This is a genomic window from Amycolatopsis sp. NPDC005003, assembly GCF_053600695.1.
The window spans coordinates 1-56051 of record NZ_JBSGAI010000005.1 but is presented as its reverse complement, the minus strand read 5'-3'; the positions used below and the strand labels follow the sequence as shown (position 1 = coordinate 56051).

The following is a 56051-nucleotide window of genomic DNA, read 5'->3' as shown; positions in this document are numbered from 1 at the left end:
CGGCACGGCTCACGCCGACCTGGCGCTGGCGTTCGACCGGCCGGCCGCGAACGTCACGACGATCCTGCTCGACCGCGCGCCCGACGGCACGTCCCACGTCATCACCCGAGGCTGGACCGACCCGCAGAACCGCACGTCACCGGCCCGCACCGAGCCGATCACGCCGGGACAGACCTACCGGATCGGCGTCGACCTGATGCCGAAGGACTACGTCCTCGCGGCCGGGCACCGGCTGGAGGTCCTGGTCGCCTCCAGCGACCACGACTACACGCTGCGGCCGAAGCCGGGCGCGGGGCTCGCGCTCGACCTCACGAAGACGTCGGTCACGTTGCCGGTCACGGGCGGCAAGCCGGCGCTGCGGGCCGCGTTCGGCTGATGCTGCCGGAGCACCTCCGGGCCGACGTCCGCACGTTGTGGGACTACCACCACCTGCGGCACGAGCCCCGGCGCTCGGACGTCGGGATCGGGCTCGGCAGCCGCGATCCCGGCGTGGCCGCGCACGCGGCGGAGCTGTTCCACGCCGGGTGCTTCCCGCTGCTCGTCTTCACCGGGGCCAACGCCCCGACGACGGTGGACCGCTTCCCCCGCGGCGAAGCGGTCCACTACCGCGAGATCGCCCTGGACCTCGGCGTGCCGGACGAGGTGATCCTGGTCGAGCCGGCGGCCCGCAACACGGGGGAGAACATCGTGTTCACCCGGCGGCTGCTCGCCGGGCGGGGGATCGCGGTCCGGACCGTGACGCTCGTTTCGCGGCCCTACCAGCAGCGCCGGGCGTACGCGACAGCCAAGCGGCTGTGGCCCGAGGCCGACGTCGTCTGCGCGGCGAAGGGCGTCCCGCTGGAGGACTACGTCGACGGCTGCGAGGAGGCCGAGCGCGTGATCGGCATGCTCGTCGGCGAGACCCAGCGGATCACCGAGTACGCCGAGCGGGGCTTCGCCATCCCGCAGCGCGTCCCCGCCGAGGTCGAGCGGGCGTACGGACGGCTGGTCGCGGCCGGGTTCACGCAGCGGCTCGTCGCTTTCCGTGGCGAGGGTGACTGAATGTAACGATTTCCGCAGGTCAGGCGACTTACCGGCACCCACGAGAGGAGCCGCCATGACCTCGACCGCCCACCCTGCCGTGGAGAGCCTGCGCACCCGGCTGTCCGGAGCCGCACTGACCGACGGCGACCCCGGCTACGACGTCGCCCGGTCGGTCTGGAACGGCGAGATCGACCGCCGGCCCGCGGTGGTGGTGCGGCCCGCCGGGCCCGAGGATGTTGCGGCGGCGCTCGCGTACGCGCGTGAAGCCGGCCTCGACGTCTCGGTGCGCGGCGGCGGGCACAACTACGGCGGCGCCGCGGTCGTCGACGGCGGTCTCTGCCTCGACCTGAGCTCGCTCGACGCGATCAGCGTCGACCCGGACGCCCGGACCGCGCGCTGCGGCGGCGGAACGACGTGGGCCCAGCTCGACGCGGCCACCCAGGAGTACGCGCTCGCCGTGCCGGGCGGCACGATCAGCCACACCGGTGTCGGCGGGCTGACCCTCGGCGGCGGCTTCGGCTGGCTGACCGGCAAGCACGGCCTGTCCTGCGACAACCTGCTCTCCGCCGAGCTCGTCACCGCCGACGGCGAGATCCTGCGCGTCTCCGCGGAGGAGCACCCCGACCTGTTCTGGGCGCTGCGCGGGGGCGGCGGCAACTTCGGCGTCGTCACCGAGTTCGAGTTCCGGCTGCACCCGGTCGGCCCGATCGTCCACTTCGGCCTGTTCTTCCACGGTCTCGACGACGGCGCGGCCGTGCTGCGGCACGCCCGGGAGCTGCTCCGGACGTTGCCGGGCGAACTGGGCGTGCTCGTGGCCGGGCTCAACGCGCCACCCGCGCCGTTCGTCCCGGAGGCGTTCCACTTCCGGCCGGGTTACGCCGTGCTGATCGCCGGCTTCGACGGGGAGGAGCAGCACGCCGAGGCGGTCGAGGCGGCGCGATCCGGGCCGGCGCCGCTGTTCGAGTTCGTCTCGCCGATCCCGTACGTCGAGCTGCAGCGGATGATCGACGACGCCGCGCCGTGGGGCATCCTGGCCTACGAGAAGGCTGCCTACGCCGACGGCTTCACCGACGAGGTCATCGAGGTGATCGCGGACTTCCTGCCGCGCAAGACGTCGCCGTTGTCGATCATGCCGATCTTCGCGATGCGCGGCGCCTTCACGGAGGTTGCCGACGAGGCGACGGCGTTCGGCGGCCCGCGGCGCGAGAGCATCCTGATCAACATCGACTCGCTCGCGGCCGAACCGGAGCCGTACGCGGTGGACCGCGCGTGGGTGCGCGAGTTCTGGGAAGCGCTGGTGCCGGTCTCGTCCAACTCGGCGGGCTACGTCAACTTCATGGCCGAGTACGAAGCGGACCGCGTCCGGACGTCTTACGGCCCGGAGAAGTACGCGCGGCTGGCCCGGATCAAGGCGGCGTACGACCCGCGGAACGTGTTCCACCACAACGCGAACATCCCACCCGCGCCGTGACGGGTCAGCCGGCGATGCCCGCCCGGTAGGCGAAGGCGACGGCCTGCGCGCGGTCGCGCAGGCCGGCCTTGGCGAACAGGTGGTTCACGTGGGTCTTCACGGTCGCCTCGCTGACCACCAGGGTGCGGGCGATCTCGGTGTTCGACAGGCCCGCCGCGATCAGCCGCAGCACCTCGACCTCGCGGGCGGTCAGGCCGTCGACCGCCTTGCCGCGCGGCGGGGTGCTGCGGGCGGCGGCTTCGACGAGCCGCCGCTGCAGCTCGCCGTCCACTGTGGACTGCCCGGCGGCGGCCGAGCGCAGTGCCCGCGCGATGGACTCGGCGTCGGCGTCCTTGGTGAGGAACCCGCGGGCGCCGGCGCGCAGCGCGGCCAGCAGCGACTCGTCGTCGGCGTACGTGGTGAGCACGACGACCTCGGTGCCCGGGTGCTCGGCGCGGATGCGTTCGGTGGTCTCCACGCCGTCGCAGCGCGGCATCCGCAGGTCCACCAGCACGACGTCGGGGCGGTGCGCGGCAACGAGCTCGAGCGCGGTCAGGCCGTCGGCGGCGGCGCCGACCACCTCGACGCCGGGCAGCAGCCCGAGCAGGGTGACCAGGCCCTCCCGGACCACGGCCTGGTCGTCGGCCAGCACGACGCGCAACGTCACGCCGGCACCGTCAGGTGAATCCGCCATCCGTCCTCCCCCGGCCCGCTCTCCAGGCGCCCGTCGAGCAGCGCGACCCGTTCGCCCATCCCGCGCAAACCGTAGCCTGCCGCCGCCGCGTCGGGTGGGCGCCTGCCATGCAGGTCGGCCACGGTCAGTGCCACCGACCCGTCGCGGTAGTCCAGGGTGACGTCCACTTCGGCGTTCGGCGCGTGCTTGCGGGTGTTGGCCAGGGCCTCCTGCACCGCGCGGACCAGCGCGGTGCCGACCGCCGGGTCGAGCTCACGCGGTTCGCCGCCGACCTCGAGGTCCGCGCGGGCGCCGCTGTCGAGCCGGTACGCGGCGAGCAGGTCCGCGATCGCGCGTTCGACGCCGACGGCGTCTTCGCGCAGCGCGGCCACGGCCTTCCGGGCCTCGGCGAGGCCGTCCGCCGCCAGCGTCTGCGCCCGTTCGATCTGGGCGACGGCGTCCGGGCTCGCCCCGTCGCGCACCAGCATCAGCCGGGCCCCCTGCAGGTTCAGCGCCAGCCCGGCCAGGGAATGCGCGAGGACGTCGTGCAGCTCGCGGGCGATGCGCGCGCGTTCGGCGAGGGCGGCCGCGCGGGCGTGTTCTTCGTTGGCGGTCTGCGCGCGGGCCAGCGCCAGTTCGGTCTGCTCGATGCGGGCGAGGCGGGCCCGCCGGTTCAGGCCCATCAGCACGACCACGGCGAGCACCGCGTACGTCGACAGCGCGCCTTCCCACACGTGGTAGCGGGTCGCCCCGGCCGTGATCGCCGCGACGTCGAGCCCGACGGCCAGCACGATCGGCACCGTGGATTGCCGCAGCACCACGAAGAACGTGGTGCTGAACATCGCGACCGACAGCCAGCTGCTCGGCAGGAGCACCCAGAGCGCGCCGGTGGTCGCGAGCACGGTGAGGGGCACGGCCGTCGTCAGCGGGCGGACGCGTGCCTCGTGGATCCACAGCAACGGGACCGACAGCACGAGGGTGAACCCGATCAGGAACGAGGCTCGCAGGTCCGCGCGGGGCATGGCGGCGGCCATCGGCACGGCGACGAGCGCCCAGCGCAACCAGCCCTGAGCCCGGGGGAACCTGGCTGGTCGGGTCGTCATCCGGCAGTCCTCCGCGGGTGCTTGTACGGAAAATGTACCGGCGGGGACTTCCCTTCGTGGGGTCAACTTGTCCCGTTTGTACAGGAGGTTCCCCCATGTCCCGGTTGCGACGGCTCGCCCTCATCGCCGCCGCCGCGGCGCTGCCCGCGCTCGGCCTTTCCCTCGCCGGCCAGACGACGGCGTCGGCCGCGCCCAACTTCCAGGTGCCGTTCAAGTGCGGCGTCACCGTGACCGCCGCGACGTTCAGCGGACACAGCCCCGAGAACTCGGTGGACTTCCAGAAGGACGGCATCACCGGCATGCCGGTGCTCGCCGCGGCGTCCGGCACCGTCACCCGGGTGGAGGACAAGGGTGCCACCAGCTACGGCAAGTGGATCGAGGTCGACCACGGTGGCGGCTGGAAGACCCGGTACGCGCACCTGTCGGCCCAGGAAGTGTCCGTCGGCGCGTCCGTGACCGGTGGCAAGGAGATCGGCAAGGCCGGGGCGACCGGCGGCGTCACCGGTCCGCACCTGCACTTCGAGGAGATCCTCAACGGCGCGGTGCAGAAGGCGAAGCTGAACGGTGTCGCGGTGCCGTACTACGCCAAGACGAACTTCACGAGCAAGAACGGCTGCGGCGGCAACCCGTACTCGGCCGACGAGGTGTGCGGCGACGGCTTCGACGTCGTGGACCAGCAGGCGCTGGCCAACTCCTCGGGCACGGCCTACCTGCTGTACAACGCTTCCACCAAGGCGAACTGCGTGACCACGCTGAAGGCCACCTCGCTCGGCACGGCCAGCGACGTCTCGGCGTTCCTGGAGGTCCAGGGTTCGGCGCGGGTGACCGATTCCGGCAGCTTCACCTACTACGCCGGGCCGGTCAAGAAGACCGCCGACTCGACCTGCGTGAAGTGGGGCGGCTCGGTGGGCGCCAACAGCTACGAGAGCGGGTTCGAGCACTGCGACTGACCCTGTGACATCCGCGGAGATCTCCTCAAGGTGATCAGCGTTCGGCCGGTGGGGCCGGGCAGCATAGCCCGCCCCACCGACAGGAACGCCCCGCCCGGCCACCGCCGGGCGGATTCCGTCCACATCGGCCCCCGCCATCCACAGATTTCGGCCCGGCGCCCCATCCGGCCCCGTCCTGCCCCACTGTGGAGGCATGACCACAACCACCACGCCCGACCTCCGCGACCCGGCGCAGCTGCTGGCCGCGCTCCCGTACCTGATCGGCTTCCGGCCCGCGAAGTCCGTGGTCCTGCTCGGCCACCGGTACCCGGGCGACTGCCCAGGCCTGGTACTGCGCGGCGACCTCCCGCGCCGCGAACACCGCACCCGCCAAGCGCGGGCGATGTCCCACCGGTTCGCCGCGAGCGGCCACGTCGGCGTCACCCTGGTGATCGTCGGCGGGCGGCGAAGACCGGAAAAGCCGCCGCCCCACGCGGGTTTCGTCGCCGACCTGGCGCGGGAGCTGGAGGAGTGCGGCCTCCCGGTGCTGCACGCCCTGTGGACGCCCACGATCGAGGCGGGTGCCCCCTGGGCGTGCTACCGGATGGAAGACTGCGCAGGCACCTTGCCGGACCCCCGTGCCACGGTCGCGGCGGCGGCCGCGACGGAGATCGGAACGGTGGCGTTCGACAGCCGCGAAGAGCTGGAAGCACTGCTGGCCCCGAGATCCCCGGAAGCCCTCGCCCGCCGCGCGGACCACTTGTCCGGCTTGACATCGTCGCTGTGGCCGGAGGCAACCCGCATCAACGACGCGGCCTCGGTGGTCCGCGCGGCGTTCGAGCGCCACCGCCGAGGCGAGGGGCCACCGACGGACGAGGAAGCGGTCCTGCTGGCAAGCGCGTTGAAGCTGCCGGAAATCCGCGACCTGTGCCTGGCCATGGCGGTCCCACCGGCGACGGCGCAGGCCCGCGAAGCCGAGCACCTCTGGCTGGCGCTGGTCCGGGAGATCCCACCCCCGCACCGAGCGGAACCGGCGGCCCTCCTGGGCTTCACGGCCTACCTCCGCGGCGACGGAGCCTTCGCGGGAATGGCACTGGACAACGCCCTGGAGGCCGCACCGGGCCACGTGCTGGCGTCACTGCTGAGGAAGGTCCTGGACACCGGAACACCCCCGGAGGTGATCCGCGGCCTGGCAACAGCGGCAGCAGGCCCCCTCGTCGGCTTCGGCTTGGAGCCGGCGGATTTCGCCGCAGACGAGGCGGCCTGAGAAATTGCGGCTTCGTGTGCCCGACGTCCACTATGGACACCGGCGGTCGCCCCTGTGAGCGCCGGGGCGAGGAAACCCGTGCCGGCGGCGGCCCGCCAGGGTCGCAGCACGCGAGCCGGGGACGTCGAGGCATCAGCTCTTCACGCGCCCGATTGCCGGCGACCACGAGCACTGAAGGGGTCCGCCCGCTCACCCGCGGCCACGAGTAGCGAAGGGAGTGGCCCGCTGGCGGCCCCGAGTACCGAAGCGGGTCCGCCCGCTTACCCGCGGCCAGGAGTAGCGAAGAGAGCAGCCCGCTGGCGGCCACGAGTACCAAAGCGAGCCCGGCCGCCTAACCGCGGCTACGAGTCGCGAAGGGGGTCGCCCACCCGCGGTCACGAGTACCGAAGCGGGTCCGCCCGCCTAACCGCGGCCAGGAGTAGCGAAGGGAGCAGCCCGCCGGCGACCACGAGTACTGAAGGGTGCCCGCCCGTCGCGGAGCCACCGCCGCCCACCAGGTACCGGCCGCGGCTTTCGGCTGGGCGGTGGCCCGGGCGGGCCGAGGTGCGGAGCGCCAACCCGCGGTCGGCGGCCGCCCTCCATCCGCTGACCAGCGGGCCGGGCGTAGCGCCCGAGCCCGCCGTCAGCGAGCACAGCGGCGGTCAGCCCCGCCGCGACTGGGTGAATTCCCAGGCGTCCCGGACGATCCCGGCGAGCTCGGTCCGCTCCGGCTTCCACCCCAGCTCCTCGCGCGCCCGGTCACTCGCCGCCACGAGGACCGAAGGGTCGCCCGCCCGGCGCGGAGCCACCGCGGCCGGCACCGGGTGGCCGGTCACCTCACGACAGGCCTCGATCACCTCGAGAACGGAGAATCCCGTGCCATTGCCCAGGTTGTAGATCCGGTGCTCGCCCGCAGTGGCGTGCTGCAGCGCCAGCAGGTGCGCGTCCGCGAGGTCCACGACGTGGATGTAGTCGCGCACCGCCGTGTGGTCCGGCGTCGGGTAGTCGTCGCCGTAGATCTGGATGCGCTCGCGGTCGCCCGTGGCGACCTGCAGAACGAGAGGGATGAGATGGGTTTCCGTGGTGTGGCGCTCACCGAAGGCGCCGTACGCACCCGCGACGTTGAAGTAGCGCAGGCTCACCGCCGCCAGGCCGTGCGCGCCGGCGAAGCTGGTGATCGCGGCGTCGATGGCGAGCTTCGTGGCGCCGTAGGTGTTGGTCGGGCGCGTCGGCGCCGTCTCCGGGATCGGCGACTGCTCCGGCTCGCCGTAGGTCGCCGCCGTCGAAGAGAACACCAGCCGGGGCGTGCCGTGCTCCTGCATGGCCTCGAGCAGCCGCAGGGAGGTGACGACGTTGCCTTCCCAGTACTTCGCCGGCTCCGTCATCGACTCGCCGACCAGCGACTTGGCCGCGAAGTGCAGCACGCCGTCGAAGCCCTCGCGCAGCAGGCTGCCCGCCACTTCGGCGGCGTCGCCTTCGATGAACCGCGCGTCCGGGTGCACGGCGTCGGCGTGCCCGGTGGACAGGTCGTCGACGACGGTGACCTGATGCCCGGCTTCGACCAGCCGCGCGGCGCACACACTTCCGACGTACCCGGCTCCGCCCGTCACGACCAGCTTCAGGGCGTTGCTCTGCTCCGACACATCCAGGCCTTCCTGCCGAGGGTGACTGTGCTGCACAGTCTTCCCCCTAGGCGACGCGCGGGTCCGCGCGGGGGTTGCCCCGGGCGGACCCGCGCGGCGTCAGAGCTCGTCGCGGCCGGCGCCGCGGGAGGGCACCGCGGTGAACATCCGCGGCCGCCGGTAGCCGGCCTTCTCGTACGCCGCCTCGACGGCGTCCTTGACCCGCTCCAGGTCGGCGTCGCGGACCAGCGCGATCGCCGAGCCGCCGAAGCCGCCGCCGGTCATCCGCGAGCCGAGCGCGCCGGCCGCCCGCGCCGAGTCGACCGCGAGGTCCAGCTCGGCCGTGGAGATCCGGTAGTCGTCGCGCATGCTGACGTGCGAGGCGTCCAGGTACGGCCCGATCTCGGCCAGCCGCCCGGCCCGCAGCAGCTCGACCGTCTCGAGCACCCGCTGGTTCTCGGTGACGACGTGCCGCACCAGCGGCACGAGGTCCGCCGGCAGCCGGTCGAGGGCGTCGGCGAGACCTTCGGGGGTGATGTCGCGCAGCGCCTTCACCCCGAGCAGTTCCGCGGCGCGTTCGGTGCCGCGGCGGCGCTCGCCGTAGCCGCCTTCGGCGTGCGAGTGCTTCGTGCGGGTGTCCATGATCAGCACCTGCAGCCCGGCTTCGGCGAGGCCGAACGGCACCTGCTCCTGCTCGCCCGACCGCACGTCGAGGAACAGCACGTGGGACTCGGTGCAGCAGAGGGACGCCGTCTGGTCGAGCAGGCCGGTGGGGGCGCCGACGAAGTCGTTCTCCGACCGCTGCACCCACCGCGCGACCTGGGGCCGCGTCGGGACGTCGGTACGGCTGCCGTCCAGCTCCAGGCCGGCCAGCCCGAGCAGCGCCAGCGACACCGCGCACTCGAGCGCGTGGGAGGAGGAGAGGCCCGCCCCGGACGGCACGTCCCCGGCGATCACCAGGTCGGCCCCGTTCGCGAAGCCCTGGTCGCGCAGCACCCAGGCGACTCCGGCCGGGTACGCGGCCCACCCGTCGACACTGCCCGGCGCCAGCTCGGCGATCTTGAGCTCGCCGGAGCGCTGGAGCTGGCCGTCGTCACCCAGGGTGGCCACGGACAGCACGCCGTCCTCGCGGGGTGAAGCGGCCGCGGCCAGCCGGTGGGGCAGGGCGAACGGCAGCACGAAGCCGTCGTTGTAGTCGGTGTGCTCGCCGATCAGGTTGACGCGGCCGGGCGCCGACCAGACGCCGGCCGGCGTCGTGCCGTGGACCGTGCGGAACGCCGCCACGGCGTCCGAAGCGGGGCTCATCGAGCCTGCGCCAGGACGGCGTGCAGCGCGGAGCTGGCGACCTGGGCGGTGGTGTCCCCGCCGGTGACCTCGATGGTGCCGCCGTTGGCCTTGCCGACGGTGACGGTGCCGCCGGGCACGATGCCGACGGACTTGAGCTCGGTCATCAGCGACTCGTCCAGCTGGACGTGCTCGGCGATGCGCCGGATCTCGACGCGGCCGCCGCCGGTGCGGGCGAACTCGTCGAGCCGGACCAGGTCGGCCTCCGCGGGCGGCGCGGGGTCGCCGTCGCCCAGCTTGTCCAGGCCGGGGATCGGGTTGCCGTACGGGGAGGTGGTCGGGTGGTCGAGCAGCTTGACCAGCTTGCGCTCGACGGCCTCGCTCATCACGTGCTCCCACCGGCACGCCTCGTTGTGCACGTGCTCCCACTCGAGCCCGATCACGTCGACGAGGAGGCGTTCGGCGAGGCGGTGCTTGCGCATCACCGCGATGGCCAGCTCCCGGCCGTGGTCGGTCAGCTGGAGGTGCCGGTCGTCGGCGACCACGACCAGCCCGTCACGCTCCATCCGGGCGACGGTCTGGCTCACGGTCGGGCCGCTCTGCTGCAGGCGCTCGGCGATGCGGGCGCGCAGCGGAACGACACCTTCTTCTTCGAGCTCGTAAATCGTACGCAAGTACATCTCGGTGGTGTCGATGAGATCGTTCACGCTGTCCCCTTCGTCCGCGTTGCTCATCGTAGTCGTTGACCCGGGCAGCGGCGGCGGGCCTCGGGGGTAACAACTCGCCGGTGGGGGGATATGTCCGCACCCCGGCGCGGCCGGGTGGCCGGCCGCTGGAAGATGGGAGGCATGCGCCCGCTGATCAGCACCACCGACCTCGCCGCCGCACTGGCCGGCCCGGCCGGGGACCGTCCCGTGGTCCTCGACGTCCGCTGGCGGCTCGCCGGCCCGCCCGGCGCCGAGTCCTACCGCGAGGGGCACCTGCCCGGCGCGGTGTTCACCGACCTCGACAGCGTGTTCGCCGGCGAGCCGGGCGAGGGCGGCCGGCACCCCCTGCCCGACCCGGCCGACCTGCAGCGCGACCTGCGCGCGGCGGGGGTGCGGGCGGGCGTCCCGGTGGTGGCCTACGACGACGCGGACGGCTCGGTGGCGGCCCGGGCGTGGTGGCTCCTGCGCTGGGCGGGCCACGACGAGGTGGCGGTCCTCGACGGCGGTTACGCGGCGTGGACGGCCGAGGGGCGCCCGGTGAGCACGGACGAGGTGCGGCCGGAGCCGGGCGACATCACGGTCCACCCGGGAGGCATGCCGGTCCTGGACGCGGACGAAGCGGCGGCCCTGGCCCGCGACGGCTTGCTCCTCGACGCCCGCGCAACCCCGCGCTACGCGGGCGAGACGGAACCGGTGGACCCCCGGGCAGGCCACATCCCGGGAGCGGTGAACGCCCCGTTCGCGGCCCACATCGGAGAGGACGGCCGCTGGCGGCCTCCGGCCGAGCTGGCGGAGCGGTTCGCGGACCTGGGCCTGCGCCCGGGCGAGCCGGTGGCCGCGTACTGCGGCTCGGGGGTGACGGCCAGCTCGGTGGTCCTGGCCCTGGAGCTGGCGGGCCACCCGGGCGCGGGCCTGTACGCGGGCTCGTGGTCGCACTGGTCCCGAGACCCCCAACGCCCGGCAGCGACGGGCAACCACCCCGGCTGACCCCAGCCGCGCCCGGCCGGAGGGGCGCCCGGCTTGGAGGGGCGGCGGGCCGAGCCGCGCCGACCCGACCGGAGCCGCGCCGACCCGACCGGAGCCGCGCCGACCCGAGCCGAGCCGAGCCGCGCCGACCGAGCCGACCCGACCCGAGCCGACCTGGGCCGGGCCGCGCCAAGTCGGGTCGAAGCGAGCCGGGCCGCACCGACCCGCGCCATGCCGGGCCGCACCGGGCCGACCGACCCGAGCCGGGCCGACCCAGCCGAGCCCAGCCAGCCTGCGCCGGCCGCGCCGTGCCCGGCCACACCGACCCCGCACCCACCCCGGCCCGCTCAAGCCGTGCCGGATCGTTCCACTCCACGTATCTCCGCGATCGGCACTAGAGTCGACCGCATGTCGCCGGCCGTTGTTTGGGATCGTGCCCTTCTCGGTTATGACCTGGGCGGGGATCATCCCTTCAATCCCGTCCGCCTGGAGCTCACCGTTCGGCTGGCCACCGAGCTCGGCGTCCTGCAGGACGTCCCCCTGCTCGTCCCCACCGGGGCCGGGGACGAAGAACTCCTCCGGATCCACGCCCCCGAATACCTCGCCGCCGTGCGGGAGGCGCCGCTGGTCGGGTGGGATGTCGGGCATGGGCTCGGGACCTCCGACAACCCCGTCTTCTCCGACATGCACGATGCCTCCGCGCTCGTCGTCGGGTCCACGCTGCTCGCCGCCCGGCAGGTCGCCGAGGGCGCGGCGAACCGGGCCGTCAACATCGCCGGCGGCCTGCACCACGCCATGCGCGACCAGGCTGCCGGCTTCTGCGTCTACAACGACTGCGCCGTCGCCATCTCCTGGCTGCTCGACCACGGCTTCGAGCGCATCGCCTACATCGACACCGACGTCCACCACGGCGACGGCGTCCAGGCCGCCTTCTACGACGACCCCCGCGTCCTCACCATCTCGATGCACCAGCACCCCTTCACGCTCTGGCCCGGCACCGGCTACTCCGCCGAGACCGGCCGCGGGAAGGCCGACGGCACCTCCGTCAACGTCCCGCTGCCGCCGCGGACCAAAGACCCCGGGTGGCTGCGCGCGTTCCACGCCGTCGTCCCCTCCCTGCTCGCCGACTTCGAACCGCAGCTGCTGTTCACCCAGTGCGGGGTCGATTCCCACGAAGAAGACCCGCTGGCCGATCTCTCCCTCTCCGTCGACGGCCACCGCACCATCTACGCCACCCTCCGGGACCTTGCCGAGACCTACGCCGGCGGCAAGTGGATCGCCGTCGGCGGCGGGGGCTACCAGCTGATCCGGGTCGTCCCGCGATCGTGGACGCACCTGATGGCCACCGTCCTCGACCGGGACGTCGACCCCGCGACGCCGCTGCCGCCCGGCTGGGTCGAAACCGTCACCAAGGCCGCGCCGCACGCCGAGCTCCCGCGCACCATGTCCGACGACCGCGAAACCGGGTTCAAGCCGTGGGGCGACGGCGAGGACGATCCGGTCGACATCGCCGTCCGGGACACCCGCCGCGCCGTCTTCCCGCTGCACGGCCTCGACCCGGACGACCCCAGGGACTGACCATGGCCGGCCGGGATCCCTTCGACTACCCCCGCGACTGGGAGGCCGACGTCGTGCTGTCCGACGGCGGCACCGTCCACCTGCGCCCGATCGTGCCCACCGACGCCGACGGCCTCGTCGCCTTCCACGCGAAGCTCTCCGAGCGCACCCGCTACTTCCGCTACTTCGGCGCCTACCCCCGCATCCCCGAGAAGGACCTGAAGCGCTTCTCCACGGTCGACCACCACGACCGGGTCGCGTTCGCCGCGTTCCTGGGCGACGACATCGTGGCCGTCGGCCGGTACGAACGGCTCGACCACGGGCCGTCGGCGGAGGTCGCCTTCGTGGTCAGCGACGCCCACCAGGGCCGCGGGCTCGGCTCGATCCTCCTCGAACACCTCGCCGCGGCCGCGTCCGAATGCGGGCTGCGCCGGTTCGTCGCCGAGGTGCTCGCCGAGAACTCGGCCATGGTGCGGGTCTTCCGCGACGCCGGCTACCAGGTCAGCCGCGAATTCGAGGAAGGCGTGCTGCACCTGGAGTTCGACATCGACGCGACCGAGGAGTCCCTCGCCGTCGCGCGCTCCCGCGAGCAGGCCGCCGAGGCCCGCAGCGTGCACAACCTGCTGCACCCGGCCTCGGTCGCGGTGATCGGCGCGTCCACCGAGCCGGGCAAGGTCGGCCACGTCGCTTTCGCGAACCTCCTGGTCGCCGCGTTCACCGGCACCGTCTACCCGGTCAACGCGGAGCACCGCTCGGTGCGCGGCGTCCGCGCGTACCCGTCGGTGCTGGACATCCCGGACCCGGTCGACCTGGCCGTCGTCGCGGTGCCCGCCGAGTCCGTCGAGTCCGTTTTGGACGCTTGCCTGGCCAAGGGCGTCAAGACGCTGCTGATCCTGTCCAGCGGGTTCGCCGAGGCCGGACCGCACGGCCTGCACGCCGAACTGCGGCTGGTCGGCGAGGCGCGGGCGCACGGCATGCGCGTGGTCGGCCCGAACGCGCTCGGCGTCCTCAACACCGCGCCCGGGATCCGGCTGAACGCCACCCTCGCCCCGCGGCTGCCCGGCCGCGGGCGCACCGGCTTCTTCTGCCAGTCCGGTGCGCTGGGCACCGCGATCCTGGCCGACGCCGAAGCGCGCGGCCTCGGCCTGTCGACGTTCGTCTCGGCGGGCAACCGCGCCGACGTCTCCGGCAACGACCTGCTCCAGTACTGGGAAACCGACCCGGACACCGATCTGGTGCTGCTGTACCTCGAGTCCTTCGGCAACCCGCGCAAGTTCGCGCGGCTGGCGCGGCGGCTCGCGCGGACGAAACCGATCGTCGCGGTGAAGTCCGGGCGGCACGCGGTCCGGCCGCAGCTGGCGGCGACGTCGACGGAGATCGACGAGGCCAGCGTCCAGACGCTGTTCGAGCAGGCCGGCGTCGTGCGCGTGGAGTCGCTGGCGCAGCTGTTCGACACCGCGCTCGTGTTCGCCCACCAGCCGCTGCCCGCCGGGCCGCGGGTCGGCATCGTCGGCAACTCCAGCGCGATCGGGCTGCTGGCCGCGGACACCGCACGGATGCAGGGCCTGCGGCTGGCGTCGGACCCGGTGGACGTCGGCCCGCAGGCCGGGCCGGAGGAGTTCGCCAAGGCCGTCCGCGAGGCGCTCACCTCGCCGGAGACCGACGCGCTCGTCGTCGTGTTCGCCCCGCCGATCGCCATCCCCGGCACCGCGTACGCGCGCGCCCTGCGGGAGACCGTCGTCGAACTGGGGCTGCGGAAGCCGATCGTCTCGACGTTCCTCGCCGCCGAAGGTGTCCCGGACGAACTCGCGGTCCTGACAAAAGACGGCGTGCCGACGCGGGGCTCGATCCCGTCGTACCCGAGCCCCGAACGCGCGGTGAACTCCCTCGCCCGGGTCGTGCGGTACGCCGCGTGGCGGCAACGCCCCCAGGGCACGCTGATCCGGCCGTCGGGGATCCACACCGAACAGGCGCAGGGCATCGTGCGCGAGCTCCTCGAAGCCGGCAGCGGCAAGACGACGTTGCTCTCCGACGCCGAAGTCGTGCGGCTGCTGGACTGCTACGGCATCGACGTCGTGCCGTTCCGCATCGTGTCCACTGTGGACGAAGCGGTGGCGGCGGCGGGGGAGCTGGGCTACCCGGTGACGCTCAAGGCGGTCGACGAGCGGCTGCGCGGCCGCCCCGACCTGGCCGGCGTCCGGCTCGACCTGGCCTCGGAAGACTCGGTGCGAAACGCGTACGAGACGTTGCGCGAGGTCTCCGGCGACGACGAGGTGTACGTCCAGCGGATGGCGCCCAAGGGCCTTTCGTGCGTGATCGGGCTGCAGGACGACCCCTCGTTCGGCACGCTCGTGTCGTTCGGGCTCTCGGGGCTGGTCAGCACCCTGCTCGGCGACCGCGCCTACCGGGCCGTCCCGCTCACCGACGTCGACGCCGCGACCTTGCTGCGCGAGCCCCGGACGGCGCCGCTGCTCACCGGCTACCGCGGCGACGAGCCGGCCGACCTCGCCGCGCTGCAGGACATGGTGCTGCGCGTGGCCGCGCTGGCCGAGGACAACCCGGAGGTGCGGTCGCTGGTGCTGGACCCGATCCTGGCCTCGCCGGACGGCGCTTTCGTCGCCAACGCCCGCTTGGTGCTCGGGGCACCGCCGTCCCGGCCCGACACCGGCCCGCGCCGGCTGCGCGCGATCAACCCCCAGGACTGAACGTGGCCGTGCTGACCGAACTGCTCACCAAGCACGCCGCGGACCTGCCCGGCGCGGTGGCCCTGGTCGCCCGCGGCGAGCAGGTCGAAGCCGCCGCCGTCGGTTCGGCCGACGCCGAGGGCAGGGTGCCGATGGCGCGGGATTCCCTGTTCCGCATCGCGTCGCTCTCCAAGCCGATCACCGCCGCGGCGGTCCTCCTGCTCGTCGACGACGGCCAGCTGGCCCTCGACGACCCGATCGCGCGGTGGCTGCCGGAGCTGGCCACGCCGATGGTCGTCCGGACGCCGGACGGCCCGGTCGACGACGTCGTGCCGGCCGTCCGGCCGGTCACGGTGGCCGATCTGCTCACCTTCCGCTGCGGGTACGGCCTCACCGAGGGCGTGACCCCGCCCGCGGTCGACCTGCTGCTGCAGGTGCTGGGCCACCCGGCGGCGTCGCCGCGGGCGCTGTCGCCGGACGAGTGGCTGGCGGCACTGGCGCAGGTGTCGCTGCTGCACCAGCCCGGGGCGGGGTGGCTCTACGACACGGGTTCGGACCTCCAGGGCGTGCTGATCGCGCGGGTCTCCGGCCGCCCGCTGCCGGAGTTCCTCGCGGAGCGGCTGTTCGAGCCGCTCGGCATGGCCGACACCGGGTTCACCGTGCCGACCGCGGCGCTCGGCCGGTTCACCAGCGCCTACCGCCGCGGCGAGGACGGGCTGCGGCTGGTCGACTCGCCCGAGGGCCGGTGGAGTGCGCCGCCGCCGTTCCCGTCCGGAGCCGGTGGGCTGGTCTCGACGGCCGGCGACCTCCTGGCGTTCGCGAGGTTCCTGCGCGACGAGGGCACGGCGGGCGGCCACCGCCTGCTGACGCCGGAGTCGGTCCACCGGATGACGACCGACCACCTGACACGTGCCCAGCGGGAAGCGGCCCGGCCGTTCCTGCACGGCCAGGGCTGGGGCTTCGGCGGGTCGGTGGACGTCGACGCGAAGGAACCCTGGGAGGTCCCCGGCCGCTACGGCTGGATCGGCGGCGCGGGCACGTCCCTGCACCTGGTCCCGGCGACGGGCACGGTCTCGGTGCTGCTCACCCAGGTCGAGCTGACCAGCCCCGAGCCGACGCCGCTGATGAAGGAGTTCTGGACCTACGCGGCGAGCTAGCGGGGGCCCGCGAGGAGGTCGCCCAGGGCCAGCAGCTGGTGGGTGGCCGCGCCGAGCTGGAACTCCAGGCGTTTCGCCGCCGCGAAGTAGCGGTGCACCACGTGGTCGACGTCGATGCCGACGCCGCCGTGGACGTGCACCGCCGTGTGGGCCACCCGGTGGCCCGCCTCCGCCGCCCAGAACTTCGCCGTCGCCACCGCTTCCGCGGCCGGGACGGCCGAGGTCAGCTGCCACGCCGCCTGCAGCGTCGTCAGGCGGACCGCTTCGACGTCCAGGTACGCGTCCGCGAGGCGCTGACGAACCGCCTGGAACCCGCCGATCACGTGGTCGAACTGCTTGCGCTCGGCCGCGTACGCCGCGGTCAGCTCCAGCGCCCGCTCGACCACGCCGAGCTGTTGCGCGCACACCCCGACCGTCCCGCGCAGGCGCAGCCACTCGCCGATGTCGCCCAGCGACACTCCCGGCACGTCGGACAGTTCCAGAAGACAGGCGTCGGCGTGGTCGGTCGTCCGCTGCGGCTGCACCGTCACGCCCGGCGCGGCCGCGTCGACCAGGAAGACCTCGTCCGATGCGGCAACCAGGAATCCGTGCGCGAAGGCCCCGAAGGGCACGGCGGTCTGCGCGCCCGACACCCGGCCGTCCGAGGCCGTGAAGCCGGACAGTGCCACGGCCAGGACGCGCTCGCCGCGCAGCACGGGCAGCACCCAGCGGTCCACCAGTTCGGGCGTGCCGAACTCCGCCAGCGCCGAAGCCGCCATCGTGATCGACGGCAGGTAGGGGACCGCCGCCACCGCGCGGCCGATCTCGGTCAGCACCGCGCACTGCTCCGGCAGCCCGAACCCGCCGCCGCCGAGCGACGACGGCAGCGCCGCGTCCAGCACGCCGGCCTGGCCGAGCGCCGTCCACGCCACCGCGTCGAAGCCGCCGGTGCCGTGCGGCTCGTGGCTGGCCTTGTCGGCCAGCAGCCGCCGGGTCAGCGCGGCGAGGTCGGCCGACGCTTCGGAAAGGGTGAAGTCCATGGTCGCTCCTAGCGCGTGACGGGCAGGCCGAGGGCGGTGGCGGCGATCATGTCCCGCTGGATCTCGTTGGTGCCGCCGCCGAAGGTGAGGATCAGCGCCGACCGGTGCAGCCGCTCGATCCGCCCGGCCAGCAGCGCCCCCGGCGAGCCTTCGCGGACGACGGCGCCCGCGCCGAGCACCTCCATCAGCAGCCGGTAGGCCTCGATCGCGAACTCCGTGCCGAACACCTTCGTCGCCGACGCCTCCGCCGGGCCGAGTTCGCTGTTCGCGGCCGCCCAGGCGATCCGCCAGTTCCGCAGCTTCAGGTACTCCGCGCCCGCGTGCACCCGCGCCAGGTGCAGCCGCACCCATTCGTGGTCGATGGCGCCGGTCTCCTTCGCCCATGCCAGGACGTCGGCCAGCGCCTTGCGGATCGGTGCCGACGACGTCAGCGCGACGCGCTCGTGGTTGAGCTGGTTGGTGATCAGCGGCCAGCCCGCGTTTTCTTCGGCGACCCGCGCCGACACCGGCACGCGCACGCCGTCGTAGTAGGTCGCGCTGGTCCCGGCGCCCGCGACCGTGTGCACCTTGGTCCACGAGAAGCCCTCGGCGGACGTCGGCACGATGAGGATCGACAGCCCGCGGTGCTTCTTCGCGTCCGGGTCGGTCCGGACCGCGAGCCAGACGTAGTCGGCGTACTCGATCAGGCTCGTCCACATCTTCTGGCCGGTGACGACGTACTCGTCGCCGTCGCGCTCGGCGCGCGTCCGCAGCGACGCCAGGTCGGTGCCGGCCTCCGGCTCGGAGTAGCCGATCGAGAAGTGCAGCTCGCCGGCGGCGATCTTCGGCAGGTAGAACGCCTTCTGTTCTTCGGTGCCGTAGCGCATGATCGTCGGGCCCACGGTGTTCACCGTCAGGAACGGGACCGGCACCCCGGCGACGGCCGCTTCGTCGGTGAAGACGAGCTGGTCGAGCATCGACCGGCCCTGCCCGCCGTACTCGGGCGGCCAGCCCAGCGCGAGCCAGCCGTCCTTGCCCAGCTGCCGCACGATCTCCTTGTACGCCACGCCATCGCCGTACTCGCCGCCGCCGGAGCGGAGGCCCGCCCGCCGTTCGGGCGTCATCAGCTCGGCGAAGTACTCCCGAAGCTCGGCGGCCAGCGCCTGCTGCTGGAGCGTGTAGTCGATCCGCACCCGTCACCTCCACCCGGTCCGGCTCGTTGTGGTGCCGTACCGGCTCCCGGCATTACAGTAGAACCTGTTCTAGTTGTACCAGGGCTCGAGCGGCGGAGGAAGCATGGAGATCGGTGTCGACCGGCTGCTGTGCGAGGCGAACGCGGTGTGCGTGGGGCTCGCCCCGGACGTCTTCGACCTCGACGAGGAGGAAGAACTGGTGATCCAGCCCGGCCCGGTGCCGGAAGACCAGGTAGAACGCGTTATCAGTGCGATCAAGGGCTGCCCGAAGAACGCGCTGTTCATCGCCGGTTAGCGCTGTTCACTCAGGGGTTGCTCAGAACAAGAACAGATTCTACTGTAGGCGCGAGATCCAGGACTCGGCGAGGAGGTCCCGCGGTGAGCTTGACCGGCAGGACGGCGATCGTCACGGGTGCCGCCGCGGGATTGGGCCGGGCCGAAGCGCTCGCGCTCGCCGCCGGCGGCGCCACGGTCGTCGTCAACGACATCAGCGAGCCGAAGGACGTCGTCGCCGAGATCGAAGCGGCCGGCGGCCGGGCCGTCGCGGTCGCGGGCGACGTCGGTGACCGCGCCACGGCCGACGCGCTCACCGAAGCCGCGCTCGACCTCGGCGGGCTCGACATCGTGGTGAACAACGCGGGCGTGCTGCGCGACAAGATGCTGTTCTCGATGGCCGACGACGACTGGGACACCGTGCTGCGGGTCCACCTGCGCGGCCACTTCCTGTTGTCCCGCAACGCCGCGAAGCACTGGCGCGACAAGTCCAAAGCGGACGGCGAGCCGGTGTACGGGCGGCTGGTCAACACGGCGTCCGAAGCGTTCCTCATCGGCTCGCCGGGTCAGCCCAACTACGCCGCCGCGAAGGCGGGCATCACCGCGCTCACCATGTCGGCCGCCCGGAGCCTGGCCAAGTACGGCGTCCGCGCCAACGCGATCTGCCCGCGCGCACGGACGGCGATGACCGAGGGCGTGTTCGGCGCCGCCCCTGCCGAAGGCGCCGATCCGCTCTCGGTCGAGCACGTCGCGCCCTTCGTCGCCTACCTCGCCTCCCCGGCGGCCGAGCACGTCAACGGCCAGGTGTTCGTGGTCCACGGCGGCACGGTCGCGCTGGTCGAAGCCCCGAGGATCGAGCGGCGCTGGAGCCTCGGCGAGCTCGAGACGTCCATGAGCGCGTTCTTCGCCGAGCGGGACCCCGCCCGGATGTTCGCCGCCACCGAGATCCTGGGAGAGTCATGAGGCTGGACGGGAAGATCGCCCTGATCACCGGCGCCGCGCGCGGGCAGGGCGAGGCCGCCGCCCGCGCGTTCGTCGCCGAGGGCGCCAAGGTGGTGATCGCCGACATCCTCGACGAGGAGGGCAAGCAGCTGGCCGCCGACCTCGGCGAGCAGGCCGTCTACCAGCACCTCGACGTCGGCGACGAGGACGGCTGGGCCGCCGCGGTCGAGCGCGCGACCACGGAGTTCGGCAAGCCGAACGTGCTGGTCAACAACGCGGGCATCCTGCACTTCTCGGAACTCGGCAAGACGACGCTGGCCGACTACGAACGCGTGATCCGGGTGAACCAGATCGGGGCGTTTCTCGGCATGCGCTCGGTCGTTGAACCGATGACCGCCGCCGGCGGTGGCTCCATCGTCAACGTGTCCTCTGTGGAGGGTCTGGCCGGGATGCCCTACCTCGTCGCATACACCGCGAGCAAGTTCGCGATCCGCGGGATGACCAAGGTCGCGGCGATGGAACTCGGCAAGAAGCACATCCGCGTCAACTCGGTGCACCCCGGCGCGATCGACACGAAGATGGTCGAGACCGCGGCGGGCGGCCAGAAAGTCGACATGTCGTACGTCGGGAAGAAGGTCGCGCTGAAGCGGGTCGGGCAGCCGGAGGACGTCGCCAAGCTGGTGCTGTTCCTGGCCAGCGACGAGAGCGCGTACTGCACGGGTGCGGAGTTCGTCGCGGACGGCGGGGCGACGGCCACCCACGCCCTCAACTTCTGAAGGAGAACTGCCGAAGGGGAGAGTGAACACCGCTAACGAAATGCGGTGAGCGGGTGTGGAGAAGACTCGGAGGTCAATGACGATCTGCTGGGAGGTGTGGTGAGCGGAGGTACTGGCACGCTCCCGGGCGCCGCGGCGCTGACCCAGGTCGGCCGGCTCGCGACGCTGTCGTGGGAAGTCCTGCGCGCGATCTTCAAACGCCCCTTCCAGGCCCGCGAGTGGATCCAGCAGTGCTGGTTCTTCGCGAGTGTCACGATTCTCCCGACGGCGCTGGTGGCCATCCCGTTCGGCGCGGTGATCGCCCTGCAGCTCGGCTCGCTGACGGCGCAGATCGGGGCGCAGTCGTTCACCGGCGCGGCCAGCGCGCTGGCCATCGTGCAGCAGGCCAGCCCGCTGATCACCGCGTTGCTCGTCGCGGGCGCCGGCGGCAGTGCCGTCTGCGCGGACATCGGCGCGCGCAAGATCCGCGAAGAGATCGACGCGATGGAGGTCCTCGGCGTCAACCCGATCCAGCGGCTGATCGTGCCGCGCGTGCTGGCCGCGATGGTCGTTTCGGTGCTGCTGAACGGCTTGGTCAGCGTGGTCGGCGTGCTCGGCGGCTACTTCTTCAACGTCGTCCTGCAGGGCGGCACCCCCGGCGCGTACCTGGCCAGCTTCAACGCCCTCGCCCAGGTGCCGGACCTGTGGATCAGCGAGATCAAGGCGCTGCTGTACGGCTTCGTCGCCGGGGTCGTCGCCGCCTTCCGCGGGCTGAACCCGGCAGGCGGGCCGAAAGGTGTCGGTGACGCGGTCAACCAGGCCGTCGTCATCACGTTCCTGCTGCTGTTCCTGATCAACGTCGTGCTCACCGCGATCTACCTGCGGATCGTCCCGCCCAAGGCGATGTGATGACGGCCGTCGACACCGACCGGACGCTCGAATACATCGCGCGCCCGGGCCAGAGCCTGGAAGGGCTCGGCAAGCAGCTGGCGTTCGCGGCGAAAGCGCTCGCCTGGTCGCCGCGCACGATCCGCCGCTACAGCCGCGAGACCCTGCGGCTGCTGACCGAGGTCTGCTTCGGCACCGGCGGCCTCGCCGTCATTGGCGGCACGCTCGGCGTGATGATCGGGATGACCCTGTTCACCGGCCTGATCGTCGGCCTCCAGGGCTATTCCGCGCTGAATCAGCTCGGCACGGCCGCGCTCACCGGCTTCATCTCCGCCTACTTCAACACCCGCGAAGTCGCGCCGCTGTCGGCCGGGCTCGCGCTCTCCGCCACCGTCGGCTGCGGCTTCACCGCCCAGCTCGGTGCGATGCGGATCTCCGAGGAGATCGACGCCCTGGAAGTCATGGGCGTGCCGAGCATGCCGTACCTGGTGACGACCCGGGTGCTGGCCGGGGTCGCCGCGGTGATTCCGCTGTACGCGGTCGGCCTGCTCTCGAGCTACCTCGCCTCGCGGCAGATCACCATCTGGCTCTACGGCCAGTCCGCGGGCACCTACGACCACTACTTCACGCTCTTCCTGCCGCCCGGCGACGTCCTGTGGTCGTTCGGGAAGGTGATCGTGTTCAGCGTGCTGGTGATCCTGTCCCATTGCTATTACGGCTTCCACGCCAGCGGCGGCCCGGCCGGGGTGGGCGTGGCGGTGGGCCGCGCGGTGCGGACGTCGATCGTGCTGATCTCGGTGCTGGACTTCTTCCTGTCCCTCGCCATCTGGGGCGCCAACACCACGGTGAGGATCTCGGGATGAGGCGCGAGCTGTGGCAGCGGCTCCGGTACCAGGTGCTGGGGCTCGTCTTCCTGCTCGTCGCCGCCCTGTTCATCGCGCTCACCCTCGCCGTCTACAACAAGGCGTTCACGCCGGTCACGCTCGTGAAGCTGGAGACCGACCGCGTCGGCAGCCAGCTGCGCACCGGCGGCGACGTCAAGGTCCGCGGCATGCTCGTCGGCGAAGTCCGGTCGGTGCTGGCGAAGGGCGACCACGCCGAGCTGGAACTCGCGCTGGATCCGGACAAGACGCACGTCATCCCGAAGAACGTGGCCGCGCGGCTGCTGCCGAAGACGCTTTTCGGCGAGCGGTACGTGGCTCTGCAGCTGCCGGAGACATCCCAAGGCCCGATCGAGGCCGGTGACGTCATCCCGCAGGACCGCAGCAGCGCGGCGATCGAGCTGCAGAAGGTCCTCGACGACGTGATGCCGCTGCTGCAGGCCGTCCAGCCCGAAAAGCTGTCGAGCACCCTCACCGCGGTGGCGACCGCGCTCGACGGCCGGGGCAAGCAGCTCGGCGAAACGCTCGCCGGGCTGTCGGACTACCTCGGCAAGCTCAACCCGTCACTGCCGGACATCAAGGCCGACATCACCGGGCTGGCGAACGTCGCGAACACCTACGACAAGGCCGCGCCGGACATCCTGCAGGCGTTGTCGGACCTGACGACCACGACCCGGACCATTGTCGACCAGCGCGCGCAGCTGGCCGACCTCTACGCCACGGTCACCGCAGCCTCGGTGGATCTCACGAGCTTCCTGCAGGTCAACAAGGACAACCTGATCCGGCTCACCACGGCGATCCAGCCGACGCTGGACGTCCTCGCCAAGTACGCGCCCGAATACCCGTGCTTGATGCGGCAGCTCGCCGAGTCCGTGCCGCGGGCGGAGCTGGCGTTCGGCAAGGGCACCGCGCACCCCGAGGTCAGCCGGGTCACCATCGAGTTCGCCGCCAGCCGCGGCAAGTACCTGCCCGGCGTCGACGAGCCGAAGTACGAGGACAAGCGCGGCCCGCGCTGCTACCCGAGCGTGCCGCACCCGGGGGTGTGGCCGCAGTACCCGCCGGACGGCGCGATCAAGGACGGCTCCAGCAAGCCCCCGCCGCCGAAGTACCCGCCCGAGACGCTGCCCGCCGGCGGCGGCGCCATCGGCGGCGACGGCACGATCGTCGGCTCGGCCTACGAGAACGACCTGATCGACCTGCTCGCCTCGCCCGCGCTCGGCACCGCGCCGGGTGAGGTGCCGGGCTGGGCGGGCCTGCTCGTCGGGCCCCTCTACCGCGGGGCGGAGGTGGAGCTCAAGTGAGGAGTTTCCTCCCGTCGCTGATCAAGCTGGGGATCTTCGCGGTCGTCACCGTGCTGCTCACCGGGATCCTGGCGGCCACCATCGCGAACACGAACTTCGGCGAGACGGCGGGATATCTGGCCAAGTTCACCGACGCGTCCGGGCTCAAGGAAGGTGACGACGTCCGCATCGCCGGGGTCAAGGTCGGCCAGGTCGACACCATCGCGGTGGTCGAGGGCGAGCGGAATCTCGCCGAGGTCCGGTTCGACGTCGAGCACGCCTACCGGCTGCCGGAGACGGTGACCGCGACGATCAAGTACCGCAACCTCGTCGGCCAGCGCTACCTGGCGCTCGGCACCGACGTCCCGGGCGACAAGACGTTGCCGGACGGTGGCACGATCCCGCCCGAACGCACCAAACCCGCGTTGAATCTGACTGTGCTGTTCAACGGGTTCAAGCCGCTGTTCAAGGCGCTGAGCCCGAAGGACGTCAACCAGCTCTCGGCCGAGATCATCAGCGTCTTCCAGGGCGAGGGCGGCACGATCACCAGCCTGCTGCAGCACACCGCGTCGCTGACGACGGCGATCGCGAGCAAGGACCAGGTGATCGGCCAGGTCATCGCGAACCTCAACACGGTCCTCGGCACGGTCAACGCCCACGGCCCGCAGCTCGGCGACCTCATCGAGCAGACGCAGAAGCTGGTCAGCGGGCTGGCCGAGCAGCGCAAGCCGATCGGCGACGCGGTCAGCGCGCTCGGCGACCTCGCCGTCTCGACCACCGGGCTGCTCGCCGACGCGCGTCCGGCGCTCAAGGACGACGTCGCGCAGCTCGGCGTGCTGTCGCAGAACCTCGGCGACTCCGGCGTACTGCTCAACCACCTCCTCGAGGTGCTGCCGGGCAACCTGCAGAAGTTCACCCGGACGCTGAGCTACGGCAGCTGGTTCAACTACTACCTGTGCGGGATCACCGGCACCATCGGCATTTCCTCGCTCGACATCACCCTGCCGATCATCCCGATCCCCGGCACCCAGCGCGCGGAGAGGTGTGGTCCGTGAAGCCGCTGAAAGAACGCAACCAGGCCGCGGTCGGCGCGGTGGCGCTCGTGTTGATCGTGCTCGTCACGGCCACGACGTACTTCTCCGACCAGCTCCCGTTCTTCGGCAACGGCACGACGTACTCGGCGTACTTCGGCGAGTCCGCCGGGCTGGCGGCGGACAACGAGGTCGAGGTCGCCGGCGTCAAGGTCGGCACGGTGTCGTCGGTGAAACTCGTGGGCAAGCAGGTCCTGGTGAAGTTCCGGGTCAAGGACGTCCGGGTCGGGGACGCGACGACGGCGTCGATCGAGATCAAGACGCTGCTGGGGGAGAAGTACCTGGCGCTCGACCCGAAGGGCGGCGGCGCGCAGGAGCCCAACGACACCATCCCGCAGGCCCGCACGCGCACGCCGTTCCAGCTGCAGGACGCCTTCGAGCAGCTGTCGACGACGGTCGGCGACATCGACACGAAACAGCTCGCGGACAGCTTCAACGCCCTCTCGGACAGCCTCAAGGACAGCCCGCAGTACCTGAAGGACACGCTGACCGGGCTGTCGTCGCTGGCGAAAACGGTGTCCTCCCGGGACGCCGACCTGCACACGCTGCTGGCCAACACCAGCCAGGTGTCGAAGACGCTGTCCGATCGCAACGCCCAGCTCCAGCGCGTGATCAGCGACGGCAACCTGCTGCTCACCGAGCTACAGAACCGGAAGCAGGCCATCAACGCCCTGCTCACCGGCACCCAGCAGCTTTCGCAGCAGCTGACCGGGCTCGTCCAGGACAACCGCGACCAGCTCAAGCCGACGCTGGACAAGCTGAGCAAGGTCACCGACATCCTGCAGCGCAACCAGGGCAACCTCGACAAGAGCCTGCAGCTGATGGCGCCGTTCGCCCGCGTCGGCGCCAACGCCACCGGCAACGGCCGCTGGTTCGAGGGCTACCTGTGCGGGCTGCTGCCACCGACGATCACCGTGGGCGGGCTGCACATCAACCCCGAAGGCTGCACCCCGCCGATCGCGGCGCCGAACCAGGGGGTGGGCGGCCGATGACCATCCACACGACCCGAGGCCGCAGCCTGGTGACGTGGCTGGCGTTCGCCTGCGTCCTCGCGCTGCTCGTCACCGCGGGGCTGTACCTGGTGTTCCGGTCGTCGAACGGCACCAAGCTCTCGGCGTACTTCGGCAAGACCGTCGGGCTGTACGCGGGTTCGTCGGTGCGGGTGCTCGGCGTGCCGGTCGGCCAGGTCACCGACGTCACGCCCGAAGGTGACGCGGTCCGCGTGGACATGGAGGTCGACGGTGCCCAGCTGCCGGCCGACGTCGGCGCGGTCGTCGTCGCGCCGAGCCTGGTCAGCGACCGGTACGTCCAGCTGACCCCGGCCTACGACAGCGGTCCCGTGCTCGCTTCGGGCACGGTGCTCGCGAAGAACCGGACGGCGACCCCGGTCGAGCTGGACGACCTGTATTCGAGCCTCGACAAGCTGTCGACGGCGCTGGGCCCGAACGGGGCCAACAAGGACGGCGCCCTGTCCGGCGTCCTCGACACCGCGGCGAACACGCTGAAGGGCAACGGCGCTTCGCTGAACTCGACGGTCGGGCAGCTGGCCGAGCTGGCCAAGACCCTCGACGGCTCGAAGGACGACCTGTTCTCCACCGTGCAGAACCTGAACTCCTTCACCGGCGCCCTGGCCCAGAGCGACCAGCAGCTCAACGAGTTCTACGGCCGCGTCGCCGACGTCAGCCGGTTCCTCGCCGCCGACTCGAACGACGTCGGGGCGGCCCTGCAGTCCCTGGGTGGCGCCCTCGGCGACGTCCAGCAGTTCGTCAACGACAACAAGACGGCCCTGGAATCCAATGTGGACAAGCTGGCGTCGCTGTCGAAGGTCCTCGTCGACCAGCGCGCCGCGCTCGCCGAGGTGCTCGACATCGCGCCGACCGGCGCCACGAACTTCATCAACTCCTACGACGCCGCTTCAGGCACCATCGCCGTCCGCGACAACCTGAACGAGCTGACCAACCCGCCGATCCTCACGGTGTGCCGGCTGATCAGCTCGTTCACGCCGAAGGAAGTTCCCGACACGCTGGGAAACATCTGCAAGCAGCTGGCGCCGGTCCTGGACGGCGCCTTGAAGCTGCCGTCGATCCCGCAGGTGCTCAACTCGCTGCAGAACGGGACGCTGCCGCCGTTGCCGCTCCCGCTCGTCGACGTCATGGAACAGCTGTCCGGCGGTGCGAAGTGAAGGGGCGCAGGCGGATCGCCGGGGCACTGGCCGGGGTGCTCGTGCTGGCCGGCTGCAGCGACGGCGGGTTCAACGGCCTCTACGGCACGCCGCTGCCGGGCGGCGCGGACGTCGGCGACCACCCGTACCACGTCACCGCTTTGTTCACCGACGTCCTGGACCTCGTGCCGCAGTCCAGCGTCAAGGTGAACGACGTCGCCGTCGGGCGGGTCGACAAGATCACCCTGACCCCGGACACGCGCTCGGCGCTGGTGGCGATGACCGTCAACGGCGACATCGCGCTGCCCGCCAACGCGCGTGCCGAGCTGAAGCAGTCGTCACTGCTGGGGGAGAAGTTCGTCGAGCTGAGCGTGCCGACCGCCGAACCCGCATCGGGGAAGCTCGCCGAAGGCGGGCAGATCCCGCTCGGGCGCACCAACCGCAACCCCGAGGTCGAGGAGGTGCTCGGCGCGCTTTCGCTGCTGCTCAACGGCGGCGGTGTCGAGCAGATCCAGAAGATCAGCCACGAGCTCAACGACGCACTGTCCGGCAACGAGCCGGAAATCCGCGCGTTACTGTCCAGAGTGGACGAACTGGCCACCCAGCTCGACGGGCACAAGACCGAGATCCTGCGGGCGATCGACGGCCTCGCGAAGCTCTCGCACACCTTGACCGGCCAGACCCAGAACCTGACGAACGCGCTGGACAATCTCGCGCCGGGCCTGAAGGTCGTCACGGACCAGCGTGACCAGCTCGTGGGCATGCTGAACGCCCTCAACACCTTGTCCGAGGTCGCGGTGGACACCGTGACGAAGAGCCGGGACCACCTAGTAGCGAACCTCAAGGCCCTGCAGCCGACGCTGACCAAGCTCGGCGAGGCGGGCCAGAACCTGCCGAACGCGCTGCAGATCCTGCTCACCTACCCGTTCCCGGACTACGCGGGCAACGTGATCAAGGGCGACTACGCGAACGTCGAGGCGAACGTGAACCTCGACCTGGACGTGCTGATCTCCAACTTCGCGAACTCGTCGCAGCCGCCGATCGCGCTGCCGTCCGGGCAGCCGTCCGCGGTCGCGCCGCCGCTGCCGCTGCCCGACCTGGGGACCGTCCCGCCGGCCGCCGGGCCGAACCTGCTGGGCGGGCTGCTCGGCCTGATCGGGGGCGGCCGGTGACCCGCAAGATCCGGATCCAGCTGTTCGCGTTCGTCGTCATCGCCGTGGTGTCGGTGGTGTACGCCGGCGGCCGGTACGCCGGGCTGGACCGGCTCTTCGGCAACCGCGGCTACGTCGTCACGGCCCAGCTGACCGATTCCGGCGGCATCTTCGTCAACTCCGAGGTCGCCTACCGCGGGGTCACGGTCGGCCGGGTGACGTCGATGACGCTGACCGAGCACGGCGTCGACGTCGCCCTCGACATCGACGCGGGCGCCCCGGACATCCCGGCCGACGCGCAGGCGCAGGTGGCCAACCGCTCGGCGGTGGGGGAGCAGTTCGTCGACCTGCTGCCCCTGCACAACGGCGGCCCCTTCCTGAAGGACGGCTCGGTGATCACGGCGGACAAGACGTCGCTGCCGCCCTCGCCCGACACGGTGCTCACCCACCTCGACGACCTGGTCGCGAGCGTGCACCCGGAGTCGCTGCGGACAGTCGTCGACGAGACGTACAACGCGTTCGCGGGGGCGGGGCCGGAACTGCAGCAGCTGCTCGACAGCACGGGCTCGCTGACGGCCGTGGCCGCGCAGTACGTGCCGCAGACACAGGGGCTGCTGGCGAACTCGCGGATCGTGCTCGGCACCCAGGAGCGCCAGGCGGCGAACATCACCGACTTCGCGTCGGGTCTTCGAACGATCGCCGGTCAGCTCAAGAAGTCCGATCCGGACCTGCGGCGCGTGATCGCGCAGGCCCCTCAGCTGAGCCGCCAGATTTCCGACGTGCTGGCGGCGTCCGGCACCGACCTGGGCGTGCTGTTCGCCAACCTGCTGACCACGGCCCAGATCACGACGTCCCGGAAGGACTCGATCGAGGAGCTGCTGGTCGCGTACCCGATCATTTCGGCCTTCTCGCCGTCGACCTCCCCGGACGGCACGGGCCACCTGGGCGTGGTGTTCAACTTCTTCGACCCGGCTTCGTGCACCAAGGGGTACGAGGGGACGAAGCAGCGTCCGGCGAACGACGAGACGGAAGCCCCGGTCAACATGAACGCGTACTGCGCCGAGCCGCCGGGCAGCCCGACCGGGGTGCGCGGAGCGCAGAACGCGCCCTACGCGGGGAAGCCGCCCGCCATCCCGGCGGCGCCCCAGCAGCAGGCTGCCGCTTCTTCGCCGGCGCAGCTGCCGGGGATGCTGAGCCTGCTCACGGGGCCGTCGTCCGGTGGGCTCGGCCGGTTGCTGGGCGCGCCGTGAAGCTGCGTCTCCTGGCGGTCCTGGCGTTCTTGTCGGTCCTGGCCGCGGCGTTCGCGGGCTGGTCCTGGTGGCGCGCGGCTTCGGACGATTCCTCGGCACGCGGCCGTGAGCGCGACGCGGTGCTCGCCGCGGCTGGGCCTTTTCTGGTCACGTTGAACACGATCGACTACCGCACGGCGGCGGCGGACGTCGACCGCTGGACAGCGGCGACGACGGGCCAGTACGGAAAGGACCTGGCGGGCGACCGCCAGCTGCAGATCGACCGGGCTTCGTCCTCCCGCACCGTCTCATCCGCCTCTCTGGTCCAAGCGGCGGTGACGGAGATCGACCCCGCTCGCGGGACGGCGCGTCTCCTGGCGGTGCTGGACGTCCGCGTGTCGACGGCAGGGGCGCCCGCTGCGCAGCGCTTGAACCGCCTGACGGTGGACGTGTCCCGCTCCCCGGACGGCTGGAAGATTTCCGGAGTCCAGGCGGCGGGCTCATGACCCGGCTGCTGGTCCTGGTGGTGGCGCTGGCCCTGGGCTGCACGGCGTGGTTCGGCATCGAGGCGGCTTCGCTGTCTCCGGGCGACAACCAGGCTTTGGTGGACCTTTCCGCCACTTCGGACGTTTCGTCTTCGGTCAGTGACGCGGTGAAGGCGGTGTTCTCGTACGACTACGCGAACCTGCCCCGCACCGAGCGGGCGGCCGAGGAGGTCCTGACGGGCGACGCGGTGCGGCAGTACCAGACCCAGTTCGCTTCGGCCCGGACCCGGGCGACCTCGGAGAAACTGATCCGCACGACGACGGTCCGCGCGATCGGGGTCCGGTCGTTGCGCGGGGACTCGGCGGACTTGCTGCTGTTCCTGGACCAGCAGACGGTGGCCCAGGGCGGGGGAGCGCCGACGTCGTCGGTGGCCCAGCTGGCGGTGACGGCGAAGCGCGTGGACGGCCGCTGGAAACTGGCGAACCTGACGGCGCTCTAGCCGTCCCAGACCGCCGCGCCCTGGCGGAGAACCTCCACATCGGACCGATCCGCGACCGGCCACAGCTCCACCACGTACCGGTAGTGTTCCCCGAACTCGTGCTCGTTCCACGTCACCGCAGGCGGCTCGGCCGGGACATACGACACCCGCGCCCGGTACAACCCGGGCAGGACCGAAAAGAACTTTTCCTGCGACGGGTAGTCAGCCGGTCCGGAAATCACGAGTTTGCCGCTCGGAACCGGAAGATCCGCTTCCACCACGTGCTCGGCGGAAGGCGACAACGCCGGCGGCGAGGGCAGCAGCGTCACCGAAGACTCCACCACGTCCGAGCGTGCCGTCGCGATGGCGAGACCGCCCGGCTCCGCCCCGATCCGGTGAAGCTCCACCGCTTCCGACGTCCAGCCGCTGCCCGTCAGCCGCGACCCGGAATCCCGGACGGTGAACTGGCGCTGGTCGGCGTGGACGACGAGATGCACACCAACCACCCTAGCCAGGACCCGCCCCGAAATGGTATCGACGGCGGGTTTAGCGTTGACGCCATGACCACTGCTTCCGTCGACGTCGACACGGCCCGCAGCGACTACGCGGCCCTGGTCGGCCGAGGCCTCTCCCTGGACATCACCCGCGGCAAGCCGTCCCCCGAACAGCTCGATCTTTCGAACGCGCTGCTCTCCCTTCCGGGCGACGGCACCTTCAAGGCCGAGGACGGCACCGACGTCCGCAACTACGGCGGCCTCAACGGCCTGCCCGAGCTGCGCCGCATCTTCGCCGCCGCGCTGCAGGTGCCCGCCGGGCAGCTGCTCGCCGCCGGCAACTCGAGCCTCGAGCTGATGCACGACGCCGTCGTCCAGGCCCTGCTGAGCAAGCTGCCCGGCGCCGAGCGGCGCTGGGCCGACGAGCCGCAGGTGAAGTTCCTCGCCCCCGTCCCGGGCTACGACCGCCACTTCGCGCTCACCCAGCGCTTCGGCATCGAGCTCGTCCCGGTCGACATGACCGACGAGGGCCCGGACATGGACGTCGTCGAGACGCTGGTCGCCGAGGACCCGGCCGTCAAGGGCATCTGGTGCGTCCCGAAGTACAGCAACCCCACCGGGGTCACGTTCAGTGACGACGTCGTCAAGCGGCTCGCCACCATGCGCACCGCGGCGGGCGACTTCCGGATCTTCTGGGACAACGCCTACGCCGTGCACCACCTCACCGACGACGAGCCGGAGCTGGCCGACCTCCTGGCCCTGGCCACCGAGGCGGGCAACGCCGACCGCGTGTTCGTCTTCGGCTCCACCTCCAAGATCACCCTCGCCGGTGCCGGCGTCGGCTTCTTCGGCGCCTCCGAGGCCAACCTCGCCTGGTGGACCGGCAACACCGGCAAGCGCACCATCGGCCCGGACAAGGTCAACCAGCTGCGCCACGCGCACTTCCTCAAGGACGAGGCCGGTGTGCGCGCCCACATGCGCAAGCATGCCGAGATCATCGGCCCGAAGTTCGCGGCCGTCGACCGGATCCTCACCGAGGAGCTGGCCGACCTGGCGTCCTGGACCAAGCCGACCGGCGGGTACTTCATCACGCTGACCGTCCCGCAGGGCACCGCGAAGGAGGTCGTGCGGCTGGCGAAGGAAGCCGGGGTCGCGCTGACCCCCGCCGGGGCGACCCACCCGCACGGGAACGACCCGGCCGACGCCGTCATCCGGATCGCGCCGACCTTCCCGAAGCTCGAAGAGGTCGAAGAGGCCGTCCGCGCGCTCGCCGTGTGCGTCCGGCTCGCCGTCGCGCAGCGCGGCTGACCTGGGGAAACGCAAGTCGATCAAAATTTTTCCCGTTTTGACCGAGCCGGGGGACGCCCAGGTACGTATGACCGGTGGGTGAGGTGGACGAACTCGTCACGAGAGGACGTCCCCCGGTGTTCGGAAAACGCTACACGGAGCAGCTGATCGAGCGCAGCGCGGAGAACGCGACCGACCGCCGCCGCTTCCTCAAGGCTGCGGGAGCGGCGGGGCTCGGCGTCGCGGGTGCCGGTGCGCTCGGCACGGCGCTGTCGCTGGGTCTCGGCTCGGCAGGTGCCACACAGCAGTACGGAGCTCAGGGAGGTGACAAGGGGAAGGAGGCGGCGAGCGACGCCGCGGTGCTGAACTTCGCGCTGAACCTCGAGTACCTCGAGGCGAACCTCTACTCCTTCGCCGCCTACGGCTACGGGCTGAACGAGAAGTACGTCAACGGCGTCGGCAACCTCGGCAAGGTCTCCGGCGGGCACGGGGTGCAGTTCAAGAGCGAGCACACCAAGCAGATCGTCCAGGAGATCGCCGGCGACGAGGTCGCCCACGTCAACTTCCTGCGGAAGGCGCTCGGCAAGGGCGCGGTCGCCCAGCCGGAGATCGACTTCCAGAACAGCTTCACCGCGGCCATGCAGGCCGCGGGGGTGATCAAGCAGGGCCAGACGTTCGACCCGTTCGGCAGCGAGAACAACTTCCTGCTCGCCGCCTACCTGTTCGAGGACGTCGGCGTGTCCGCCTACAAGGGCGCGGCTCCGCTGGTGAACAACAAGACGTTCCTCGACGCGGCGGCGGGCATCCTCGCGGTCGAGGCGTACCACGCGGGCATCATCCGCTCGGCGCTGTTCGAGCGCGGCCTCGGCGACATCACCAACAAGATGTCCGACGCCCGCGACAGCCTCGACGGCAAGGCCGACGACGACGAAGGCGTGATCAAGGACGGCAAGGCGAACCTCGTCCCGACGGACGCGAACGGCATCGCGTTCGGGCGCTCCGCCGAGCGCGTGCTCAACATCGCCTACCTCAACCCGGACAAGGTGTCTTCGGGTGGCTTCTACCCGCGCGGCCTGAACGGCGACATCGCCACCAGTGGTGCGAAGGAGAAGTAGGCCCCGCGTGCCGCCGCCGCGGTAACGTCACCGGCGGCGGCACGGGGAGTCGAGGGGGCGCGAAGTGCGGGTACTGGTCGCGGGTGGCGGGATCTCGGGCACGGTCACGGCGATGGCGCTGAAACTCGCCGGGCACGAGCCGGTCGTGTACGAGGCCCACCCCACAGGCGGGGACGACGTCGGCGCGTTCCTCACGATCATGCACAACGGCATGGACGCCCTGCGCGCGATCGGTGCCGACCGGCCGGTGATCGGCAGTTCGTTCGCGGCGTACGGCGTCGAGCTCGTCGCCCCGGACGGGGAGACCATCGGACGGCAGGAGTTCGACACCGAAGGCCTCGACGGGCCGCGCACCCTGACCCGCGCGACGCTCTACCGCGTCCTGCAGGACGAGGCCGCGCGCCGCGGTGTCCCGCTGGAGCGCGGTCGCCGCCTGGTGAACGCGCGGCCCGGCCCGGACGGCGTCACGGCGGAGTTCGCCGACGGCACCACCGAAACGGGTGACGTGTTGGTCGGCGCGGACGGCTTGCGGTCGGTGGTCCGGCGGCTGATCGACCCGGCCGCAGAGGAACCCCGCTACACCGGGCTGACCGTCGTGTACGGCTACACGCGCGCGGGCGGCCTGCCCGCCGCGCCCGGGATCTACCGGATGATCCGCGGCAGCCGGGCCGCCTTCGGGTTCACCACGGATCCGGACGGCGCCACGTTCTGGTTCGCCCGCATCCCGGACGCCGAGCGGCCCCGCGAGGAGATCGCGTCGGTCACGCCGGCGGGCTGGCGCGAGTTCGCGCACGCGGCGTTCGACGGCGATCCGTTGCCCTGCACGGACATCGTCGCGGCCACCGGCGACGAGGTCTTCGGCGGCCACTCCTACGACGTCCCGGAGACCCGGACCTGGTCGACACCGGCGATGGTCCTCGTCGGCGACGCCGCCCACGCCGCGTCTCCGGCCGCGGGCCAGGGCGCGTCGATGGCGCTGGAGGACAGCGTCGTGCTGGCGCAGTGCCTGCGCGACCTGCCGGACCCGGCCTCGGCTTTTGCCGCGTACGAGGGGTTGCGGCGGGAGCGGGTGGAGAAGCTGGTGAAGGCGAGCGCGGGCGGGGACGTCGGCGAGGAGCGCGGCTGGCTGTACTCGCACCACATCGACTGGGAATCGAAGATCACCGTTTAGGAGTCTGCCGCGGCTTGTCGTGAGTGGTAATTAGGGTTCTAACCCGAATTACCACTCACGAGCGGGAGCCGCAGGAGTCGCGGACGACCAGTTTCGTGGGCAGCAGCACCGGTTCCGGGGCCGTCGCCGACTCGAGCATCGCCATGAGCGCGCCCGCCGCCGCGGTGCCGAAGCCCGGCTTGTCCTGGGCGACCGTCGTCAGCGCCGGGTCCACCAGTGACGCCACTTCGATGTCGTCGAACCCCACCACCGCCAGGTCCGCCGGCACCCGCAGCCCGGCCGCGCGGGCCGCCAGCAGCGCGCCGACCGCCATCTCGTCGCTGGCCGCGAACACCGCCGTCGGCGGCTCCTTGCGGGCCAGCAGCCGGCGCATGCCGACGAAGCCGCTCTCGCGGTAGAAGTCGCCGCCGACCACCAGGTCCTCCGACACCGGCAGCCCGGCTTCGGCCAGCCCGCGGCGGTAACCCTCGGTGCGGGCGGCCGCGGGCGCGTTTCCGCGGGGGCCGGTGATCGTCGCGATCCGGCGGTGGCCCAGCGCCGCCAGGTGCCGGACGGCCTCCGCCGCGCCCCCCGCGTTGTCCGACGTCACGTGCGTGGCCCGCGGCCCGGAGAGCGCGACGTCCAGTGCGACGCACGGCAACCCGGACTGGGCGAACGCGGTGAACGCGTCGGCGTCCGTCCCGCTGTCGATGAGCACCAGCCCGGCCAGGTGGTGCCGGCGGGTCATGCTCACGTAGCCGATCGGGTCGGCCAGCGACACGCCCGGGTGGCGGTCCCGGGCGTCGTCGCTCGTCGCGAGCAGCAGCAGGTGGTAGCCGTGCGAGCTCAGCGCGGATTTGAGGCCCAGCAACAGGTCCTGCAGGAACGGGTGCCGCCAGCCGGGCCGCCGGTGGTCGGTGTCCCAGACCAGCCCGACCATCGCCGACTGCTGCCGCGACAGCGCGCGCGCCGACTCGTTCGGCGAGAAATCGAGGTCCCGCGCCACGCGTTCGACGCGTTCGCGCGTCGTCGCGCTGACCGTGGCGGGGCGGTTGAACACCCTCGACACGGTGGCGACGGAAACCCCGCAGAGCTGCGCGACCTCGCGGGCGGTAACCATGGCGACCTCCGGTTCTTGTAACCGGTTACATCTGTAGCACACGACCTCTGACTGCGTAAACGCTGCCACGCTTTATCATTTCGTTACTTGACGGAAGGGTGCTGGGAGCGCTCTCATGGGACCCGCGTTTTCCGACCGCTAGAACAACGGAGATCTCATGCGCCCGAAAACGACAAACCGCCGGATCCGCCTGCTCGCCGGGGTGGGTGCCACCCTGGTCGCGCTCACCGCGCTGAGCGCCTGCGGGGACAGCGGTGCCGCCGGTGGCAAGATCAAGCTGAGCCTCGGCCTGTTCGGCAACTTCGGCTACACCGACCTGATCAAGGAGTACCAGGCGGCGCACCCGGACATCGAGATCACCGAACGGACCGCCGCCTACTCCGACCACCACAAGAACCTCGCCGCGCACCTGGCCACCGGCGCCGGCGCCGCGGACGTCGAGGCCATCGACACCGGCTACGTCGCCCAGTTCAAGGCGACGCCGGACAAGTTCGTCGACCTCAACACCGTCGGCGGCGACAAGCTCAAGGACCGCTGGCTGGCCTGGAAGTGGGCCGCGTCGCTGGGCAAGGGCGGGCAGCAGATCGGCTACGGCACCGACGTCGGCGGCCTGGCCATCTGCTACCGCCGCGACCTCTTCGAGCAGGCCCAGCTGCCCGCCGACCGCGACGCCGTCTCCGCGCTCTGGCCCACCTGGCAGGCGTTCTTCGAGACCGGCAAGCGGTTCCAGGCGAAGGCGCCGAACGGCGTGAAGTTCATGGACGGCGGCCCGACCGTGCTCAACGCGATCGTCGGCCAGGCGCCGCAGGGCTACTACGACCAGAACGACCAGGTCATCGTGGGCAGCAACCCGGCGCTGCGCCAGGGCTGGGACCTCGTGGTCGACGCGGTCAAGGCGAACCTGAGCGCCGGCCTGCTCTACAGCACGCCGCAGTGGAACACCGGCTTCACCCAGGGCCAGTTCGCCACCGTGACGTGCCCGGCGTGGATGATGACGAAGATCAAGGACCAGGCGCCGGACACCGCGGGCAAGTGGGACGTCGCGGCCGTGCCGGGTGGCGGCGGCAACTGGGGCGGCTCGTACCTGACCGTGCCGAAGTCGGGCAAGCACACCAAGGAAGCCGCCGAGCTGGCCGCCTGGCTGACCGCGCCCGAGCAGCAGGCGAAGGTGTTCACCAGCAAGGGCCTGCTGCCGTCGGCGCCGTCGCTCTACGACGACCCGAAGATCACCGGCTACACCAACCCCTTCTTCAACAACGCGCCCGTCGGCAAGGTGTTCACCGACGCGGCGAAGAAGCTGAACCCGCAGTACCAGGGCCCGAAGGCGGGCGACGTGCAGACCGAGTTCGGCAACGCGATGCAGCGCGTCGAGCAGGGCAAGCAGGACGGCCCGGCGGCGTGGGACCAGCTGGTCGGCGACGTCTCGAAGATCAAGTAATGGCGCTGACCTTCGCCGAGCGGCGGCAGAAGTGGGACGTCAAGCTGTCGCCGTTCGGCTTCATCAGCCCGTACTTTCTGATCTTCGGCGTCTTCGGGCTGTTCCCGCTGCTGTACACGGCGTTCGTGTCGCTGCAGAAGCGGAACCTCATCGACGCCGAGGGTGCGACGTTCATCGGGTTCGGCAACTACGAGCAGCTGCTGTTCCACGACCCGTACTTCTGGAACGCGATGGGGAACACGGTCAGCCTGTGGCTGCTGACCACGGTCCCGCAGATCCTGTTCGCGCTCGGCATCGCGCACCTGCTCAACCGGCGGCTGCGCGGGCGGATGTTCTTCCGGATGGGGATGATCCTGCCCAACATCACCTCGGTGGCGGCGGTGACGATCATCTTCGCGCAGCTGTTCGGCCGGGACTTCGGGCTGGTCAACTGGGTGCTGAGCTGGTTCGGCGCCGGGCAGGTCGACTGGCAGGCCGGCACCGCCAGCTCGCACACCGCCATCGCGGCGATGGTGGTGTGGCGCTGGACCGGCTACCACGCGCTGATCTTCCTGGCGTCGATGCAGGCGATCCCGTCGAGCATGTACGAGGCCGCCACCCTCGACGGCGCGCGCGGCTGGCAGCAGTTCTGGCGGATCACGGTGCCGCTGCTGCGGCCGCAGATCATCTTCTCCACGGTGATCGCGACCACCGGCAACATGCGGCTGCTCGCCGAGCCGCTGCTGTTCAACCCGGGCACGGCGGCCGCCACCGGCGGGTCGGACCGGCAGTTCCAGACCGCCGCGCTCTACCTCTACGAACAGGGTTTCGCCAAGTACGACTTCGGCTACAGCTCGGCGATCGCGCTGATCCTGGCCGTGGCCACGATGCTCGTCGCGGGCCTGTCGTACCTGGTGACCCGGCGCATCCAAACGGACTGAGGAGCGGACATGACCACCGTGCTGACCCCGGCCGCGCCCGCGCCGCCGGCCGCCTCGCCCGGGCGGTTGCGGCGGATCTCCCGGCGGGTCGCGAGCCCGTGGACCTACGCCGCGCTCATCGCGATCCTGGCCGGCTCGGCGTTCCCGGTGTACTGGTCGTTCGTCGTCTCCTCGCAGACGACGGAGGCGGTCGGGAAGGTGCCGCCGGTGCTCGTCCCCGGCGGGCACCTGTTCGAGAACATCGCGCGCGTCTTCGACGAGACGGACTTCGCGCTGGCGCTGGGCAACTCGCTGATCGTCGCGGGCACGATCACCGTCTCGGTGGTGCTGTTCTCGACGCTGGCCGGGTTCGCCTTCGCCAAGCTGCGCTTCCGCGGGCGGACGGCGCTGCTGCTCGTCGTGGTGGCCACCCAGGCGATCCCGACCGAGCTGGGCGTCGTCCCGCTGTACATGATGATGGCCGACTTCGGGTGGGCCGGGCAGCTGCAGGCGGTGATCGTGCCCGGCCTGGTCACCGCGTTCGGCGTGTTCTTCATGCGCCAGTACTTCGAGCGGGCGCTGCCGCTGGAGCTGCTGGAGGCGGGCCGGATGGACGGCTGCGGCTCGCTGCGGCTGTTCTGGCACGTGGCGCTGCCCGCCGCCCGCCCGGCCGCGGCGGTGCTCGGGCTGTTCACCTTCATGCAGGCCTGGAACGACTTCTTCTGGCCGCTGGTGGTGCTGGTGCCGGAGAACCCGACCGTCCAAACCGCACTGTCCACCCTGGCCAGCGGGTACACCACCGACTACACGCTCGTGCTCACCGCCGCCACCATCGGCACCGTCCCCGTCCTGATCGTGTTCCTGCTGTTCGGCCGCCAGATCGTCGGCGGCATCATGCAGGGCGCGCTCAAGGGCTGACCCACCCGGAGCTCACCGTGACTTCCAGCGACAACCGGGGCTTCGCCCCGGGCCGGGGGCTTCGCCACCCGGACCCCCGAAAAGCGAGTTTTCCGCCCGCCTTCCGCTGGGGCGTCGCGACCTCGGCGTTCCAGATCGAAGGCGCCACCACCACGGACGGTCGCGGACCGTCCATCTGGGACACCTTCGCGGCGGTCCCCGGAGCGGTGGCCGGCGGCCACACCGGGGAACCGGCGGCCGACCACTACCACCGCTGGCCCGCGGACCTCGACCTGCTCGCCGGACTGGGCGTCGACGCCTACCGGTTTTCGGTGTCGTGGCCGCGGATCCAACCCGACGGGCGCCACGTGGAGTACCGGGGCCTCGCCTTCTACCGGCGGCTGGTGGAAGGGCTGCGGGAGCGGGGGATCGAGCCGTTCCTGACGCTGTACCACTGGGATCTGCCCCAGGCCCTGGAGGACGCCGGTGGCTGGCGCTCGCGGGACACGGCGTACCGGTTCGCCGAGTACGCGGCCCTGGTGCACGAGGAACTCGGCGACCTCGTCGACTTCTGGACGACGCTGAACGAGCCGTACCCGTGCGCGGTCGCGGGCTACGGCGAAGGCCGCCACGCGCCGGGCGCCAGGGAGGGACACGGCGCGCTGGCGGCCGCCCACCACCTGCTGCTCGGCCACGGCTTGGCGGTCCGGGCGATGTGCGAGCGGGCGGCGCTGCCGCACCAGTTCGGCATCGTCCTCAACCAGTCGCCGGCGGTCCCGGTCTCCGACTCGCCGGCCGACGCCGCGGCGGCCGCGCGCCAGGACACCCTGCTGCGCCGCCAGTTCACCGACCCCCTGTTCGGCGGCCGTTACGCACCGGGCCTGGCGGCGATGTTCGACGGCGTCTCGGACTTCTCGTTCCGCCACGACGACGACCTGGAAACCATCGGGGCGCCCCTGGACTACCTGGGCGTGAACTACTACTACCGCGTGCACGTCGCGGACGCCCCGCACCGCGAACCGGACCCGGCGGCGCGGACGGTGGCCGACATCGGGGTGGACACTTCGCGCCTGCCGGACGTCCCGCGGACCGGGATGGGCTGGCCGGTCGAGCCGGAGGGCCTCACGGAAGCCCTGGTCGGCCTGCACAACCGGTACCCGGGGCTGCCGCCGGTGTACGTCACCGAGAACGGCTGCGTGTACGCGGACCGGAGCGATTTCGCGGACTACGAGCGGATCAGCTTCCTGAGCGAGCACATCGAGGCGGCCCGCACGGCGGCCGCGGCCGGGGTGGACCTGCGCGGGTACTTCTGCTGGTCGCTGCTGGACAACTTCGAGTGGGCGCACGGGTACAAGCCCCGCTTCGGCCTGGTCCACGTCGACTACGAGACGCAAGCGCGCACCCCGCGGTCGAGTTACCGCTGGTACCGCGACTTCATCGCGGCCCAGCGCACGCCGTGAGAAACCGGTGGCCCGCCGGGGCGGGCCACCCTACGGTGGCGCCATGAGCGAGCACCCGGAAGCGCCGGTCGGCCCCTTCGAACCGCCGTACTACGTGGCTGTCTTCACCACGATCCGCACCGCCGGGCAGAGCGGCTACGACGAGACCGACGCGCGGATGGAGGAGCTGGTCAAGGCGGTTCCCGGGTACCTGGGCATGGACCACGCCCAGACCCCCGGCGGCCTGGGCATCACCGTCGGGTACTTCCGCGACGCCGAAGCGCTCGCGCAGTGGCGGGGCAACCCCGAACACCGCGCGGCCCAGCAGCGGGGCCGCGCGGAGTGGTACGAGAGCTACACCCTGCACGTGGCGAAGGTGGAACGCAGCCGCGGCTTCACCCGCGGCTGAGCGCTACTTCTTGTACAGGCCCTCGATGTCGTTGGCGTAGTTCTTCGAAACCACGTTCCGCTTCAGCTTCAGGCTCGGCGTGATCTCGCCGCCCGCTTCGGTGAAGTCGTTCGCCAGCACGGTGAACTTCTTGATCGCCTCGGCCTTGGACACCGACTTGTTGGCCTCGTCGACCGCGGCCTGGATCTCCGCGACCAGGTCGGGGTCGGTGGCCAGGTCGGCGACCGTGGCCGATGCGGGCTTGCCGTGCTGGGACTTCCAGGACGGGAAGTACTCCTCGTCCACCGTCACCAGTGCCGCGATGAACGGCCGCTGGTCGCCGACCACCATGGCCTGGCTGACCAGCGGGGACGCCTTGATCGTGTCCTCGAGACCGGACGGGGCGACGTTCTTGCCGCCCGCGGTCACGATGATCTCCTTCTTGCGGCCGGTGATCTTCAGGAACCCGTCCGCGTCGAGCTCGCCGAGGTCGCCCGTGTGGAACCAGCCGTCGGTGAGCGCTTCCTTCGTCGCCTGCGGGTTGTTGTAGTAGGCCCGGAACACGACGTCGCCCTTGAGCAGCACTTCGCCGTCGTCGGCGATGCGGACCGACGTGCCGTTGACCGGCTTGCCGACCGTGCCGACGCGGAACGCGGTCTGGGTGTTGACGTTCGCCGCCGCGGACGTCTCGGTGAGGCCGTAGCCCTCGAACACCGGGACGCCGATGCCGCGGAAGAAGTGCGCCAGCCGCGCGCCCAGGGGCGCGCCGCCGGAAACCGCCGCGACGCAGCGGCCGCCGAGGGCCGCGCGCAGCTTGCCGTAGACCAGCTTGTCGAACGCCAGGTGCTTGAGCTTGAGGCCGAGCCCGGCGCCGCCCTTGTCCTGGGCTTCGCTGTAGGCGACGGCGGTGGCCTCGGCGGCGTCGAAGATCTTGCCCTTGCCCTCGCTGTGCGCCTTCTGCTTCGCCGAGTTGTAGACCTTCTCGAACACGCGCGGCACGGCGACGACGAACGTCGGCCGGAACGTGCCGAGGTCGGCGACCAGGTTCTTGACGTCCGGGGTGTGCCCGAGGGTGACGCGGGCGGACAGCGCCGTGACGGCGATCGCGCGGGCCAGCACGTGCGCCAGCGGCAGGAAGCACAGCAGCGAGTTGCCCTGCTCCATCAGCTGCGGGAACGCCTCGATGTCGGCGCGGATCTCGGCCAGGAGGTTGCGGTGGGTCAGCTCGACGCCCTTGGGGCGGCCGGTGGTGCCCGAGGTGTAGACGATCGTGGCCAGCTCGTCCGCGGACACCTCGCGGCGCCGGTCGTGCAGCTCGTCGTCCGAGAGCGAGGCGCCCAGCGCGGACAGCTCTTCGACGGCGGGGGAGTCGCCCTCGATCTGCCAGGTGTTGGCCAGGTCCGTGAGCCGGTCCCGGATCTCGTCGACCGCCGCGGCGTGGGCGTTCGTCTCGACGAAGACGCCCTTCGCGGCCGAGTCGGAGAGGATCCAGTACACCTGCTCCGGGGAGGACGTGTCGTAGATCGGGACGGTCACCGCGCCCGCCGCCCAGATCGCGAAGTCGATCAGGGTCCACTCGTAGCGGGTCTTCGACATGATCGCGACGCGGTCGCCGCGGCCGATCCCGGCCTTGGCCATGCCCTTGGCCACGGCCAGCACCTCGGCCGCGAACTCCTTGGCGGTCACGTCCAGCCAGCTGCCCTCGACCTGGCGGCGGAAGCTCACCACGTCGGAGAACCGCTCGGCGTTCGCCCAGACGACGTCGGACATGTTTTCGTCGTCGGCCACCGGCTTGCCGGCGGGAGCGCTGTATTCGCGCACGTGGACCTCCGTGTTCAACGCGTGCGGCAGGTGACACCGCTGTTACCCGCCAGTCAACTTAGCGTGGTGAGCACCTTAAGACCATGCTGACCGCCGCCGCGAGGCGAGGCCGTGACATTCTTCGCACGTGAACGCGCCGCCCTCCCTCGACATCGTCGACGAGACGTTCTTCGCCGTTCCGCCCGCCACCGTGGCCGCGGTCTTCGCCGAGCCGGCCTCCTGGCGGCGCTACTGGCCCGACCTGGTCCTGGAGGTCTACACCGACCGGGGGGACAAGGGCCTGCGCTGGACCGTGCGGGGCGCGCTCGTCGGTACGATGGAGGTCTGGCTCGAGCCGGTGCTCGACGGCACCCTGCTGCACTACTTCCTGCGGGCGACGCCCGCCGATGCGGCCGGGGCGCCCCGGGAACTGGCGCCGCGCGAGCTGCGCCGGGAGTTCGACCGGCGCGCCCGCGCGGCCAAGGCGATCGCGCTCGGGCTCAAGGAGATCCTGGAGGACGGCCGCGAGCCCGGCGTCCCTCCGCGCGGCGAGGGGTAGGGGAACAGGGTGCGGGTACACGTCGTCTCGGACGTGCACGGCAACGCGGACGCGTTGAAGCGGGCGGGCGACGGGGCGGACGCCTTGGTCGTGCTCGGCGACCTGATCGACTTCGTCGACTACCACGACTACGAAAAGGGCATCATGGGCGCCCTGTTCGGCGCGGAGAAGGTCGGCCAGTTCGCCCGCCTGCGCCGCGAGGGCACCCGTGACGAAACCGTTGCCTTTTCGCGCACGCTCTGGGCGACCCTCGACGATCCGGGAGCCGCGGTCGACGAGGCCATCCGCGCCCAGTACGCGACCCTGTTCGCGGCGATGACCGCGCCGACGTACGCCACGCCCGGCAACGTCGACACGCCGGCGCTGTGGCCGGAGTTCGCCGGCGAGGGCGTGCAGGTGCTCGACGGTGAGGTGGCCGAGATCGGCGGCCTGCGGTTCGGGTTCGTCGGCGGCGCGCTGCTGCCCGACGGTGTCGTCCCGCGGCCGCGCAAGGGCGCCGCGTGGCGCCCCTACCTGCGGGTTCGCGAGGACTACGAGGCGAGCGTCGCCGCGTTGACCGACGTGGACGTCCTCTGCACGCACGGCCCGCCCGCCCTGCCGGAGCTGACCTACGACGTCGTGGCGCGCCGCAGCGAGATCGGCTCGACGGCGCTGCTGGCGCTGATCCGGGCGCAGCGGCCGCGCTGGTCGGTGTTCGGGCACGTGCACCAGCCGCTGTCCGCCCGCGCCAGGGTCGGCCTGACCGAGTGCCGTAACGTGGGTCACTTCAAGGAGACCGGGCAGCCCTACGTGCTGCGCTGGTGACCAAGCGCGGCGGCTACGCTTCGACCCATGGCCGAGCAGTCCACACAGTCCATCGAGGTCGACGCCGAGCCCAGCCGGGTGATGGCCGTGATCGCCGACTTCCCCGCGTACCCGGAATGGGCCAAGGCCGTCCGGCAGACCGAGGTCCTCGACACCGACGACGACGGGCGGGCCAAGCAGGTCAAGCTCACCCTCGACGCGGGCCCGATCAAGGACGTCTACACCCTCGAGTACGACTGGGACGAAGACGGCCTCGGCGTCAGCTGGCACCTGGTCAAGGGCCAGATGCAGAAGGCGCAGAACGGCCGCTACGCGCTGGCCGACCTCGGCGGCCGCACGCGCGTCACCTACACGCTGTCGGTCGAGCTGGCGCTGCCGATGATCGGCCTGCTGCGCCGCAAGGCCGAGAAGATGGTCATGGACACCGCGCTGAAGGAGCTCAAGAAGCGGGCCGAGGGCTAGCCCCGTGCGGATCCTGCTGTGCACCGGCAAGGGGGGTGTCGGGAAGACCACGCTGGCCGCGGCCACCGGCGCCGCCCTCGCCGCCCGCGGCAGGAAGACCCTCGTCGTGTCCACGGACCCGGCGCACTCGCTGGGTGACGCCTTCGGGCACCCCCTCGGGGCCGAACCGTCCGAAGTGGACACGCTGCTCTCCGGTGTGCAGATCGACTCGCGCACCCTGGTGGACGCCACCTGGCAGCAGTTGCGCGGCGAGCTGCGGGCCGTGCTGGCCGGCGCGGGACTCGATGCCTTGGACGCCGAAGAGCTGACCGTGCTGCCCGGCGTCGACGAGCTGCTCGCCCTCACCGAAGTCCGCCGGCTGGCCGAGGACGGGCCGTGGGAGGCCGTCGTCGTCGACTGCGGCCCGACGGCCGAGACGTTGCGGCTGCTCGCCCTGCCCGAAGCCGTGTCCGGGTACCTGTCCCGCGTGTTCGGGCGGCGCGTCACCGATCCCGTGCGCCGGCTCGGCACCCACCTCGACGGCCTGCGCGCCCTGCTCACCGACCCGGCGGTGACGACGGTCCGGCTGGTCCTGACCCCGGAGCGGGTGGTGGTCGCCGAGGCGCGGCGCACGCTCAGCTCGCTGGCCCTGCGCGGCATCGCCGTCGACGGCGTGATCGCCAACCGCCTGATGCCTGCGCCCGGCCTCTGGCGCGGCGGTGCCGCGTCGTGGCTGCGCACGCGCCGGACCCAGCAGGACGCCGTGCTCGCCGAGCTCGCCGCGGCCGGGATCGCGCCGGTCGCCCGGGTCGAGCACCGCGCCGTCGAGCCGGTCGGGCTGCCCGCGCTGCTGGAGATCGCCGGCGAGCTCTACCGCGGCGAAGACCCGCTCGCGGGCAAGGGCACCCCGGTCACCCCGCTGCTGCGCGTGCGGCCGGCTGCCGGCGGGTACACCCTGCGTGTCGCGATCCCGCTCGTGCGGGACGCCGAGGTCGACCTCGCCCGCGTCGACGACGACCTGGCGATCACCGTGGACGGCTTCCGCAGGCTCATCGCCCTGCCGGAGCCGCTGCGGCCGTGCCGGATCACCGGCGCGGAATCCGACGCCGACGGCCTGGTCGTGCACCTGGCCGGGAACCGGGGACGCGGGTGAGCGAAGAGGAACACGGGCCGCGCCTGACGGAGGAGATCCGGCTGCTCGCCGAGATGGTCGCGGAGAAGGCGGCACCTTGGCTCGAAGGCGTGCTCGCGGCCGGACACGGCAGCTTTTCGGGGGGTCCGGGTGGCGAAGCCCCCGGCCCGGGGCGGAGCCCCGGTGGTTACGGCAGCTTTTCGGGGGTTCCGGGTGGCGAAGCCGCCGGTGGTCACGGTCCCCCGGACGAGGCGAAACCGGACGGTTCGGCGTGCGGCTGGTGTCCACTGTGTGCGATCGTCGCGGTGGTGCGCGGTGAACGGCCGGAGCTGGTCGCGCGGCTGGCCGAGCAGCTCGCGCAGCTGGTCGCCCTGCTGCGGGCGGTGCTCGCGGACCGCTGGGAGCCGGAGGAGGGCGTGCACATGCCCGGGTTCCGGCCCGCGCCGCGGCCCGCGGACCCGCGGCCGGCGCCGCGAGTACAGCACATCGCCGTCCGCCGGCGCGACGAGTGGGAGAGCTGAGTTGCGGACGATAGGGGTGGACGTCGGCGGGACGAGCATCCGGGCCGGCGTGGTGGACGAACGCGGCTCCCTGCTCGACACGGCGCGCGTCGCGACACCGACCGAAGAGGGCGCCCTCGAGGACGCCATCGCGGGCGTGGTCGAAGACCTGCGCAACCGCCACGACGTGGCCGGGGTCGGGCTGGCGGTGGCGGGCTTCGTGGCGCGCGACCGCCGGTCGGTGATGTTCGCCCCGCACCTGGCGTGGCGGGGCGCCCCGGTCGCCGACCGGATCGAGAAGCGCGTCGGCCTGCCGGTGCTGCTGGAGCACGACGTCAATTCGGCGATCGTGGGGGAGCACCGCTTCGGCGCGGCACGCGGCGCCCAGGTGGCGGCCCTGGTGGCACTGGGCACGGGCATCGGCGCGGGGCTGTTGCTGGACGGCAAACTCTACCGGGGGGCGTACGGCGTCGCGCCGGAGCTGGGCCACCTGACGGTGGTCCGCGGCGGCCGTCCCTGCCCGTGCGGCAAGTACGGCTGCTGGGAGCGGTACTGCAGCGGAACGGCCCTGGCGGCGACGGCGGTGGAGCTGCTGGCCCGGCACCCGGGCCGCTCGACGGTGCTGGCCCCCCAGGTCGCGGGCGACCCGGGCTCGGTGACGGGCCGCCGGGTGGCGGGCGCGGCCCGCGACGGCGACCCGATCGCCCAGCTGGCGATGGCGGAGCTGGCCAAGTGGCTGGGCGAGGGCCTGGCCCTGGTGGCGGACGTGTTCGACCCGGAGATCATCGTGATCGGGGGAGGGGTGTCGGAGTCGGCTCCGCTGTTCCTGGACGAGGCCCGCGAGCACTACGCGGGCGCGATCACGGGCGCCCGGCATCGGCCGCTGGCCCGCATCCGCACGGCCCACCTGGGCGACGACACGGCCATCGTGGGCGCGGCGGCGCTGGCGTTGGAAGCGGCGAAGACTCCCGTCTGAGACGGCCGGCGCCGGCGGCCGCGTTCCGGCTTCGGATCGGGGCTGCGGGGGTGTGGGCCCCCGTCCGCTGCCCTGGCCTTTCCCGCGAGCCGGACTCACCCCCTTCGCGGAGAGGTGGTCCACCACCGACCTGTGAAAAGCTGGCCGGGTGAGTGCCCCCTCCGCGAGCGTCTTCGTCAAGTGTTCCTGCGGGCACGTGCACTGGGGCCGCTACGGCGCCGCCGGGCTGCTGCTCGTCGATCCCGCCCGCGGGGTTCTCCTGCAACGCCGCGCCTGGTGGGTGCACCACGGCCGCACCTGGGCGCTGCCCGGCGGGGCCATCGAAGCGGGCGAAACGGCCAGAGGCGCCGCCGCCCGCGAAGCGTTCGAAGAAGCCTCCGTCCCCGCCGCGGCCTTCCGCGCGGTCTCGGCGTCCGTGGTGGACCATGGGAACTGGAGCTACACCACCGTCCTCGCCCTGGCCGCCGGCGCCGAGGCGCGGGTCGCCAACACCGAAAGTGCGGAGGTGCGCTGGGTGGATCCCGACGACGTCCCCGGTTACCCCCTGCACCGCGACTTCGCGGCCGCCTGGCCGGACCTGCGCGACCGCCTCGGGCAGGAGCTGGTCCTCGTCGTCGACGGCGCCAACGTCGTCGGCTCGCGGCCGGACGGCTGGTGGCGCGACCGCCACGGCGCCGCCGAGCGCCTCCGCGATCAGCTCGCGAAGCTCGCCGAAGCCGGCGTGCCGGACCCGGACGACCCCGCCGTGACCTGGTGGCCGCGGATCATCCTGGTCGTGGAAGGCAAGGCGAAGCACGTCACCGCCACCGAAGGCGTCGAGGTCGTCGCCGCCGACACCGACGGTGACTCCAAGATCGTCGAGGTCGTCGCGCAGCAGAACGCGAAGGTCCTGGTGGCGACCGCCGACCGCGAACTCCGCCGCCGCGTGGAGGCCCACGGCGCGGCGATCCTCGGCCCGGGCACCCTCCGCACCCGGCTCGACCGGCTCTAACCCTTCGGGATCCCGTCGCGCATTTCGGCGACCAGCGACGCCATCACGGCCTTGAGGCTGCCCTTGTGCTGCTCGGCCACCGCGCGCTGCCGCCGGTAGCTCGGCCCGTACCGCAGGATCGTCTCGACGTCCCGCAGCTCGGCCACGCAGTCCAGCCGCCGCGCCACCGGCTCCAGCCGGTCCAGCAGGTCGGCCACGTCGTCGGTGACCAGCCGCTCGCGGCCGGCCGCGTCGAGGATGACGATCGCGTCGGTGCCGTAGCGGGCCGCGCGCCACTTGTTCTCCTGGACGTGCCACGGCGGCAGCGTCGGCAGGATCTCGCCGTCTTCGAGGCGCTCGACGAAGTCGTCGACCAGGCACTGGGTCAGCGCCGCGATCGCGCCGACCTCCTCCAGCGTCGGCAGGCCGTCGCAGACGCGCATCTCGATCGTCCCCAGGTGCGGGGCCGGCCGGATGTCCCAGCGGATCTCCGAGAAGCTGTCGATCACGCCGGTGGTGAACATGTCCTCGACGTAGCTCTCCAGCTCCGCCCACTTCCGGAACTGGAACGGCAGCCCGGCCGTCGGCAGCTGCTGGAACATCAGCGCCCGGTTCGACGCGTACCCGGTGTCCTCGGCGCCCCAGTACGGCGACGACGCCGACAGCGCCTGCAGGTGCGGCGCGTAGTTGAGCAGCGCGTCGAGGACCGGCAGCACCTTCTCGCGGTGGTCGACCCCGACGTGGATGTGGACGCCGTAGATCAGCATCTGCCGTCCCCACCACTGGGTGCGGTCGATGAGCTTGGCGTAGCGCTCCTTGTCGGTGACCTTCTGCTGGTACCAGTTCGAGAACGGGTGCGTCCCCGCCGAGAACATCTCGACGCCGAGCGGGTCGGCGACGCCGTGCACGACGTCGAGCGAGTCGTTCAGGTCGGCCTTGATCTCGGCGATCGTGTCGCAGACGCCGGTGATGATCTCGATCGTGTTGAGCAGCAGCTCCTGCTTGATCTTCGGGTGCTCGGCCTGCCCGTCGGGGCGGACGGCCTCGAGGATCTGCTCGGCCACCGAAGACAGCTCGCCGCTGCGCCGGTCCACCAGGCCGAGCTCCCATTCCGCGCCGACGGTCGATCGCCGCGAAGGACTGAACTCGATGTGCATCGCCGTCCGTTTAGACCTGGGCGCCGTTGCTGGGGTCCGCGCCGGGCGGCGGCCCCTGACGGACGCGGAGCAGCAGCAGGGCGATCGCCGTCGCGAGCGCGAGGATGCCGAGCGGGGTCGCCACCGTCGGGCCGACACCGATCGCGCCGGGCAGGATCAGCAGGAACAGCCCGGCCAGGAACAGCAGCAGGATGAGGAACGCGCCCAGCTTCGGCCGGGGCAGCGGCGGCGGCTCCGGCGGGACGTAGTGCTCGTCGTCGTCGGCCGGGTCGTCGGAGAAGATCGTCGTGTCCCACGACGTGCCCCCGGACCGCCAGCCGGGCTCCGGCGGGGCTTCCACGGCCGGCGGGTCGGCGGGCCGCTCGGGCGTCTTGCGCGACTCGGCCCCGGCGGTGCCGGTGGTGTTCCCGGTGTCCTCCTCCGGGAGCCCGAACCCGCCGGCGCGCAGGTCGGCGACGATCTCGGCGAACGTCGCGTCGACGTCCTCCGGCCCGTCCTTCCCCCGGCTCATGCGGACTCCTCCGGCTGGGCGGCGTGCGCCTTCGCGAACTCGACGCTGCGGGTGAAGATCACCTCGGCGTCGTTGTCCTGCGTCGCCACGTGGTAGCTGTTCTCCAGCACGACCTCGGTGACATCGGTGCTCGAGACGCCCTCGAGCACCAGCTGCGAGTTCACCGGCTCGACGACGTGGTCGACCGACGAGTGCAGCAGCAGCACCGGCTGCGTCACCTTCGCCAGGTCGGCGCGCACGACCGCCCACAGCTTCGCGAGGCTCGCGGCCGCGCGCACCGGCGTGCGCGGGTAGGCCAGCTCCGTCTCGCCCGGCTTCTTGATGTCGTTCGCGATCGCCGGCACCGACGGCACGATCCGGCCCAGCACCGGCAGCAGCCGCGTGTCCCACTTCAGCCGCGTCACCGACGGGTTGACCAGGACGATCCCGGCGATCCGGTCGCCGAACTCCTCGGCCAGGCGCAGGGTGAGCGTGCCGCCCATCGAGAGGCCGCCGACGAACACGGTCCGGCAGGTCGCCAGCAGCGCGAGCAGGGCCTCGCGGACGGCGCCGTACCAGTCTTCCCACGTCGTGCGGTTGAGGTCCGGCCAGCGGGTGCCGTGGCCCGGCAGCAGCGGGCAGCGCACCGTGAACCCGGCCCCGGCCAGGTGGTCACCCCAGGCCCGCATGCTCGCCGGGGTACCGGTGAACCCGTGGCAGAGCAGGAAGCCGGTTTCGGCGGAACCGGTGTGGCCGAACGGTTCCGCGCCGGCGAGCACGCCCATGCGATCGCCTTCCGTGTGAGCGGGGCAGTCCGTCCATGCTCTCACGCCCGGCGGACCTTGTGGGGGTCCGCCCGGGCCCGGAATTCGCTGTGAGATCGATCGCTGCCCCGGTGGTAACCGGGTGGTCTCCGTTGTGCGGCGGCCACCCGGCTTCGTACGCTGGTCGTCTCGGGTGGACAGGGGTTGCGGCTGCGATGGAGGACTGAGGCACCGGTGCTGTACTGGCTCATGAAATGGGTGTTCCTCGGACCGCTGCTCAAAACGCTCTGGCCGACCAAGGTCGTCGGCGCGGAGAACATCCCCGAGTCCGGCGGCGCGATCCTGGCCGGCAACCACCTGGCGGTCGCGGACTCGTTCTTCATGCCGCTGCGCGTCAAGCGCAAGGTGACCTTCCCGGCCAAGTCCGAGTACTTCACCGAGCCCGGGTTCAAGGGCGCGTTCAAGAAGTGGTTCTTCACCGGCGTCGGCCAGTTCCCGATCGACCGGTCCGGCGGCAACGCCGCCCAGGCCGCCCTCGACACGGCGATCCGCCTGGTGCGCGAGGGCCACCTGCTCGGGATCTACCCGGAGGGCACCCGCTCCCCGGACGGACGCCTGTACAAGGGCAAGACGGGCGTGGCCCGGATCGCCCTGGAATCCGGCGGCGTGGTGATCCCGGTGGCGATGGTCGGCACGGACAAGGTCAACCCGATCGGCTCGAAGATGTGGTGGCCGCGGCGTCTCGAGGTCCGCTTCGGCAAGCCCCTCGACTTCTCGCGGTACGAAGGTCTCGCGGGCGACCGGTTCATCGAGCGCTCGATCACGGACGAGATCATGTACGCCCTGATGGAGCTGTCGGGCCAGGAGTACGTCGACATCTACGCGGCGAAGGCCAAGGAGCTCTTGGCGGCGGAGGCGGCGGGCGTCAAGCCCGAGGTGCCCACCCAGCCGTCGGCGCGCGAGGCGGCCCGGGTGCCGGATTCCAAGGTCGGCTGAGCCACCACTACTGTTCACCAGTGCGTTTTTTCTACGACACCGAGTTCATCGAAGACGGCGTGACGATCGATTTGGTGTCGATCGGGGTGGTCGACGAGCAGGGCCGCGAGTTCTACGCGGTCTCGACCGAGTTCGACCCTTCCAAGGCGGGGCCCTGGGTCCGCGACAACGTGCTGGACAAGCTGCCGTCCCCGGCCGACCGAGCGTGGCGGAGCCGGGAGAAGATCCGCAACGACCTGCTGGAGTTCTTCGGCAAGCCGCCGGGCGGGATCGAGCTGTGGGCCTGGTTCGCGGCGTACGACCACGTGGCGCTGGCCCAGCTGTGGGGCCCGATGCCGGCGTTGCCCCGGCAGCTGCCGCGGTTCACGCGAGATCTGCGCCAGCGGTGGGAGGACGCGGGGAAGCCGAAGCTGCCGGCCGCGCCGACCGACCAGCACGACGCTTTGGCGGACGCGAAGCACAACCTGGCCCGGTGGGAAGTCATCGAGAGCTACTTCCCGCGCCGTTGACCCGCCGGCCGTAGACCCGCCGGCCGGCGGGGGCGCCCCCATTTTCCACGCTACCGGCAGGGATCGACACTTTCCGCTGTGCCGACCCCGCCCGGGAGCGCCCCAATGCGGCCTTCGGTGCGTGAGACGCAACCAAGGCCGCCTTGGGGCGCATGGATCGCGAGCCCGGAATTGTCGGGGGTCCCCGGTAACGTAAAAACCGGGGGACCCCCCAGGCCGGGGACCTCTCAGCGGCGCGCCCGCACCGCCGAAGCCAGCTCGTCCAGCAGCGGCGCGGTGTCGTCCCAGGCCAAACAAGCGTCCGTGATCGACTGGCCGTACGTCAGCTCCGAAGCGTGCCCCAGCGAAAGGTCCTGCCGCCCACCGGCCAGGAAGCTCTCCATCATCAGCCCCGAAATCCCGCGCTCACCCGCCGCAATCCGCGCGGCCAGCTCGGAAACCACCACACCCTGCCGCACGTGGTCCTTGCCGCTGTTCCCGTGGGAAGCGTCGATGATCACCCGCTCCGGCAGCCCAGCCTTCGCCAACCGGGCCAAAGCGTCCAAAACAGAACCCGCGTCGTAGTTCGGCCCGCCGCTGTGGCCGCGCAGGATCACGTGGCAGTCCGGGTTGCCCGACGTCGTCAGCAGCGCCGCCAGGCCGTCCGTGTTGATGCCCGGGAACACGTGGCTCGCCGCCGCCGCGCGGGTCGCGTCGATCGCCACCTGGACGTCGCCCTCGGTCGAGTTCTTGATGCCCACCGGCATCGACAGCGCGCTGCACAGCTGGCGGTGCACCTGGCTCGCCGCCGTGCGCGCGCCGATCGAACCCCACGTCACGATGTCCGCGATGAACTGCGGCGTGATCGGGTCGAGGAACTCGCACCCCACCGGCAGGCCGAGCTCGGACACGTCGAGCAGCAGCTTGCGGGCCATCCGCAGGCCCTTGTTGACGGCGAACGTGCCGTCGAGGTCCGGGTCGTTGATCAGGCCCTTCCAGCCCAGCGTCGTGCGCGGCTTCTCGAAGTACACGCGCATCACGATGTGCAGCTCGCCGCGCAGCTCCTCGGCCTTCGCGGCCAGCCTGCGGGCGTAGTCGAGGGCCGCCTCGGGGTCGTGGACCGAGCACGGGCCGACCACGACGAGGAGCCGGTCGTCGCGGCCTTCGAGGATGTCGACCGTTTCGGCGCGGCCGTGCCGCACCACCTTCGCGACGGCGGCGTCGACCGGATGGTCTTCGCGCAGCAGCGCGGGCGAAATGAGCGGACTGATCGACGTGGTGCGCGCGGCATCGAGATCACTGAGGTCACCGATGGTGGCCGGTCCGGCGGAGAGCGTCATGGCGGGGGTGTTCCTTCCTGGTGGACACCGACCCGCGGGGGACTCGCCGAGCCGGTTTCGAAATCCGGCTCGGGGTGGGAGTCAGCGCAGGTTCACGCCGCCGTGCCCACCCGGGGCCGGCTTCGTAAACCAGAAATAGCGCTGCACGGGGTCAACGTAGCACAGCCGCCACGAGGACCGATCCGGCAGGTGGTACGGCCTGCACCGATCAAGACGAGAGCCGCTACTCTGGCGGACGACGAAATGTGACTGTCATCTCCCGAGAACAGACGGAGGCTTCTCATGCGTGTCGGTGTGCTGACCGGCGGCGGCGACTGCCCGGGGCTCAACGCGGTGATCCGCGCGGTGGTGCGCAAGGGCATCGAGGTGCACGGCTGGGACTTCGTGGGCTTCCGCAACGGCTGGAACGGCCCGCTCACCGGCGACAGCCGCCCGCTGGGCCTGAACGACGTCGAGGACATCCTCACCCGCGGCGGCACCATCCTGCGGTCCTCGCGCACGAACCCGTACAAGGTCGAGGGCGGCGTCGACAAGATCAAGCAGGTCCTCGCCGATCAAGGTGTCGACGCGCTGATCGCGATCGGCGGCGAGGACACCCTCGGCGTCGCGAAGCGGCTGACCGACGACGGCGTCGGCGTCGTGGGTGTACCCAAGACGATCGACAACGACCTGGGCGCCACCGACTACACCTTCGGCTTCGACACCGCGGTCTCCATCGCGACCGAGGCGATCGACCGGCTGCACACCACGGCCGAGTCGCACCACCGCGCGCTGGTCGTCGAGGTCATGGGCCGCCACGCCGGCTGGATCGCGCTGCACTCCGGCCTGGCCGGCGGCGCCAGCGTCATCCTGGTGCCGGAGAAGCACTTCAACGTCGACCAGGTCGTCTCCTGGGTCGAGCGCCGCTTCGAGAAGGAGTTCGCGCCGATCATCGTCGTCGCCGAGGGCGCGCTGCCCGAGGGCGGCGAGGAGAAGCTGCTGACCGGCGAGAAGGACGCCTTCGGGCACGTCCGCCTCGGCGGCATCGGCACCTGGCTGGCCGACGAGATCGCCCACCGCACCGGCAAGGAGTCCCGCGCGGTGGTCCTGGGCCACGTCCAGCGCGGCGGCACCCCGACGGCCTACGACCGCGTCCTGGCGACGCGGTTCGGCCTCAACGCGGTCGACGCGGTGGCCGACGGCGACTTCGGCGTCATGGTCGCCCTCAAGGGCACGGACATCGTGCGCGTGAAGCTCTCCGAGGCGACGGCCGAGCTGAAGACCGTCCCGGTCGAGCGCTACCAGGAAGCCGAAGTCTTCTTCGGCTGAGTCCTCCGCCGAAAGGGCCGCCCCGGGAAGTCCCGGGGCGGCCCTTTCGCACGTTCAGGGCCGTTGCCGCACCGCGTCGACGATGCCCTGGCTCACCACCGCGCCCATCCCGGAGCCGAGGTAGGCGAAGGTCACCGGGTCGAACAGGAACTCGTCCTGGTTGCCGATCCCGTGCTCGGTCGTGCTGTTCCAGGTGATGCCGAGAACGGTCCGGCCGGTGGCGTCCTTCGCGTCGGTGCGGGAGACCAGGCCGGGCACCTTCGCCACGGCCTCGTAGAGAGCGGCCCGCACCGCCGGGCGCAGCCAGCCGCCGGCCAGGTCGACGACCTCGCGGCCGAGGTCGTGCAGCGTGTCTCCCTCGCCGTAGGTGCTCTTGTGCAGGTACGCGAGCATGGCGTCGGCGTCCGTGGGCAGGTCCGCGGGGGCGGCGGGGTGCGGCACGCACCGGCTCGTGACCGTCCGCCCACGGCCCTCTTTCTGCACGCGTTTCCCGTCGCGGCAGCCCGCCACCTCGGTCTCGTGGCCGAAGACGAACGACAAGCCGTCGTGGGTGCCGTCCACCGACGCCCACGTCTCGTTCTCCCGGCCGTCCGCGAGCCGCGTCTTCGTGTAGACGAACTGATCGGGCCGCGGGGTGACGTCCGGCAGAGCGCGCGCCTTCGCAGCGGCGGCGTACAGGATTCCCACCGGATCGGTCACCGGGCGCACCGGAGCCGGTCCGACGGGAGCGTCCGACGGCGTGAGCACGAAGACGGCGGCCACGGCCGCGGCGAGCCCGGCCGCGGTCACCCCGCCCCAGAGCGCGCGCCGGTGCCGGGGGCGAGCCGATACCGTGGCGGTGAGCAGTTCGGCCCGCTTCCGGGCCAGGTCGCCGGCCGCCGGCAGCCCGGCGGGCCCGGCGAAGTCGCGCAACAGCTGCATGTCATCCATGGTTCGAGACCTCCTCGAGCGCCAGCGCGGCGCGGACCTTCCTGCGGGCCCGGTTCAGGCGCGACCGGACAGTGCCGACCGGGATCCCCAGCGCGGCCGCGACCTCCTCGTAGGCGAGGCCTTCCCAAGCGATCAGCAGCAGCACGTCGCGGTCGCCGCGAGACAGCTCGGCCAGGGCCCCGGCCAGCCGGCCGTGCATCGCCTGCGCCGTCACCCGCTCGGCGACCCGGTCCGCGTGGGAGACCTGCTCGGCGGGCGGCCCCAGACTGGCTCGCAGCCGGTACTCGCGGGCCTCTTCGCGGCGCCGTTGCCCGACGAGGTTGGTCGCGATGCCGTAGAGCCACGGCCGCGCGCTCGGGAACGCCGGGTCGTAGCGGGCGCGCCCGCCGAACGCGATCAGGAACGTCTCGCCCATCAGGTCGTCGGCGACCTGGCCGCCGAGCCGCCGGGCGAGGTAGCGATGGATGTGCGGGGCGTGGCGGTCGAAGACCGCCGCGAACCGCTCGGGATGCGCCAGTGACGCGGTGATCACGTCCGCGTCGTCCCCGGCTTCACTCGGTGAACTCAAGGAACCGCCTGCCTGTCGTGAGGCCATCTGCCCGTTGTTGGCGGTTCGGGCGGTCCGGGTTCACGCTAGTGCCTCATCAAGGAACGTTGACGCGGTAACCGTGTCGCGTGGACATCCGAGCTGGTGATCGCGAGGCTGGCCGGTGGAGGTGAGTCATGGCACGTCAGCCTGAGGTGTTCGCGCGGTCGCTGGAGCCCGAAGAAGCGCAGCGGCTGGTCAAGATCACGAGGTCGACGCGGGATCGGGTGCGGCTGCGACGGTCCGGGATCGTGCTGGCCTCGTCGCAGGGCCGGTCCGCAGGCGAGATCGCAGCGATGTTCGCCGCAAGCGAGGGGTATGTGCGGGAGGTGATCCACGCGTTCAACGACTCCGGGTTCGCGGCGTTGTCCCCAAA

General features: G+C 71.7%; 57 protein-coding genes (1 of these 57 running past the window's edge). 41 read left to right on the top strand and 16 right to left on the bottom strand.

From position 1 onward, the window contains the following. The 3 genes in view from ACWED2_RS07655 to ACWED2_RS07645 are tightly spaced (at most 55 nt apart) and all read left to right on the top strand, a layout consistent with a single transcriptional unit that may run on beyond the window. Positions 1–376, top strand: partial view of a Xaa-Pro dipeptidyl-peptidase gene (locus ACWED2_RS07655; protein WP_449689639.1) — the 3' portion only. 1421 nt of this gene lie to the left of the window's left edge; only the last 376 of its 1797 coding nucleotides appear in the window; its start codon lies off the left edge, out of view; it ends in the stop codon at positions 374–376. Then, positions 376–1041 carry a YdcF family protein gene (locus ACWED2_RS07650; RefSeq protein WP_449689638.1) on the top strand — a complete coding sequence of 222 codons (666 nt, stop codon included), beginning with the start codon at positions 376–378 and terminating at the stop codon, positions 1039–1041. Before ACWED2_RS07655 ends, ACWED2_RS07650 begins: the two co-directional genes overlap by 1 nt. A gap of 55 nt (positions 1042–1096) precedes the next feature. After that, positions 1097–2494, top strand: a complete 1398-nt coding sequence (locus ACWED2_RS07645; RefSeq protein WP_449689637.1) for an FAD-binding oxidoreductase — start codon at positions 1097–1099, stop codon at positions 2492–2494. Positions 2495–2498: 4 nt separating this feature from the next. On the opposite strand, the gene ACWED2_RS07640 is transcribed toward ACWED2_RS07645, so the two are convergent. Together ACWED2_RS07640 and ACWED2_RS07635 are read right to left on the bottom strand one after the other, a co-directional pair. After that, positions 2499–3140 (bottom strand): response regulator, encoded by a 642-nt coding sequence (locus ACWED2_RS07640; protein ID WP_449689862.1) that lies wholly within the window; start codon positions 3138–3140, stop codon positions 2499–2501. Next, positions 3137–4249 (bottom strand): sensor histidine kinase, encoded by a 1113-nt coding sequence (locus tag ACWED2_RS07635; RefSeq protein WP_449689636.1) that lies wholly within the window; start codon positions 4247–4249, stop codon positions 3137–3139. Before ACWED2_RS07635 ends, ACWED2_RS07640 begins: the two co-directional genes overlap by 4 nt. Before the next feature lie 95 nt (positions 4250–4344). Here ACWED2_RS07635 and ACWED2_RS07630 point away from each other — a divergent pair, with 95 nt between their 5' ends. After that, positions 4345–5199 carry a M23 family metallopeptidase gene (locus ACWED2_RS07630; protein WP_449689635.1) on the top strand — a complete coding sequence of 285 codons (855 nt, stop codon included), beginning with the start codon at positions 4345–4347 and terminating at the stop codon, positions 5197–5199. A gap of 193 nt (positions 5200–5392) precedes the next feature. Next, entirely contained in the window at positions 5393–6445 is a 1053-nt protein-coding gene (locus tag ACWED2_RS07625; RefSeq protein ID WP_449689634.1) for a DUF4192 domain-containing protein, read from the top strand. Positions 6446–7086: 641 nt separating this feature from the next. On the opposite strand, the gene galE is transcribed toward ACWED2_RS07625, so the two are convergent. The 3 genes from galE to ACWED2_RS07610 all read right to left on the bottom strand — a co-directional run bounded on the left by galE (position 7087) and on the right by ACWED2_RS07610 (position 10064). Then, on the bottom strand, positions 7087–8067 hold the full coding sequence (gene galE / locus ACWED2_RS07620; protein ID WP_449689633.1) for a UDP-glucose 4-epimerase GalE: 981 nt from the start codon (positions 8065–8067) through the stop codon (positions 7087–7089). Between the two features lie 99 nt (positions 8068–8166). Next, positions 8167–9351 (bottom strand): galactokinase, encoded by a 1185-nt coding sequence (gene galK / locus ACWED2_RS07615; RefSeq protein ID WP_449689632.1) that lies wholly within the window; start codon positions 9349–9351, stop codon positions 8167–8169. Then, positions 9348–10064, bottom strand: a complete 717-nt coding sequence (locus ACWED2_RS07610) for a metal-dependent transcriptional regulator (protein ID WP_020644897.1) — start codon at positions 10062–10064, stop codon at positions 9348–9350. Before ACWED2_RS07610 ends, galK begins: the two co-directional genes overlap by 4 nt. A gap of 114 nt (positions 10065–10178) precedes the next feature. Between ACWED2_RS07610 and ACWED2_RS07605 the strand changes: the two genes are divergently transcribed. The 4 genes from ACWED2_RS07605 (at position 10179) to ACWED2_RS07590 (ending at position 16401) form a co-directional block, all read left to right on the top strand. Next, positions 10179–11024 (top strand): sulfurtransferase, encoded by an 846-nt coding sequence (locus tag ACWED2_RS07605; RefSeq protein WP_449689631.1) that lies wholly within the window; start codon positions 10179–10181, stop codon positions 11022–11024. Between the two features lie 387 nt (positions 11025–11411). After that, positions 11412–12581, top strand: coding sequence for an acetoin utilization protein AcuC (locus ACWED2_RS07600; protein WP_449689630.1), 1170 nt, complete (start codon positions 11412–11414; stop codon positions 12579–12581). A 2-nt stretch (positions 12582–12583) separates the two neighbouring features. Then, positions 12584–15265, top strand: a complete 2682-nt coding sequence (locus ACWED2_RS07595; RefSeq protein WP_449689629.1) for a bifunctional acetate--CoA ligase family protein/GNAT family N-acetyltransferase — start codon at positions 12584–12586, stop codon at positions 15263–15265. Positions 15266–15267: 2 nt separating this feature from the next. Next, positions 15268–16401, top strand: a complete 1134-nt coding sequence (locus tag ACWED2_RS07590) for a serine hydrolase domain-containing protein (RefSeq protein WP_449689628.1) — start codon at positions 15268–15270, stop codon at positions 16399–16401. On the opposite strand, the gene ACWED2_RS07585 is transcribed toward ACWED2_RS07590, so the two are convergent. After that, a complete protein-coding gene (locus ACWED2_RS07585; RefSeq protein WP_449689627.1) occupies positions 16398–17420 on the bottom strand; it encodes an acyl-CoA dehydrogenase family protein in 1023 nt (340 codons plus the stop codon). The two genes, ACWED2_RS07590 and ACWED2_RS07585, sit on opposite strands and share 4 nt — an antisense overlap. 8 nt (positions 17421–17428) lie before the next feature. Then, positions 17429–18592, bottom strand: coding sequence for an acyl-CoA dehydrogenase family protein (locus ACWED2_RS07580; RefSeq protein ID WP_449689626.1), 1164 nt, complete (start codon positions 18590–18592; stop codon positions 17429–17431). A 103-nt stretch (positions 18593–18695) separates the two neighbouring features. On the opposite strand from ACWED2_RS07580, the gene ACWED2_RS07575 reads away from it, so the two are divergent. From ACWED2_RS07575 to ACWED2_RS07515, 13 genes are all read left to right on the top strand, one after another. Next, a complete protein-coding gene (locus ACWED2_RS07575; protein ID WP_449689625.1) occupies positions 18696–18887 on the top strand; it encodes a ferredoxin in 192 nt (63 codons plus the stop codon). An 83-nt stretch (positions 18888–18970) separates the two neighbouring features. Then, positions 18971–19828 (top strand): 3-oxoacyl-ACP reductase, encoded by an 858-nt coding sequence (locus ACWED2_RS07570; RefSeq protein ID WP_449689624.1) that lies wholly within the window; start codon positions 18971–18973, stop codon positions 19826–19828. Beyond that, on the top strand, positions 19825–20583 hold the full coding sequence (locus ACWED2_RS07565; protein WP_449689623.1) for a glucose 1-dehydrogenase: 759 nt from the start codon (positions 19825–19827) through the stop codon (positions 20581–20583). Before ACWED2_RS07570 ends, ACWED2_RS07565 begins: the two co-directional genes overlap by 4 nt. A gap of 99 nt (positions 20584–20682) precedes the next feature. Further along, positions 20683–21471, top strand: coding sequence for an MlaE family ABC transporter permease (locus ACWED2_RS07560; RefSeq protein ID WP_449689622.1), 789 nt, complete (start codon positions 20683–20685; stop codon positions 21469–21471). Next, the gene (locus tag ACWED2_RS07555; protein WP_449689621.1) at positions 21471–22313 is read left to right on the top strand and encodes an MlaE family ABC transporter permease; all 843 of its coding nucleotides are present in this window, start codon (positions 21471–21473) and stop codon (positions 22311–22313) included. The genes ACWED2_RS07560 and ACWED2_RS07555 overlap by 1 nt, the downstream gene beginning before the upstream one ends. Next, positions 22310–23632: an MCE family protein gene (locus ACWED2_RS07550; protein ID WP_449689620.1), complete on the top strand. Its 1323-nt coding sequence runs from the start codon at positions 22310–22312 to the stop codon at positions 23630–23632. Before ACWED2_RS07555 ends, ACWED2_RS07550 begins: the two co-directional genes overlap by 4 nt. After that, positions 23629–24666, top strand: a complete 1038-nt coding sequence (locus ACWED2_RS07545; RefSeq protein ID WP_449689619.1) for an MCE family protein — start codon at positions 23629–23631, stop codon at positions 24664–24666. The genes ACWED2_RS07550 and ACWED2_RS07545 overlap by 4 nt, the downstream gene beginning before the upstream one ends. Continuing rightward, positions 24663–25694, top strand: a complete 1032-nt coding sequence (locus tag ACWED2_RS07540) for an MlaD family protein (protein ID WP_449689618.1) — start codon at positions 24663–24665, stop codon at positions 25692–25694. Before ACWED2_RS07545 ends, ACWED2_RS07540 begins: the two co-directional genes overlap by 4 nt. Continuing rightward, positions 25691–26884 carry an MCE family protein gene (locus ACWED2_RS07535; protein WP_449689617.1) on the top strand — a complete coding sequence of 398 codons (1194 nt, stop codon included), beginning with the start codon at positions 25691–25693 and terminating at the stop codon, positions 26882–26884. Before ACWED2_RS07540 ends, ACWED2_RS07535 begins: the two co-directional genes overlap by 4 nt. Continuing rightward, positions 26881–28035, top strand: coding sequence for an MCE family protein (locus ACWED2_RS07530; RefSeq protein WP_449689616.1), 1155 nt, complete (start codon positions 26881–26883; stop codon positions 28033–28035). Before ACWED2_RS07535 ends, ACWED2_RS07530 begins: the two co-directional genes overlap by 4 nt. Next, on the top strand, positions 28032–29264 hold the full coding sequence (locus tag ACWED2_RS07525; RefSeq protein WP_449689615.1) for an MCE family protein: 1233 nt from the start codon (positions 28032–28034) through the stop codon (positions 29262–29264). Before ACWED2_RS07530 ends, ACWED2_RS07525 begins: the two co-directional genes overlap by 4 nt. Beyond that, complete coding sequence (locus ACWED2_RS07520; RefSeq protein ID WP_449689614.1) at positions 29261–29749, top strand: hypothetical protein; 489 nt, start codon at positions 29261–29263, stop codon at positions 29747–29749. Before ACWED2_RS07525 ends, ACWED2_RS07520 begins: the two co-directional genes overlap by 4 nt. Then, positions 29746–30228, top strand: a complete 483-nt coding sequence (locus tag ACWED2_RS07515; protein ID WP_449689613.1) for a hypothetical protein — start codon at positions 29746–29748, stop codon at positions 30226–30228. The genes ACWED2_RS07520 and ACWED2_RS07515 overlap by 4 nt, the downstream gene beginning before the upstream one ends. Here the strand turns inward: ACWED2_RS07515 and ACWED2_RS07510 are convergent. Further along, a complete protein-coding gene (locus ACWED2_RS07510; protein ID WP_449689612.1) occupies positions 30225–30704 on the bottom strand; it encodes a hypothetical protein in 480 nt (159 codons plus the stop codon). The genes ACWED2_RS07515 and ACWED2_RS07510 overlap by 4 nt on opposite strands. Positions 30705–30767: 63 nt before the next feature. Between ACWED2_RS07510 and ACWED2_RS07505 the strand changes: the two genes are divergently transcribed. The 3 genes from ACWED2_RS07505 (at position 30768) to ACWED2_RS07495 (ending at position 34274) form a co-directional block, all read left to right on the top strand. Next, on the top strand, positions 30768–32009 hold the full coding sequence (locus ACWED2_RS07505; protein WP_449689611.1) for an aminotransferase class I/II-fold pyridoxal phosphate-dependent enzyme: 1242 nt from the start codon (positions 30768–30770) through the stop codon (positions 32007–32009). A gap of 116 nt (positions 32010–32125) precedes the next feature. Continuing rightward, the gene (locus tag ACWED2_RS07500) at positions 32126–33103 is read left to right on the top strand and encodes a ferritin-like domain-containing protein (protein WP_449689610.1); all 978 of its coding nucleotides are present in this window, start codon (positions 32126–32128) and stop codon (positions 33101–33103) included. A 64-nt stretch (positions 33104–33167) separates the two neighbouring features. Then, positions 33168–34274 carry an FAD-dependent oxidoreductase gene (locus ACWED2_RS07495; RefSeq protein ID WP_449689609.1) on the top strand — a complete coding sequence of 369 codons (1107 nt, stop codon included), beginning with the start codon at positions 33168–33170 and terminating at the stop codon, positions 34272–34274. 55 nt (positions 34275–34329) lie between these two features. Here the strand turns inward: ACWED2_RS07495 and ACWED2_RS07490 are convergent, their stop codons facing one another. Beyond that, entirely contained in the window at positions 34330–35373 is a 1044-nt protein-coding gene (locus tag ACWED2_RS07490) for a LacI family DNA-binding transcriptional regulator (RefSeq protein ID WP_449689608.1), read from the bottom strand. Positions 35374–35530: 157 nt separating this feature from the next. Between ACWED2_RS07490 and ACWED2_RS07485 the strand changes: the two genes are divergently transcribed. From ACWED2_RS07485 to ACWED2_RS07465, 5 genes are read left to right on the top strand one after another with little or no spacing between them, the layout of a single operon-like run. Then, a complete protein-coding gene (locus ACWED2_RS07485) occupies positions 35531–36811 on the top strand; it encodes an ABC transporter substrate-binding protein (protein ID WP_449689607.1) in 1281 nt (426 codons plus the stop codon). Next, positions 36811–37731: a carbohydrate ABC transporter permease gene (locus ACWED2_RS07480; RefSeq protein ID WP_449689606.1), complete on the top strand. Its 921-nt coding sequence runs from the start codon at positions 36811–36813 to the stop codon at positions 37729–37731. The genes ACWED2_RS07485 and ACWED2_RS07480 overlap by 1 nt, the downstream gene beginning before the upstream one ends. Before the next feature lie 9 nt (positions 37732–37740). Beyond that, a complete protein-coding gene (locus ACWED2_RS07475) occupies positions 37741–38628 on the top strand; it encodes a carbohydrate ABC transporter permease (protein WP_449689605.1) in 888 nt (295 codons plus the stop codon). Between the two features lie 17 nt (positions 38629–38645). After that, positions 38646–40067 carry a GH1 family beta-glucosidase gene (locus ACWED2_RS07470; protein ID WP_449689604.1) on the top strand — a complete coding sequence of 474 codons (1422 nt, stop codon included), beginning with the start codon at positions 38646–38648 and terminating at the stop codon, positions 40065–40067. 43 nt (positions 40068–40110) lie between these two features. After that, entirely contained in the window at positions 40111–40455 is a 345-nt protein-coding gene (locus tag ACWED2_RS07465) for an antibiotic biosynthesis monooxygenase family protein (RefSeq protein ID WP_449689603.1), read from the top strand. 3 nt (positions 40456–40458) lie between these two features. Here ACWED2_RS07465 and ACWED2_RS07460 read toward each other — a convergent pair whose 3' ends face one another. After that, positions 40459–42255 (bottom strand): AMP-dependent synthetase/ligase, encoded by a 1797-nt coding sequence (locus ACWED2_RS07460; protein WP_449689602.1) that lies wholly within the window; start codon positions 42253–42255, stop codon positions 40459–40461. Between the two features lie 127 nt (positions 42256–42382). Here ACWED2_RS07460 and ACWED2_RS07455 point away from each other — a divergent pair, with 127 nt between their 5' ends. The 7 genes from ACWED2_RS07455 (at position 42383) to ACWED2_RS07425 (ending at position 47637) form a co-directional block, all read left to right on the top strand. Beyond that, the gene (locus ACWED2_RS07455; protein ID WP_449689601.1) at positions 42383–42793 is read left to right on the top strand and encodes a polyketide cyclase / dehydrase and lipid transport; all 411 of its coding nucleotides are present in this window, start codon (positions 42383–42385) and stop codon (positions 42791–42793) included. A gap of 9 nt (positions 42794–42802) precedes the next feature. After that, a complete protein-coding gene (locus tag ACWED2_RS07450) occupies positions 42803–43597 on the top strand; it encodes a metallophosphoesterase family protein (protein ID WP_449689600.1) in 795 nt (264 codons plus the stop codon). A gap of 27 nt (positions 43598–43624) precedes the next feature. After that, positions 43625–44059, top strand: coding sequence for an SRPBCC family protein (locus ACWED2_RS07445; RefSeq protein ID WP_449689599.1), 435 nt, complete (start codon positions 43625–43627; stop codon positions 44057–44059). A 4-nt stretch (positions 44060–44063) separates the two neighbouring features. Then, positions 44064–45191, top strand: a complete 1128-nt coding sequence (locus ACWED2_RS07440) for an ArsA family ATPase (RefSeq protein WP_449689598.1) — start codon at positions 44064–44066, stop codon at positions 45189–45191. Next, entirely contained in the window at positions 45188–45691 is a 504-nt protein-coding gene (locus ACWED2_RS07435; protein WP_449689597.1) for a hypothetical protein, read from the top strand. Before ACWED2_RS07440 ends, ACWED2_RS07435 begins: the two co-directional genes overlap by 4 nt. A gap of 16 nt (positions 45692–45707) precedes the next feature. Next, a complete protein-coding gene (locus ACWED2_RS07430; protein WP_043783421.1) occupies positions 45708–46646 on the top strand; it encodes an ROK family protein in 939 nt (312 codons plus the stop codon). A 148-nt stretch (positions 46647–46794) separates the two neighbouring features. After that, positions 46795–47637, top strand: a complete 843-nt coding sequence (locus tag ACWED2_RS07425) for an NUDIX domain-containing protein (protein ID WP_449689596.1) — start codon at positions 46795–46797, stop codon at positions 47635–47637. Here ACWED2_RS07425 and ACWED2_RS07420 read toward each other — a convergent pair. Genes ACWED2_RS07420 through ACWED2_RS07410 form a run of 3 tightly spaced genes read right to left on the bottom strand, consistent with a single transcriptional unit; the run spans position 47634 to position 50048 of the window. Then, positions 47634–48773 carry a glutamate--cysteine ligase gene (locus ACWED2_RS07420; protein ID WP_449689595.1) on the bottom strand — a complete coding sequence of 380 codons (1140 nt, stop codon included), beginning with the start codon at positions 48771–48773 and terminating at the stop codon, positions 47634–47636. The genes ACWED2_RS07425 and ACWED2_RS07420 overlap by 4 nt on opposite strands. Before the next feature lie 10 nt (positions 48774–48783). After that, complete coding sequence (locus ACWED2_RS07415) at positions 48784–49284, bottom strand: hypothetical protein (RefSeq protein WP_449689594.1); 501 nt, start codon at positions 49282–49284, stop codon at positions 48784–48786. Beyond that, a complete protein-coding gene (locus ACWED2_RS07410; RefSeq protein WP_449689593.1) occupies positions 49281–50048 on the bottom strand; it encodes an alpha/beta hydrolase in 768 nt (255 codons plus the stop codon). The genes ACWED2_RS07415 and ACWED2_RS07410 overlap by 4 nt, the downstream gene beginning before the upstream one ends. 213 nt (positions 50049–50261) lie before the next feature. Between ACWED2_RS07410 and ACWED2_RS07405 the strand changes: the two genes are divergently transcribed. Beyond that, a complete protein-coding gene (locus ACWED2_RS07405) occupies positions 50262–51023 on the top strand; it encodes a lysophospholipid acyltransferase family protein (RefSeq protein ID WP_449689592.1) in 762 nt (253 codons plus the stop codon). Positions 51024–51043: 20 nt separating this feature from the next. Beyond that, complete coding sequence (locus ACWED2_RS07400) at positions 51044–51532, top strand: polyadenylate-specific 3'-exoribonuclease AS (protein ID WP_191314932.1); 489 nt, start codon at positions 51044–51046, stop codon at positions 51530–51532. 227 nt (positions 51533–51759) lie between these two features. On the opposite strand, the gene ACWED2_RS07395 is transcribed toward ACWED2_RS07400, so the two are convergent. Then, complete coding sequence (locus ACWED2_RS07395) at positions 51760–52851, bottom strand: 3-deoxy-7-phosphoheptulonate synthase (RefSeq protein ID WP_449689591.1); 1092 nt, start codon at positions 52849–52851, stop codon at positions 51760–51762. Positions 52852–53133: 282 nt separating this feature from the next. On the opposite strand from ACWED2_RS07395, the gene ACWED2_RS07390 reads away from it, so the two are divergent. Next, entirely contained in the window at positions 53134–54159 is a 1026-nt protein-coding gene (locus ACWED2_RS07390; RefSeq protein WP_364252264.1) for a 6-phosphofructokinase, read from the top strand. Between the two features lie 54 nt (positions 54160–54213). Here the strand turns inward: ACWED2_RS07390 and ACWED2_RS07385 are convergent, their stop codons facing one another. Then, entirely contained in the window at positions 54214–55089 is an 876-nt protein-coding gene (locus tag ACWED2_RS07385) for a CU044_5270 family protein (protein ID WP_449689590.1), read from the bottom strand. Continuing rightward, positions 55082–55657: an RNA polymerase sigma factor gene (locus ACWED2_RS07380; protein WP_449689589.1), complete on the bottom strand. Its 576-nt coding sequence runs from the start codon at positions 55655–55657 to the stop codon at positions 55082–55084. Before ACWED2_RS07380 ends, ACWED2_RS07385 begins: the two co-directional genes overlap by 8 nt. Before the next feature lie 155 nt (positions 55658–55812). Here ACWED2_RS07380 and ACWED2_RS07375 point away from each other — a divergent pair. Further along, on the top strand, positions 55813–56051 hold a 239-nt coding region (locus tag ACWED2_RS07375), incomplete at its 3' end, for a helix-turn-helix domain-containing protein (protein ID WP_449689588.1).

Bases quoted from the DNA above. Each gene is read 5' to 3' on its own strand.
- ACWED2_RS07650 (WP_449689638.1), top strand. From the start codon at position 376: ATGCTGCCGGAGCACCTCCGGGCCGACGTCCGCACGTTGTGGGACTAC.
- ACWED2_RS07645 (WP_449689637.1), top strand. From the start codon at position 1,097: ATGACCTCGACCGCCCACCCTGCCGTGGAGAGCCTGCGCACCCGGCTG.
- ACWED2_RS07635 (WP_449689636.1), bottom strand. From the start codon at position 4,249: ATGACGACCCGACCAGCCAGGTTCCCCCGGGCTCAGGGCTGGTTGCGC.
- ACWED2_RS07630 (WP_449689635.1), top strand. From the start codon at position 4,345: ATGTCCCGGTTGCGACGGCTCGCCCTCATCGCCGCCGCCGCGGCGCTG.
- ACWED2_RS07625 (WP_449689634.1), top strand. From the start codon at position 5,393: ATGACCACAACCACCACGCCCGACCTCCGCGACCCGGCGCAGCTGCTG.
- galK (WP_449689632.1), bottom strand. From the start codon at position 9,351: ATGAGCCCCGCTTCGGACGCCGTGGCGGCGTTCCGCACGGTCCACGGC.
- ACWED2_RS07610 (WP_020644897.1), bottom strand. From the start codon at position 10,064: ATGAGCAACGCGGACGAAGGGGACAGCGTGAACGATCTCATCGACACC.
- ACWED2_RS07605 (WP_449689631.1), top strand. From the start codon at position 10,179: ATGCGCCCGCTGATCAGCACCACCGACCTCGCCGCCGCACTGGCCGGC.
- ACWED2_RS07600 (WP_449689630.1), top strand. From the start codon at position 11,412: ATGTCGCCGGCCGTTGTTTGGGATCGTGCCCTTCTCGGTTATGACCTG.
- ACWED2_RS07595 (WP_449689629.1), top strand. From the start codon at position 12,584: ATGGCCGGCCGGGATCCCTTCGACTACCCCCGCGACTGGGAGGCCGAC.
- ACWED2_RS07585 (WP_449689627.1), bottom strand. From the start codon at position 17,420: ATGGACTTCACCCTTTCCGAAGCGTCGGCCGACCTCGCCGCGCTGACC.
- ACWED2_RS07575 (WP_449689625.1), top strand. From the start codon at position 18,696: ATGGAGATCGGTGTCGACCGGCTGCTGTGCGAGGCGAACGCGGTGTGC.
- ACWED2_RS07565 (WP_449689623.1), top strand. From the start codon at position 19,825: ATGAGGCTGGACGGGAAGATCGCCCTGATCACCGGCGCCGCGCGCGGG.
- ACWED2_RS07555 (WP_449689621.1), top strand. From the start codon at position 21,471: ATGACGGCCGTCGACACCGACCGGACGCTCGAATACATCGCGCGCCCG.
- ACWED2_RS07550 (WP_449689620.1), top strand. From the start codon at position 22,310: ATGAGGCGCGAGCTGTGGCAGCGGCTCCGGTACCAGGTGCTGGGGCTC.
- ACWED2_RS07535 (WP_449689617.1), top strand. From the start codon at position 25,691: ATGACCATCCACACGACCCGAGGCCGCAGCCTGGTGACGTGGCTGGCG.
- ACWED2_RS07515 (WP_449689613.1), top strand. From the start codon at position 29,746: ATGACCCGGCTGCTGGTCCTGGTGGTGGCGCTGGCCCTGGGCTGCACG.
- ACWED2_RS07505 (WP_449689611.1), top strand. From the start codon at position 30,768: ATGACCACTGCTTCCGTCGACGTCGACACGGCCCGCAGCGACTACGCG.
- ACWED2_RS07490 (WP_449689608.1), bottom strand. From the start codon at position 35,373: ATGGTTACCGCCCGCGAGGTCGCGCAGCTCTGCGGGGTTTCCGTCGCC.
- ACWED2_RS07485 (WP_449689607.1), top strand. From the start codon at position 35,531: ATGCGCCCGAAAACGACAAACCGCCGGATCCGCCTGCTCGCCGGGGTG.
- ACWED2_RS07480 (WP_449689606.1), top strand. From the start codon at position 36,811: ATGGCGCTGACCTTCGCCGAGCGGCGGCAGAAGTGGGACGTCAAGCTG.
- ACWED2_RS07475 (WP_449689605.1), top strand. From the start codon at position 37,741: ATGACCACCGTGCTGACCCCGGCCGCGCCCGCGCCGCCGGCCGCCTCG.
- ACWED2_RS07465 (WP_449689603.1), top strand. From the start codon at position 40,111: ATGAGCGAGCACCCGGAAGCGCCGGTCGGCCCCTTCGAACCGCCGTAC.
- ACWED2_RS07445 (WP_449689599.1), top strand. From the start codon at position 43,625: ATGGCCGAGCAGTCCACACAGTCCATCGAGGTCGACGCCGAGCCCAGC.
- ACWED2_RS07420 (WP_449689595.1), bottom strand. From the start codon at position 48,773: ATGCACATCGAGTTCAGTCCTTCGCGGCGATCGACCGTCGGCGCGGAA.
- ACWED2_RS07415 (WP_449689594.1), bottom strand. From the start codon at position 49,284: ATGAGCCGGGGGAAGGACGGGCCGGAGGACGTCGACGCGACGTTCGCC.
- ACWED2_RS07410 (WP_449689593.1), bottom strand. From the start codon at position 50,048: ATGGGCGTGCTCGCCGGCGCGGAACCGTTCGGCCACACCGGTTCCGCC.
- ACWED2_RS07395 (WP_449689591.1), bottom strand. From the start codon at position 52,851: ATGACGCTCTCCGCCGGACCGGCCACCATCGGTGACCTCAGTGATCTC.
- ACWED2_RS07390 (WP_364252264.1), top strand. From the start codon at position 53,134: ATGCGTGTCGGTGTGCTGACCGGCGGCGGCGACTGCCCGGGGCTCAAC.
- ACWED2_RS07385 (WP_449689590.1), bottom strand. From the start codon at position 55,089: ATGGATGACATGCAGCTGTTGCGCGACTTCGCCGGGCCCGCCGGGCTG.